51 protein-coding genes and 1 riboswitch (1 of these 52 running past the window's edge) are annotated in these 57,536 nt (G+C 69.4%); of the genes, 31 read left to right on the plus strand and 20 right to left on the minus strand.

Translation table 11 applies throughout. The features are described 5' to 3' along the window. Positions 1-111: 111 nt before the first annotated feature. The 3 genes from PV419_RS36660 (at position 112) to PV419_RS36670 (ending at position 1,730) form a co-directional block, all read left to right on the plus strand. Complete coding sequence (locus PV419_RS36660) at positions 112-924, plus strand: hypothetical protein (RefSeq protein ID WP_319696396.1); 813 nt, start codon at positions 112-114, stop codon at positions 922-924. Between the two features lie 69 nt (positions 925-993). After that, positions 994-1,308 (plus strand): hypothetical protein, encoded by a 315-nt coding sequence (locus PV419_RS36665; RefSeq protein WP_319696398.1) that lies wholly within the window; start codon positions 994-996, stop codon positions 1,306-1,308. Continuing rightward, positions 1,305-1,730, plus strand: coding sequence for a PIN domain-containing protein (locus PV419_RS36670; RefSeq protein WP_319696400.1), 426 nt, complete (start codon positions 1,305-1,307; stop codon positions 1,728-1,730). Before PV419_RS36665 ends, PV419_RS36670 begins: the two co-directional genes overlap by 4 nt. A 25-nt stretch (positions 1,731-1,755) precedes the next feature. Here the strand turns inward: PV419_RS36670 and mnmA are convergent, their stop codons facing one another. Both mnmA and PV419_RS36680 read right to left on the minus strand, forming a co-directional pair. Next, complete coding sequence (mnmA, locus tag PV419_RS36675; RefSeq protein WP_319696401.1) at positions 1,756-2,922, minus strand: tRNA 2-thiouridine(34) synthase MnmA; 1,167 nt, start codon at positions 2,920-2,922, stop codon at positions 1,756-1,758. 73 nt (positions 2,923-2,995) lie between these two features. Further along, positions 2,996-3,898 (minus strand): TIGR03619 family F420-dependent LLM class oxidoreductase, encoded by a 903-nt coding sequence (locus tag PV419_RS36680; protein ID WP_319696403.1) that lies wholly within the window; start codon positions 3,896-3,898, stop codon positions 2,996-2,998. Between the two features lie 145 nt (positions 3,899-4,043). Between PV419_RS36680 and PV419_RS36685 the strand changes: the two genes are divergently transcribed. After that, on the plus strand, positions 4,044-4,799 hold the full coding sequence (locus PV419_RS36685; protein ID WP_415925458.1) for an N-acetylmuramoyl-L-alanine amidase: 756 nt from the start codon (positions 4,044-4,046) through the stop codon (positions 4,797-4,799). 9 nt (positions 4,800-4,808) lie between these two features. On the opposite strand, the gene PV419_RS36690 is transcribed toward PV419_RS36685, so the two are convergent. Both PV419_RS36690 and PV419_RS36695 read right to left on the minus strand, forming a co-directional pair. Continuing rightward, positions 4,809-5,303: a hypothetical protein gene (locus PV419_RS36690; protein WP_319696405.1), complete on the minus strand. Its 495-nt coding sequence runs from the start codon at positions 5,301-5,303 to the stop codon at positions 4,809-4,811. A gap of 178 nt (positions 5,304-5,481) precedes the next feature. Further along, positions 5,482-6,651, minus strand: a complete 1,170-nt coding sequence (locus PV419_RS36695) for a cysteine desulfurase family protein (protein WP_319696406.1) — start codon at positions 6,649-6,651, stop codon at positions 5,482-5,484. 119 nt (positions 6,652-6,770) lie between these two features. On the opposite strand from PV419_RS36695, the gene PV419_RS36700 reads away from it, so the two are divergent. Both PV419_RS36700 and PV419_RS36705 read left to right on the plus strand, forming a co-directional pair. Next, positions 6,771-7,211 carry a carboxymuconolactone decarboxylase family protein gene (locus tag PV419_RS36700; protein WP_319696408.1) on the plus strand — a complete coding sequence of 147 codons (441 nt, stop codon included), beginning with the start codon at positions 6,771-6,773 and terminating at the stop codon, positions 7,209-7,211. 46 nt (positions 7,212-7,257) lie between these two features. Further along, positions 7,258-8,106, plus strand: coding sequence for an alpha/beta fold hydrolase (locus PV419_RS36705; protein WP_319696409.1), 849 nt, complete (start codon positions 7,258-7,260; stop codon positions 8,104-8,106). Between the two features lie 9 nt (positions 8,107-8,115). On the opposite strand, the gene PV419_RS36710 is transcribed toward PV419_RS36705, so the two are convergent. Beyond that, positions 8,116-9,015: an SRPBCC family protein gene (locus PV419_RS36710; RefSeq protein ID WP_319696410.1), complete on the minus strand. Its 900-nt coding sequence runs from the start codon at positions 9,013-9,015 to the stop codon at positions 8,116-8,118. Between the two features lie 157 nt (positions 9,016-9,172). Between PV419_RS36710 and PV419_RS36715 the strand changes: the two genes are divergently transcribed. Further along, a complete protein-coding gene (locus PV419_RS36715; protein ID WP_319696411.1) occupies positions 9,173-9,598 on the plus strand; it encodes an ester cyclase in 426 nt (141 codons plus the stop codon). A 13-nt stretch (positions 9,599-9,611) separates the two neighbouring features. On the opposite strand, the gene PV419_RS36720 is transcribed toward PV419_RS36715, so the two are convergent. The 8 genes from PV419_RS36720 to PV419_RS36755 all read right to left on the minus strand — a co-directional run bounded on the left by PV419_RS36720 (position 9,612) and on the right by PV419_RS36755 (position 18,716). Further along, positions 9,612-10,271: a trimeric intracellular cation channel family protein gene (locus PV419_RS36720; protein ID WP_319696413.1), complete on the minus strand. Its 660-nt coding sequence runs from the start codon at positions 10,269-10,271 to the stop codon at positions 9,612-9,614. Positions 10,272-10,337: 66 nt separating this feature from the next. Continuing rightward, positions 10,338-11,420 carry a dipeptide ABC transporter ATP-binding protein gene (locus PV419_RS36725; RefSeq protein WP_319696414.1) on the minus strand — a complete coding sequence of 361 codons (1,083 nt, stop codon included), beginning with the start codon at positions 11,418-11,420 and terminating at the stop codon, positions 10,338-10,340. 20 nt (positions 11,421-11,440) lie between these two features. Next, positions 11,441-12,574, minus strand: coding sequence for an ABC transporter ATP-binding protein (locus PV419_RS36730; RefSeq protein WP_319696416.1), 1,134 nt, complete (start codon positions 12,572-12,574; stop codon positions 11,441-11,443). Further along, entirely contained in the window at positions 12,571-13,545 is a 975-nt protein-coding gene (locus tag PV419_RS36735) for an ABC transporter permease (RefSeq protein WP_319696418.1), read from the minus strand. Before PV419_RS36735 ends, PV419_RS36730 begins: the two co-directional genes overlap by 4 nt. A 153-nt stretch (positions 13,546-13,698) precedes the next feature. Further along, the gene (locus PV419_RS36740; RefSeq protein ID WP_319696420.1) at positions 13,699-15,495 is read right to left on the minus strand and encodes an ABC transporter substrate-binding protein; all 1,797 of its coding nucleotides are present in this window, start codon (positions 15,493-15,495) and stop codon (positions 13,699-13,701) included. Positions 15,496-15,626: 131 nt separating this feature from the next. Continuing rightward, positions 15,627-16,631 (minus strand): ABC transporter permease, encoded by a 1,005-nt coding sequence (locus tag PV419_RS36745; RefSeq protein ID WP_319696422.1) that lies wholly within the window; start codon positions 16,629-16,631, stop codon positions 15,627-15,629. Positions 16,632-16,994: 363 nt separating this feature from the next. Next, on the minus strand, positions 16,995-17,759 hold the full coding sequence (locus PV419_RS36750; RefSeq protein WP_319696566.1) for an enhanced serine sensitivity protein SseB C-terminal domain-containing protein: 765 nt from the start codon (positions 17,757-17,759) through the stop codon (positions 16,995-16,997). 144 nt (positions 17,760-17,903) lie between these two features. Beyond that, on the minus strand, positions 17,904-18,716 hold the full coding sequence (locus PV419_RS36755) for an enhanced serine sensitivity protein SseB (protein ID WP_319696424.1): 813 nt from the start codon (positions 18,714-18,716) through the stop codon (positions 17,904-17,906). 245 nt (positions 18,717-18,961) lie between these two features. Between PV419_RS36755 and PV419_RS36760 the strand changes: the two genes are divergently transcribed. Then, positions 18,962-20,284 (plus strand): hypothetical protein, encoded by a 1,323-nt coding sequence (locus tag PV419_RS36760; protein WP_319696425.1) that lies wholly within the window; start codon positions 18,962-18,964, stop codon positions 20,282-20,284. A gap of 28 nt (positions 20,285-20,312) precedes the next feature. Here PV419_RS36760 and PV419_RS36765 read toward each other — a convergent pair whose 3' ends face one another. Continuing rightward, a complete protein-coding gene (locus PV419_RS36765; RefSeq protein ID WP_415925460.1) occupies positions 20,313-21,077 on the minus strand; it encodes an AAA family ATPase in 765 nt (254 codons plus the stop codon). A gap of 214 nt (positions 21,078-21,291) precedes the next feature. Beyond that, a riboswitch (glycine riboswitch) is annotated at positions 21,292-21,402 on the plus strand. A gap of 185 nt (positions 21,403-21,587) precedes the next feature. On the opposite strand from PV419_RS36765, the gene gcvT reads away from it, so the two are divergent. The 8 genes from gcvT (at position 21,588) to PV419_RS36805 (ending at position 31,454) form a co-directional block, all read left to right on the plus strand. Next, positions 21,588-22,742, plus strand: coding sequence for a glycine cleavage system aminomethyltransferase GcvT (gcvT, locus tag PV419_RS36770; RefSeq protein WP_319696428.1), 1,155 nt, complete (start codon positions 21,588-21,590; stop codon positions 22,740-22,742). Between the two features lie 121 nt (positions 22,743-22,863). After that, entirely contained in the window at positions 22,864-23,244 is a 381-nt protein-coding gene (gene gcvH / locus PV419_RS36775) for a glycine cleavage system protein GcvH (protein ID WP_319696430.1), read from the plus strand. Between the two features lie 24 nt (positions 23,245-23,268). Further along, positions 23,269-24,534, plus strand: a complete 1,266-nt coding sequence (glyA, locus tag PV419_RS36780) for a serine hydroxymethyltransferase (protein ID WP_319696431.1) — start codon at positions 23,269-23,271, stop codon at positions 24,532-24,534. 94 nt (positions 24,535-24,628) lie between these two features. Then, positions 24,629-26,011, plus strand: coding sequence for an L-serine ammonia-lyase (locus tag PV419_RS36785; protein ID WP_319696433.1), 1,383 nt, complete (start codon positions 24,629-24,631; stop codon positions 26,009-26,011). A gap of 387 nt (positions 26,012-26,398) precedes the next feature. Then, positions 26,399-26,854, plus strand: a complete 456-nt coding sequence (locus PV419_RS36790) for a hypothetical protein (protein ID WP_319696434.1) — start codon at positions 26,399-26,401, stop codon at positions 26,852-26,854. A 176-nt stretch (positions 26,855-27,030) separates the two neighbouring features. Then, positions 27,031-28,224 (plus strand): helix-turn-helix domain-containing protein, encoded by a 1,194-nt coding sequence (locus PV419_RS36795; protein ID WP_319696436.1) that lies wholly within the window; start codon positions 27,031-27,033, stop codon positions 28,222-28,224. Between the two features lie 409 nt (positions 28,225-28,633). Further along, the gene (locus PV419_RS36800) at positions 28,634-30,967 is read left to right on the plus strand and encodes a molybdopterin cofactor-binding domain-containing protein (protein ID WP_319696438.1); all 2,334 of its coding nucleotides are present in this window, start codon (positions 28,634-28,636) and stop codon (positions 30,965-30,967) included. A 10-nt stretch (positions 30,968-30,977) separates the two neighbouring features. Further along, positions 30,978-31,454 carry a (2Fe-2S)-binding protein gene (locus PV419_RS36805; RefSeq protein WP_319696439.1) on the plus strand — a complete coding sequence of 159 codons (477 nt, stop codon included), beginning with the start codon at positions 30,978-30,980 and terminating at the stop codon, positions 31,452-31,454. A 394-nt stretch (positions 31,455-31,848) separates the two neighbouring features. Here PV419_RS36805 and PV419_RS36810 read toward each other — a convergent pair whose 3' ends face one another. Beyond that, complete coding sequence (locus PV419_RS36810; RefSeq protein WP_319696568.1) at positions 31,849-33,087, minus strand: ROK family transcriptional regulator; 1,239 nt, start codon at positions 33,085-33,087, stop codon at positions 31,849-31,851. Positions 33,088-33,393: 306 nt separating this feature from the next. On the opposite strand from PV419_RS36810, the gene PV419_RS36815 reads away from it, so the two are divergent. From PV419_RS36815 to PV419_RS36840, 6 genes are all read left to right on the plus strand, one after another. Beyond that, positions 33,394-34,770, plus strand: coding sequence for an extracellular solute-binding protein (locus PV419_RS36815; protein WP_319696441.1), 1,377 nt, complete (start codon positions 33,394-33,396; stop codon positions 34,768-34,770). A 5-nt stretch (positions 34,771-34,775) separates the two neighbouring features. Then, positions 34,776-35,693 (plus strand): sugar ABC transporter permease, encoded by a 918-nt coding sequence (locus tag PV419_RS36820; protein WP_319696570.1) that lies wholly within the window; start codon positions 34,776-34,778, stop codon positions 35,691-35,693. Next, positions 35,693-36,589: a carbohydrate ABC transporter permease gene (locus tag PV419_RS36825; RefSeq protein WP_319696442.1), complete on the plus strand. Its 897-nt coding sequence runs from the start codon at positions 35,693-35,695 to the stop codon at positions 36,587-36,589. Before PV419_RS36820 ends, PV419_RS36825 begins: the two co-directional genes overlap by 1 nt. A gap of 53 nt (positions 36,590-36,642) precedes the next feature. Next, positions 36,643-39,723: an alpha-mannosidase gene (locus PV419_RS36830; RefSeq protein ID WP_319696444.1), complete on the plus strand. Its 3,081-nt coding sequence runs from the start codon at positions 36,643-36,645 to the stop codon at positions 39,721-39,723. 348 nt (positions 39,724-40,071) lie between these two features. Further along, a complete protein-coding gene (locus tag PV419_RS36835; protein ID WP_319696445.1) occupies positions 40,072-40,758 on the plus strand; it encodes a hypothetical protein in 687 nt (228 codons plus the stop codon). A gap of 1 nt (position 40,759) precedes the next feature. Continuing rightward, complete coding sequence (locus tag PV419_RS36840; RefSeq protein ID WP_319696446.1) at positions 40,760-41,380, plus strand: hypothetical protein; 621 nt, start codon at positions 40,760-40,762, stop codon at positions 41,378-41,380. A gap of 39 nt (positions 41,381-41,419) precedes the next feature. Here the strand turns inward: PV419_RS36840 and PV419_RS36845 are convergent, their stop codons facing one another. Further along, positions 41,420-42,013 carry a hypothetical protein gene (locus PV419_RS36845; protein WP_319696447.1) on the minus strand — a complete coding sequence of 198 codons (594 nt, stop codon included), beginning with the start codon at positions 42,011-42,013 and terminating at the stop codon, positions 41,420-41,422. A gap of 3 nt (positions 42,014-42,016) precedes the next feature. Continuing rightward, on the minus strand, positions 42,017-44,080 hold the full coding sequence (locus PV419_RS36850) for a PrsW family glutamic-type intramembrane protease (protein ID WP_319696448.1): 2,064 nt from the start codon (positions 44,078-44,080) through the stop codon (positions 42,017-42,019). 154 nt (positions 44,081-44,234) lie between these two features. Between PV419_RS36850 and PV419_RS36855 the strand changes: the two genes are divergently transcribed. The 4 genes from PV419_RS36855 (at position 44,235) to PV419_RS36870 (ending at position 50,254) form a co-directional block, all read left to right on the plus strand. After that, a complete protein-coding gene (locus PV419_RS36855) occupies positions 44,235-45,497 on the plus strand; it encodes an AAA family ATPase (RefSeq protein ID WP_319696449.1) in 1,263 nt (420 codons plus the stop codon). Continuing rightward, positions 45,497-46,246, plus strand: coding sequence for an RloB family protein (locus tag PV419_RS36860; RefSeq protein WP_319696450.1), 750 nt, complete (start codon positions 45,497-45,499; stop codon positions 46,244-46,246). The genes PV419_RS36855 and PV419_RS36860 overlap by 1 nt, the downstream gene beginning before the upstream one ends. Before the next feature lie 101 nt (positions 46,247-46,347). Beyond that, complete coding sequence (locus PV419_RS36865; RefSeq protein ID WP_319696452.1) at positions 46,348-49,068, plus strand: class I SAM-dependent DNA methyltransferase; 2,721 nt, start codon at positions 46,348-46,350, stop codon at positions 49,066-49,068. After that, complete coding sequence (locus tag PV419_RS36870) at positions 49,058-50,254, plus strand: restriction endonuclease subunit S (RefSeq protein ID WP_319696454.1); 1,197 nt, start codon at positions 49,058-49,060, stop codon at positions 50,252-50,254. The genes PV419_RS36865 and PV419_RS36870 overlap by 11 nt, the downstream gene beginning before the upstream one ends. Before the next feature lie 67 nt (positions 50,255-50,321). Here the strand turns inward: PV419_RS36870 and PV419_RS36875 are convergent, their stop codons facing one another. Together PV419_RS36875 and PV419_RS36880 are read right to left on the minus strand one after the other, a co-directional pair. After that, a complete protein-coding gene (locus PV419_RS36875; RefSeq protein ID WP_319696455.1) occupies positions 50,322-50,546 on the minus strand; it encodes a DUF397 domain-containing protein in 225 nt (74 codons plus the stop codon). Next, positions 50,543-51,367: a helix-turn-helix transcriptional regulator gene (locus PV419_RS36880; RefSeq protein WP_319696456.1), complete on the minus strand. Its 825-nt coding sequence runs from the start codon at positions 51,365-51,367 to the stop codon at positions 50,543-50,545. The genes PV419_RS36875 and PV419_RS36880 overlap by 4 nt, the downstream gene beginning before the upstream one ends. A 399-nt stretch (positions 51,368-51,766) precedes the next feature. Between PV419_RS36880 and PV419_RS36885 the strand changes: the two genes are divergently transcribed. The 5 genes from PV419_RS36885 to PV419_RS36905 all read left to right on the plus strand — a co-directional run bounded on the left by PV419_RS36885 (position 51,767) and on the right by PV419_RS36905 (position 57,040). Beyond that, positions 51,767-51,976, plus strand: a complete 210-nt coding sequence (locus tag PV419_RS36885; protein WP_319696458.1) for a hypothetical protein — start codon at positions 51,767-51,769, stop codon at positions 51,974-51,976. After that, positions 51,973-52,137 (plus strand): hypothetical protein, encoded by a 165-nt coding sequence (locus PV419_RS36890; protein WP_319696460.1) that lies wholly within the window; start codon positions 51,973-51,975, stop codon positions 52,135-52,137. Before PV419_RS36885 ends, PV419_RS36890 begins: the two co-directional genes overlap by 4 nt. After that, positions 52,134-52,379 (plus strand): hypothetical protein, encoded by a 246-nt coding sequence (locus PV419_RS36895; RefSeq protein ID WP_319696461.1) that lies wholly within the window; start codon positions 52,134-52,136, stop codon positions 52,377-52,379. Before PV419_RS36890 ends, PV419_RS36895 begins: the two co-directional genes overlap by 4 nt. A gap of 206 nt (positions 52,380-52,585) precedes the next feature. Further along, positions 52,586-56,254 (plus strand): type I restriction endonuclease subunit R, encoded by a 3,669-nt coding sequence (locus PV419_RS36900; RefSeq protein WP_319696464.1) that lies wholly within the window; start codon positions 52,586-52,588, stop codon positions 56,252-56,254. A gap of 6 nt (positions 56,255-56,260) precedes the next feature. After that, positions 56,261-57,040 carry a SprT family zinc-dependent metalloprotease gene (locus tag PV419_RS36905; protein WP_319696466.1) on the plus strand — a complete coding sequence of 260 codons (780 nt, stop codon included), beginning with the start codon at positions 56,261-56,263 and terminating at the stop codon, positions 57,038-57,040. Between the two features lie 29 nt (positions 57,041-57,069). Here the strand turns inward: PV419_RS36905 and PV419_RS36910 are convergent, their stop codons facing one another. Then, positions 57,070-57,536 carry the 3' portion of a YesL family protein gene (locus PV419_RS36910; RefSeq protein ID WP_319696468.1) on the minus strand. The gene runs 277 nt beyond the window's last position, so 467 of the gene's 744 nt are visible here — the last part of the coding sequence; its start codon lies off the right edge, out of view; its stop codon occupies positions 57,070-57,072.

The raw sequence follows: 57,536 nt of genomic DNA on the forward strand, positions 1-57,536 counted from the left end.
TCGGTGGAGATGTCGCAATCCACACCGAAGCCGGAAGGCCCTCACCCGTTCAAGAGCACCAAGCCGTGCCGTCCGTCACCAACCTCCGTGGACAGAACATCTAGTGCGCCCGTGCGCGCTTCCGTCGGTGCTCCGGCATCCGGCGTCATCCACATCCGCACCCGCCACACCGGCAACTTCACCGTGCTTTCCAACCGGCTCGCCCAGCGCGCGGGCAGCGCGGTGACCGTCGGCGTCGCGGCGTACATCCTGTCCCTCCCCGACGGCGCGTCCATCCGCATCGACGCACTGTGCGCGCACTTCAAGGAAGGCCGGGGCCGCATCTCCGCCGCCCTCAACGAGTTGGAGGCGGAGGGCTGGCTCGAGCGCCGTGTCGAGCGCGGACCGGGCGGGCGGATCGTCACGCGGACGTTCGTGTACGACGCGCCGGGGCGTACGACGGGGAGCCGCGAGGTCCCGCTGCCGCCCGGACCGGCGCGGCCAACGCCCGGCGAGGGCCCCACAGCCGCCGAGCCGCACGCCGAGCGCCCAGACGGCCGACCGGCCCCGGCCGCCGACCCCCGCGCCACCGCCGTCCTCGCGTCCCTGCGCCATCGCGACGCACGCCTGGTCCTGTCCGAGCGGGAGACCGCCGCGCTCGCCCCCGCCATCGCGGAGTGGCTTGACCGCGAGGTCGGCCCGTACGAGATCGCCGAGACGCTCACGGCCGGGCTCCCCGCCCGCATCACCCGCCGCCCGGCCCGGCTGCTCGCCCACCGCCTGGCCACGCTGCGGCCACCGGCCCGGACCCCCGAGGCTGCGCCCCCGCCGGTCGTCCCACTGCAGAACTGCGACGGCTGCGACCGCGCCTTCCGCGCACCCCGGCCCGGCCGCTGCCGGGACTGCCGAGCATCGGCGGTGGTCTCCGGGCCACTCGCCGCTTGACCTTCGTCTGAACGGCGATCCTCGAGCCCCTCCGCACGGAGGTCTCTAACCTGAAAGGAAAGGGTAGGTATGCAGACCGCACAGTTAGCAGCAGAGGAGATGATCATGGGACCTGCACCCGGCGACGCCCGGCACTCGACTGCTGCAGATCAGAGCGAGCATCCGCTGCGCACGATTCGCGACATCCGCGATTCACTCCCCGACCACCAACAGCGTCTCTTCGATGCCGAACTGGCGGACACCGAGTTCGATGCACTGCCCGCGATGCTCAATCGATGGATCACCCTGGGCACCGATGGGTTTGAAGAGTTCCTCCTGTCCGCTCCATTCGAGGGCCTGGAATTCGGCGCCCGCTCGTACGACGTCGAGGCGGAGTCCGAGTGAACTACCTGCTTGACACCAATGTGCTCGCCGAGCTCACGAAAGCGAAGCCGGACGAGCGAGTCGTGGAGTGGTTGCACTCAACACCGCGCCCGAGTCGCTACGTAAGCGTGATCACCATCGCCGAGGTCGAAGCAGGTGTCGCGGCTGCGCCTGACCCCACCCGTCAAGCCCGCTATGCCCACGCTCTTGCCCGGCTACGACTGGAGTACCGAGACCGGGTCGCCGTCATCGGGGAGCGCGAAGCCACGGCGTACCTCACGCTGCACAAGTCGCTGAAAGCAGCCGGGACCTGCATCGACCCGCCGGATGCCCTCATCGCCGCCACTGCCCTGGCCAATGGCTGGACGGTGGCGAGCCGCAATACCAAGCACTTGCTGCGCACCGGTGCTCTGATGATCAACCCGTGGGAGGAGCCCGCCTGAGCGACAGCCGCGGGCGGCGTTGGCCTCAGCTCGCCGAGGCCGCCGCCCGGGCAGCCGCCCGCTCCGTCGTCGCGATGGTCGCCGAGCCCACGACCCGCGTCGCGTCGTACAGCACGATCGCCTGGCCGGGCGCCACGCCTCGGACCGGCTCGGCGAAAGTCACGCGCAGCTCGCCGGCGCCATCGACGGGTGTGGCCGTCACCTCGGTCTCGCCGCCGTGCGCGCGCAGTTGGGCGGTGTAGGTGGCGGGGCCGGTGGGCGGGGTGCCGCACCAGCGGGGGGTGATGGCGGTGAGGGCCGTGACGTCGAGGGCCTCGGCGGGGCCGACGGTGACGGTGTTGTTCACCGGGGAGATGTCCAGGACGTAGCGCGGCTTGCCGTCGGGGGCGGGGTGGCCGATGCGCAGGCCCTTGCGCTGGCCGATGGTGAAGCCGTAGGCGCCCTCGTGGGTGCCGAGCTTGCGGCCGTCCTCGTCGACGATGTCGCCCTCGGCGGTGCCGAGGTGCCCCGCCAGAAAGCCCTGGGTGTCGCCGTCGGCGATGAAGCAGATGTCGTGGCTGTCGGGCTTCTTGGCGACGGCCAGGCCGCGCCGCTCGGCCTCGGCGCGGATCTCGTCCTTGGTGGTGAGGGTGTCGCCGAGCGGGAACATGGCGTGGGCCAGCTGGCGCTCGTCGAGGACGCCGAGGACGTACGACTGGTCCTTGGCCATGTCACTGGCCCGGTGCAGCTCGCGGGTGCCGTCCTCGCGGTGGACGACCGTGGCGTAGTGACCGGTGCAGACGGCGTCGAAGCCGAGGGCCAGCGCCTTGTCGAGGAGCGCCGCGAACTTGATCTTCTCGTTGCAGCGCAGGCAGGGGTTGGGGGTGCGCCCGGCCTCGTACTCGGAGATGAAGTTGTCCACCACGTCCTCGCGGAAGCGCTCGGCGAGGTCCCATACATAGAACGGGATGCCGATGACATCCGCGGCCCGGCGGGCGTCGCGCGAGTCCTCGATGGTGCAGCAGCCCCGGGCACCGGTGCGGAAGGACTGCGGGTTGGCGGAGAGGGCGAGGTGGACGCCGGTCACGTCGTGGCCCGCCTCGGCCGCGCGCGCGGCCGCGACCGCGGAGTCGACGCCGCCGGACATGGCGGCGAGTACGCGCAGGCGACGGCCGTCGCGGGGACCTGTGGGCGCACCGGGGAAGTCATTCATAGCCCCTCCAGGGTAGGCCCTGGGAGTGGGCGGTCGTCGCCCCGGCAATCCGTTACGGAGCGTAGCGGAACAGTCAGGAGGCGCCGGCGCGGTCCAGGATGCGCTGAGCCAGGTCCAGGGCCTGGTCCACGTCCTTGGCCAGATAGATCAGGTCCACGAAGGCGTGGCCCACGCCCGCCTCCTCCTCGGCCCGGGCCAGCACCGTCGCGATGTCCTCGACCGTGGCCGTGGAGGTGGGGTTGACCCGCAGGATCGCGTCGAGCGCGGCGGGGTCGCGGCCCTCGCGCTCGGCCGCCTCCCGGATGGAGGCCATCGGGCGGACGACGGCGGCCTGCGGGTCGAACGGGCCGGGCGGGACGGCGATGGGGAGCCAGCCGTCGGCGCGGCGGGCCACCCGGCGGAAGGCGGTGGGGACGAAGCCCCCCAGGTAGACGGGCGGATGGGGGCGGGCGGCCGGCTTGAGATCGATGTACGAGGCGGGCACGGTCCAGTGCTCGCCGTGGTGTTCGACGGGGTTGGCGGTCCACCAGGCGGTCAGGACGTCGAGGGTTTCGTCGAGGCGGCGGCCGCGCTCGGTCATCGGGACGTTCACGGCCTCGTACTCCTCCGGGGACCAGCCGGTGCCGAGCCCGACCAGCAGGCGTCCCGCGCTCATCGCGTCGATGGTGGTGAGGGAGCGGGCCAGCACGGCCGGCGGGTACCAGGGGGCGTTGATGACGTTGCTGCCCAGCTGGACCCGCTCGGTGACGGCGGCGGCGGTGGCGAGGGTGGCGAAGGGGTCCAGGGCGGTGCGGAATTCCGGCGGGATCGTGTCGGCGCCCGCGTATCCGACCGTCGGATCGACCGGGTCGAGCAGCCGGTCGCCGACCCACAGGCTCGCCGCGCCGAGTTCCTCGGCTTGCCGCGCGAACCGGGCCACCTCCTCCGGGTGGTGCGCCAGAGCGCCGAACTGGGGCAGTGCGAACCCGATGCGCATGCTGTTCACTCCTCGTCGAATCGTAGATGGTCCAACTTTCATCTACCCAGGGGTGGAGTGGTCGGTCCGTCGAACGTGGGTTTTGCGCCATGATCCGACAGCGCCCTGTGGAACCGGACGCGCCTCGCCGCCCGTTGAGAGTCCTGTGAACGAGACCACGGGCCCCGCCGCCCCGGACCGCGCGGACTCCGGCAAGGACGGCGGCGAGGGGCAGGACAGCGAGTCGCCCAGCGACGGCGTGCCGGGCGGCGGCGTGCCGGGCGGCCGGCGGCGCCTCGGGAGGCGGGCGCTGCTGATCGGCGGGGTCGCCGCCGGGCTGGCCGGGGTCGGCTATGCGGCGCGGGACGAGCTGGAGCGGCTGTGGTGGCGGCTGCCCGGCGTGGACCAGCCGCGTGAGGCGGGCGCGGTCGACTACCCGGGGGCGGAGTGGGTCGCGGCCTCGCCGGAGAACTGGCGGCGCGCGGACCGGCCGTACGACTACACCGTCGACCGGGTGGTGATCCATGTCGTCCAGGGAAGCTTCTACGACGCGCTGGAGGCCTTCCGGGACCCGGGCCACGGCGCCGCGGCGCACTACGTGGTGCGCCGCGACGGGCGTATCGCGCAGACGGTCCGCGAGTTGGACGTCGCCTTCCACGCGGGAAACCGCCCCTACAACGAGCGCAGCGTCGGCATCGAGCACGAGGGGTTCGTGGACCGGGCCAGCTCCTTCACGGAGCCGATGTACCGGGCCTCGGCGCGGCTGACGGCCAGGATCTGCGAGCGGTACGGATTTCCGGCGGACCGCGAGCACATCGTCAACCACTCCGAGGTGCCGGGCACCGACCACACCGACCCCGGGCCGCACTGGGACTGGGACCGCTATCTGCGGCTGGTGCGTGCGGCCCTGGCGGACCGGTGAGCTCTGGTTTTACGGGGATGACGGGAGCCAGACGTGCCCGTTGTGCATGAAGTCGAGCTCCCGCGGCGCCGTCACCGGCCAGCCGTTCGCGTCCTTCATCCCGGGAGCGAAGTAGGAGCCATACGCGTGATAAACACCGGAAGCCCGGTTCCAGGGGCTGCGCACTTCATGCCATACGGAGTCCTTGGAGACGTCCACGGTCGCCGCCGTGGCGTTTTGGTCCTCGCCACCGGTGACGAAGGTCGTGATGTTCACCGGGGCCGGAGTTCCCTCTTCCCGGCGTATCCGGATAACCGAGGCGGCCTTGTACCCCTGGTCGTCCTTCTGGATGTCGTAGCAGGCCGCGACCTCGACCTCGCCGCCCTGGACGCCGAACCAGGTGTGCCCGCCCACCCAGCAGTTCTGAATGCCGGTTACGGGCTCGTATTCCGAATTGGCCGGTGTGGCCTGCGCCGTCGCAGTCGTTCCCACGACAGCCATCGCGGAAATTGCGGCGGCGGCCATGCTCCGTCTCACCGAAAATCTCATCATTGAGCCTCCTCGGAAGGGATTGCATTCCGGGGAGAGACTAGCCGCCGAGGGGATTTTCAGGCCGGTCGGAAAGATGTCCCGACCCGCCTTGGGGGTGTTTTTCGCCACGGCGAATTTCGCCATTGGTCGAGCCTTCGGCCGGGCCTTCGGTCTAGCTCAGCCCCGCGCCGCGCGCCCGCTCCACCACCGGGCCGATCGCGTCCGCCACCGCCTCCACATCCGCCTTGGTGGACGTATGGCCGAGCGAGAAGCGCAGCGTGCCGCGCGCCAGGTCGGGGTCCGTGCCGGTGGCGAGGACGACATGGCTGGGCTGGGCGACGCCCGCGGTGCAGGCCGAGCCGGTCGAGCACTCGATACCCCGCGCGTCCAGCAGCAGGAGCAGCGAGTCGCCCTCGCAGCCGGGGAAGGAGAAGTGCGCGTTGGCGGCGAGGCGGCCGGCCGGGTCCGGGTCGCCGCCCAGGATCGCGTCGGGGACGGCGGCCTGGACTGCGCTGATCAGCGCGTCGCGCAGGGCGCCGATCTCGCGCGCGAACTCCTCGCGGTGCGCGGCGGCGTGGGCGGCCGCGACCGCGAAGGCCGCGACGGCCGGGGTGTCGAGCGTGCCGGAGCGCACCTGACGCTCCTGGCCGCCGCCGTGCAACAGCGGCGTCGGGGTCCACTCGCGGCCGAGGAGCAGCGCGCCGATGCCGTACGGTCCGCCTATTTTGTGGCCGCTGACCGTCATCGCGGCCAGGCCCGAGGCGGCGAAGTCGAGGTCGAGCTGGCCGAAGGCCTGGACCGCGTCGGCATGCAGCGGAATATCGAACTCCGCCGCCACGGCGACCAGTTCGGGCACCGGCATGATGGTGCCGATCTCGTTGTTGGCCCACATCACGGTCGCAAGGGCGACATCGGAGGGGTCGCGGGCGATCGCCTCGCGCAGCGCGTCGGGGTGCACCCGCCCGTACGCGTCGACGGGCAGCCACTCGACCCGCGCGGCCTCGTGCTCGGCGAGCCAGTCGACGGCGTCGAGGACGGCGTGGTGCTCGACGGGGCTGGCGAGCACGCGGGTGCGGGCGGGGTCCGCGTCCCTGCGGGACCAGTAGAGCCCCTTGACCGCGAGGTTGTCGGCCTCGGTCCCGCCCGAGGTCAGGACGACTTCGCTCGGGCGCGCGCCCAGCGAGGCCGCGAGCGATTCGCGCGACTCCTCGACGGTACGGCGCGCCCGGCGGCCGGCGGCGTGCAGCGAGGAGGCGTTGCCGGTGACGGCGAACTGGGCGGTCATCGCCTGCACCGCCTCCGGAAGCATCGGGGTGGTGGCGGCGTGGTCGAGGTAAACCATGGTGGGCTCGATTCTACGAGCCGGGGCGGGGGCGCGTGCCGGGCGCACAGAGGGAGCCCGTACGCGCTCCCTGCCCGGGCCTTGCCTTCGAGTGTGCTCCAACTCCTACTGTCCAGGGCATGAGCAACGCGAACGACAAGATCAAGCAGGAGCGGTTCGAGTACGGCATGGAGGTGCTCAGCCGGATCGACGGCGAGGTCGGGGAGCGCGTGGTCGACTCGCTGGCCGACATCTCCCCCGAGCTCGGCCACCAGGTCGCCGCCTGGGCCTTCGGTGACATGTACGCACGCCCCGAGCTGGCCCCCCGGGACCGGCAGCTGGTCACCCTCGGCATACTCACCGGCCTCGGCGGCTGCGAACCGCAGCTCGAGGTGCACATCAACGCCGCGCTGAACGTGGGGCTCACCCCCACCGAGATCTCGGAGGCACTGCTGCACGCGGCGGTCTACTGCGGCATTCCCAAGGCGCTCAACGCCACCTTCGTCGCCAAGAAGGTCTTCGGAGAGCGCGGGCTGCTGCCCGTCCCCGCCGCCGAAGCCGCCGCCCATCAGAACGGCTGAGGAAACAGCCTCGACAGGACTGCCATGAGCAACTAGCGTTTTACTCATGACAGCCGACGACAACTGGGCACTGGACCGCACTCACCGCAGCTCCTCCGGAGAGGTCCGCTGGGCCGCGCTCGGCGACCCGGACAGCCCGCCGGTCGTCCTCCTCCACGGCACGCCCTTCTCCTCCTACGTCTGGCGGTCCGTCGCCCGCGCGCTCGCCGACCGCCACCGGGTCCACGTCTGGGACATGCCCGGCTACGGCACCTCGGAGAAGCGCGCGGACCAGGACGTCTCCCTGGCCGCCCAGGCACGGGTCTTCGCCGAGCTGCTCGACCACTGGGGGCTGGCCGGAGATGAGCGGGCGCCGTCCGTCGTCGCCCACGACTTCGGCGGCTGCGTCGCCCTGCGCGCCCATCTGCTGCACGGCGCGCGCTACCGCCGGCTGGCCCTGGTCGACCCGGTGGCCCTGGCCCCCTGGGGCTCGCCCACCTACCGGCTGCTCGGCGAACACGCCGAGGTCTTCGAGCGGCTGCCGCCCGACCTGCACCGGGCTCTGGTGCGCGAGTACGTCGCCTCGGCGAGCGGCCCAGGACTGCACCCGGCGGTCCTGGACCGGCTCGCCGAACCGTGGTGCGACGAGCAGGGGCAGGCCGCGCTGTACCGGCAGATGGCGCAGAACGACCAGCGCTTCACCGATGAGATCCAGGGCCGCTACGGCGAGCTCGACCTGCCCGTCCTGGTCTGCTGGGGCGCTGCGGACGCCTGGATTCCGCCGGAGCGGGGGCGGGAGCTGGCGGCCCTGATCCCCGGCGCGCGGCTGCGTCTGTTCGAGGGCGCGGGCCATCTCGTCCAGGAGGACGCCCCGGCCGGGCTCACGGCCGCGCTGCTGGGCTTTCTCGGTGCGTAGACGCGCGCCTCAGCCCCGCATGTGCAGCAGCTTCGTGGCCAGCAGCACGATGTGCTTGCGCCACTCGGCCAGCGCCGCGTCCCGCTCCTCGCCGGCCTCGGCCGGGCCGGTCTGGGTGAGAATCAGGCGGGCGCCGTGGCCGGTGCCGTCGGTCAGCCGCCATCGGACCCGGCCGACCGGGCGGCCGCCGAGGAGCCAGTCGTAGGCGAGCTCGCGGGGCGCGGTCACGTCCGCGACCGGGCCGGGTGGGACCGCGTCCGTCCGGAACCCGATCGGCACCGCGCCGCCCACCACGGGCTCCTCGGCGCCGGCCGGTCCGGTCAGCGCCTGCCACACCGTCTCGGCCGGACGCACCAGCTGCCGCTCGAACCGCAGCCGCCAGCCGTCCTCGGTGGCCTCGACGACCCCCTCGGCCAGTCCGAACGCCTCGACATAGCGCTCGTGCAGCTCGGCCGCGTCCGTCGCGATCCCGGCCTCCTCACCGGCCTCCCCACCCATCTTCTCGCCGTTCAGCACAGTGGCCAGCGCCACAACGCAGGTGTGCCACCCGGAGGCGAAGCTGGCCGCGCCGAAGCGGTCGCGGAAGGTGTGGGTGAGGGTCAGCGCGCAGCCGTCGGCCTCGGGGCGCAGCTCCCAGCGGAGCTGGTCGTCGCCCCAGGTGAAGGCGAAGACGCGCGGCGGGTCGAGCTCCGTGACGGCCCCGTGGGTGTCCGGTACATCGTGCCCGGGGAAGACGAAGTCGATCCGCCCGCCGACCCGCGCCTCCAGCCGGACCTCGGCGGGGAACCAGTGGGCCATCAGGGCGGGCTCGGTCAGGGCCCGCCAGACCTCCTCCGGCGGGTGGGCGATCCACCGCTCCAGCCGCAGGGCGGAGCGGCCGCCCTCGGTCGAGCTCAGAGTGTCCTTCACGGCGCCTCTCCCATCCACAGTGCGCTTCTCCACGGTGCGCTGCTCCACCGTGCGCCTCCCCCGCCGGACCGCCCCCTCGCCATACAACCACGGTGAACGCTCCCCCGGCTGACCGCGCCCTGAGCCGGCGCTGAGGGGGCCCTGGGAGGCTGCGCCGGTGAGCAATCTCGAGACGCACAAGAAGCTGACCCAGGCGTTCCGGGCCCGTGACTGGGCGGCCGCCGCCCTCCCCTTCAGCCCGGATGTGACCTTCGTCGACCACCCCAGGGGCGAGGTCCTCAAGGGGGTGGAGGGGGTGGTGGAGCACTCCAGGCGGGCGGCGGTGGCCTTCTCCGACGTCCATGTCGAAGAGGAGCGCTTCTACGACGCCGGGGACCACACCATCGCGGTCTTCGAGGGCTGCGGCGTCAACGACGGCGAGCTGATCCCGGGCGTGCCGCCCACCCACAAGCCGATGCGGATGACGATCTGCGAGATCCTGCACTACGACGCGGAGGGGCGGGTGGTGGGCGGCGAGTACTTCTACGACGCGCTGTCCCAACTCGCCCAGCTCGGGCTGATCGAGCCGCCTGCCGCACCCTGACCGGCCCGCTCGGTCAGACCTCCTCGGCCGCCGTGCTGCGCCGGTTCCACGCGCGCGGCGCGCGCCACCCGAACCGCATCGCCATCAGCCGGACCAGGAACGCCACGGCGGCCGCGAGGGCGCTGGTGGCCCCGGTCAGGGCGCCGTAGTGGATAAGGAACGCCGCGATCGTCGCGCCCACCATGGCCGGGACCGCGTACAGGTCGCGGTCCCAGCGCAGCAGCGAGGGCACCTCGTGGGCGAGGAGGTCGCGCAGCACCCCGCCGCCGATCGCCGTGGTCATGCCGAGGACGGCACAGAAGGTGAGGCCGAGCCCATGGTCGTACGCCTTCACGGTGCCGGTGACGCAGAACAGCCCGAGCCCGGCCGCGTCGAAGACGCCCACCGCCGCGGTGATCCGCTCCACCTCGGGGTGCAGGAAGAAGACGATGGCGGTGGCGACGAGCGGGGCGATGAAGTACCCGAGGTCGGTGAAGGCGGCCGGCGGCACGGCGCCGATGACCAGGTCACGGAACACCCCGCCGCCCAGCGCGGTGACCTCGGCGAGCACCGCCATGCCGAAGACGTCGAAGTTCTTGCGCACGCCGAGCAGCGCGCCGGATATCGCGAAGACGAAGATCCCGACGAGCTCGAGCGAGTGCTGGACGGACGGGCTGAACAGATCGATGAACACCCGATATCTTTACTCATCGGGTGTTCTCGGTCCCGGGCCGCTCCCCCAGGCCGCCCCCTTCCCGGGCTACTCCGCCTTCTCGATCTTCTTCTCCACCTTCGCCGCCGCCTCGGATCCGGCCTTCTCCCCCGGCACCTGGTCAGATGCGTTCTCCGGGTGGTGGCAGGCCACCTGGTGCCCGGTCGCCAGCGCGATCAGCGGCGGCTCCTGCTGCTTGCACACCTCGGTCGCCTTCCAGCACCGGGTGTGGAAGCGGCAGCCGGACGGCGGCGAGATCGGGGAGGGCACATCGCCCTTGAGCAGGATCCGCTCCCGCTTGGCGCGCCGCCTGGGGTCCGGCACCGGCACCGCCGAGAGCAGCGCCTTGGTGTAGGGGTGCATGGGGCGCTCATACAGGTCCTTGCGGTCCGCCAGCTCGACGATCTTGCCGAGGTACATCACCGCGATGCGGTCCGAGACATGGCGGATGACCGACAGGTCGTGCGCGATGATCACATAGGTGAGGCCCAGCTCGTCCTGGAGGTCGTCCAGCAGGTTGACCACCTGCGCCTGGATCGAGACGTCCAGCGCCGAGACCGGCTCGTCCGCGACGACCAGCTTGGGATTGAGCGCGAGCGCCCGGGCGATGCCGATGCGCTGGCGCTGGCCGCCGGAGAACTCGTGCGGATAGCGGTTGTAGTGCTCGGGGTTGAGGCCGACCAGCGCCAGCAGCCGCTGCACCTCGGCCTTGATGCCGCCCTCCGGCTTGACTCCCTGGAGCCGGAAGGGCGCACTGACGATGGTGCCGATCGTGTGCCGGGGGTTCAGCGAGGAGTACGGGTCCTGGAAGATCATCTGCACATCGCGGCGCATCGGCCGCATCCCGGCGGTGCCGAGGTGGGTGATGTCCTTGCCCTCGAACTCGATCTTCCCACGGGTGGGTTCGAGCAGCCGGGTGATCAGCCGCCCCATGGTGGACTTGCCGCAGCCCGACTCGCCCACCACGCCCAGGGTCTCCCCGGGCCGTACCTCGAAGTCCAGGCCGTCCACCGCCTGCACCGCGCCGGCCTGCCGCTGCAGCAGCCCCTTCTTGAGGGGGAAGTGCTTGACCAGGCCGGACACCTTGAGCAGGGGTTCGGGGGTGGTGGTCGCCTGCTCCGGGACCGTCATCTTCGGATCCTTCGTGTCCGTCACAGCTTCGGCGCAATCTCTTCGGTCCAGATCCGCGTGCGCTCCTCCTGCGTCATGTGACACGCGGAGAAGTGGTCGGCGCTCCCGGCCAGACGCAGCTCCGGCCGCTCGGTGCGCGTGATGTTGTCCTTGGGCACATCGGCGTACGGGCAGCGCGGGTGGAAGGCGCAGCCGGAGGGCACGTTGATCAGGCTGGGCGGGGAGCCCTTGACCGGGATGAGGCGGTCGGTCTGGTCGCGGTCGATGCGCGGCATCGAGCCGAGCAGGCCCCAGGTGTACGGGTGCTGGGGCTCGTAGAAGACCTTCTCGGCCGGGCCGCGCTCGACGCAGCGGCCGCCGTACATCACCAGGAGGTCATCGGCGAGCTCGGCGACGACGCCCAGGTCGTGGGTGATGATGATGACCGCGGAGCCGAACTCCTTCTGGAGATCCCGGATGAGGTCGAGGATCTGCGCCTGCACGGTGACGTCCAGGGCGGTGGTCGGCTCGTCGGCGATCAGCAGCTCGGGGTTGTTCACCAGCGCCATCGCGATCATCGCGCGCTGTCGCATGCCGCCGGAGAACTCGTGCGGATAGCTGTCCACCCGCTTGTCCGGCTGCGGGATGCCGACGCGGTCCAGCATCTCTACGGCTCGCTTGCGGGCCACGTCCTTGGTGACGTCGTGGTGGACCCGGTACGCCTCGGAGATCTGGCGGCCGATGGTGTAGTAGGGGTGCAGCGCGGACAGCGGATCCTGGAAGATCATCGCGATCTCGCGGCCCCGGAGCTTGCGCACCTCGTCCGGGTCGGCGCCCAGCAGCTCCTGCCCGTTGAGCCAGATCTCGCCGGAGATCCGCGCCTTGCGCCGGCCGTACTGCCCGGCGGTGTGCAGGCCCATGATGCCCAGCGAGGTGACGGACTTGCCGGAGCCTGACTCGCCGACGATGCCGAGCGTCTTGCCCTTCTCCAGCCGGAAGCTGAGCCCGTCCACCGACTTGACCAGGCCGTCGTCCGTCGGGAAATGGACCTGGAGATCACGGACCTCGAGGAAGGCGGTGGGGGCGGCGGAGCCGGCCGCGGCCACCTCCCCGAGCGCGGTACCGGTGGCCGGCAGCTCGCCACCGGTCTTCTCGGGCTTGCTGAGATCGGTCATCCGAGCCTCACTCGCGGGTCGACGACGGCGTACAGGAGGTCCACGATGAGGTTGGCCACCACGATGAACAGGGCCGCCATCAGGGTGACGCCGAGGATGACCGGCAGATCCTTGTTGCTGATCGCGGTCACCGCGAGCCGGCCGAGGCCCGGCAGGTTGTAGGTGGTCTCGGTCAGCACCGCGCCGCCCAGCAGGGCGCCGAGGTCCAGGCCGAGCAGGGTGAGGATGGGGGTCCAGGTGGAGCGCATGGCGTGCCGTCCGATGACGACCCGCTCCCGCAGGCCCTTGGCGCGGGCCGTGCGGATGTAGTCCTCACCCATGATCTCCAGCATGGTGGCGCGGGTGAGCCGGGCGTAGGTCGCGGCGTAGAGGAACGCGAGGGTGATCCAGGGGAGCACCAGGCTCTGGAACCACACCGCCGGATTCTCGCCGAGCCCCTGGTAGTCCACGTCGACCCAGTTCAACTGGTAGCTGAAGACGGCCAGGGAGAGCAGACCGGTGAAGTAGATGGGCAGCGAGACACCGGCGAGGGCGATGCTCATCGCCGCGCGGTCCCACAGGCTGCCCCGGCGCAGCGCGGAGACGACGCCGGTGAGGACGCCGCCGGTCAGCCACAGCACACAGGCGCCCGCGGCGAGCGAGAGGGTGACCGGCATGGCGTCGGTCAGCTGCGGCCACACCGCCTGCTCGGTGCGGAAGGAGTAGCCGAAGCAGGGCGCGGGGCAGTGGGTGACATCGTTGCCGTTGGCATAGTCACGGCCGACGAACAGACCCTCGACGAAGTGCCAGAACTGCACCAGCAGCGGATCGTCGAGGCTCAGTTTCTGTCTGATGCCCTCGATGGCCTCCGGGTCGGACTGTTTGCCGACGAAGAGGAGCGCGGGATCGGAACCGGCCCACTTCGGGATCATGAAGAAGATGGCGAAGGTCGTGAGCGTGACGACCAACAGCATCATGATGACGGCGAACAAGCGCCGGATGACATATGCAAGCACTGTGCGCGGCCCGGCGGCGGCCCGGGGCCCCGATCAGGGGGCTCCCGGACCACCGCCCGCGGCCATCACCTGCCCTTCGGGCCTATACGGTTCGGCGATGGTGGGGTGTGACGGTCGCTTGGCGAACCATCACTTGACGACGCCGAGCTGGGAGTAGTCGTAACGGCCGTTGTAGGCCGCCGAAGAGAAGGCGTTGGTCAGCCGGGAGCTGCGCCAGGTGATGTTCTTCTCGTAGAGGAAGGGCATCTGCACGGCCTGGTCGGCGATGGCGTGGTTGATCTTCTTGTAGATCTCGCCCGCCGCGGCCGGGTCGGTCTCCTTGAGCGCGTCGTCGAAGTATCCGTTGATCTTCGGGTCGTTGGTCTCGGAGACGTTGTAGTTACCGGTCTGCTGGATGAAGCGGCCGTCGATCAGCGGCTGCTCGAAGCCCTGGCCGGTCGGGAAGTCGGGGCCCCAGCCGGTCATGGACAGACCGTAGCCGCGCTTCTTCATCACCGCGGGGGAACCGGTGATGCTCGACGAGGAGGCGCCGTCGATGTTGTTGACCTCGATGTCGATGCCGACCTTGGCCAGCGACTCCTGGAGCGTCTCGGCGGCCTCGACCTCGTTCGGCTGGTCGTTACGGGCGACGATGTTGGCCTTGAAGCCGCCCGGCTTGCCGCACTGCTTCAGCTCGTCCTTGGCCTTGGCCCGGGCCTCGCCCATGGCCGCGTCGTACTCCTTGCCCGTCTTGCTGGTGCGCTCGAGGACGCCGTACGGGTCGTACTCGTCCGAGCCCGCGATGCTCTTCGGGAGCATGTTGGGAGCGATGTCACCGCCGGCCTGCGGGCCGCCGCGGGTGGTCTGCAGCGCCCTGTAGTCGGTGGCGTAGAAGACCGCCTTGCGGCAGTGGACGTTGTCGAACGGCTTGACCTTGGTGACGAAGTCGACGTAGCGGACGAAGCTCGTCTCCATGTTGTCGACGTTGCCCTTGTGCTGCTTGAGCGCGTCGTTGCGGCCGGCCTGGCTCATGCCGGTGGCGCTGAGGAAGACGTCGTAGTCGCCCTTGATCAGCCGCTGGTCGATGGCGTCCAGGTTGGAGTTGAGGTCCACCGTGATCTTGTCCGGCAGGGCCGGGCGGATCGGGTCGGACGCCTTCTGCCACTTGGTGTTGCGGACCAGCACCGCGCCCTTGCCCGGCTTGTACGACTGAACCTTGTACGGGCCGGAGGAGAAGGGCTGGTTGGTGTACCTGGCGCCGGTGTCCTTGGACGCCTTCACGGGCGAGCCGGTGGGCATGGCCAGCATCTGCTCGAAGTCACCGTTGGGCTTGGGCAGGTGGAAGCGAATGGTCTTCGCGTCCGGCGTCTCGATCGCCTGCAGGCCCAGCTTGTCCTTGGTCTTGTCCTTGTACGGGCCCTTGTACTTGCCGTCGGGGTCGAGGACCTGGCGCAGATAGGCCGGGCCGCCGGAGACGACGTCCTTGGCCCAGATGCGCTCGATGCCGTACTTGATGTCCTGCGAGGTGATCGGCGAGCCGTCCTCCCAGGTGATCCCGTCGCGCAGGGTGTAGGTGTAGGTCTTGCCGCCGTCGGTGATCTTGGCGTTGGAGGTGGCCAGGTCGGGGACCAGGGTGTTGCTCGCCTTGCCCGGCTTGGGGGCGTAGGTGATCAGTTGGCGCGCGTAGAACCGCGAGAAGTCCCAGGCGAAGCCGTAGTACTGGCGCTGCGGGTCGAGCGAGTCGAAGTCCTGCTTGTTGACGAACTTGAGCGTGCCGCCCGTCTTGGTCGACTTGCTGGCGATGCCCTTCGCCCCGGCGTTGAACCCGGCGCCCTCGCCCTTGTCGTCTTTGGAGCCGCCGCCACACGCCGCGGTGGCCAACAGGGCACCGACGACGACCGCCGCACTGGCGATCCGCCTACTTCTCGACGAACGTAGGGGTTTCATTGTTTCCTGCAACCTCCGGGATATCGGTTCTTGGCATGGCGCCGGGGAACCATCGGGTGACCGCCGCCTGACGGGTGCGGCAGGGGCAGATTCGTCTGAATGCGGCTGGGCCGCGGCCGCGCGGGGCGCCGTCAACGCGTTCCCTTCGGGTCGAGGGCGTCGCGGACGCCGTCACCGAAGAGGTTGAACGCCAGCACGGTGATGAAGATCGCCAGACCCGGGATGATCATGAACATGGGGTCGTCCTGATAGGTGCCGACGGCCTTGGAGAGCATCTGCCCCCAGGAGGCGGTGGGCGGCCTCACGCCCGCGCCCAGGAAGCTGAGTGCCGCCTCGGTGAGGATGTTGGTGGGGATCATCAGCGTGGCGTAGACGGTGATGGGCGCGACCAGGTTGGGCAGCAGCTCCCGGAAGAGGATGTAGCGCCGGCCCGCGCCCAGGCTGCGCGCCGCCTCGACGTACTCCTTCTCGCGCAGCGACAGCGTCTGGCCGCGCACGATGCGGCCGACATACGGCCAGCCGAAGAAGCCGATCACCGAGACCAGGATGGCGATGCGCACCCCGCTGCCGCTCAGCCCCAGCAGGTCGTTCGGGAGCACGGAGACCAGGGAGATGATGAACAGCAGCTGCGGGAAGGCCAGCAGCATGTCCATCACGCGGCTGATAACGGTGTCAATCCAGCCGCCGAAATACCCGGCGATGATGCCGAAGACAGTCCCCAGCACCACGGCGACGAGCGCGGCGAGGAAGGCCACCAGCAGCGAGATCCGCGCCCCGTAGACGATCCGGCTGAACACGTCACGGCCGTTCTGCGGTTCGACGCCGAACAGGAAGTCGGAGCTGATGCCGCCCATCGACCCCTTCGGGGTGCCGAACAGCGGGTCGATCTCCTCCTGGTGGAACTCGTTGGGCGGGTGCCCCAGCAGGCTCACGATCAGCGGCGCGAAGATGGCCACCAGCACCAGGAAGACGACCACGGCACCGCCGGCCAGCGCCAGCTTGTCCCGCTTCAGTCGCATCCAGGCGATCTGACGCAGCGACCGCCCTTCGACCGATGCCTTGACTACATCCGCCGCGACATCGACGGACGCGACCGGTTCCGCGTCCTTGGTCGTGCCGTGCAATGGTGCCGTCATCGTGGTGGGGACCCCTCTCGGCCGGTGGTGACCGGCCCACGACCTGCCGCTGTAGCGGCGTGGTTCACAAACGCAAGTGAATGCCGTGCTCGTGGTGCGGAAGTTTCGTGAAGGGGAAGCGCACACTACCCGCAGGTACGGACACCTCCCGTTGCGGGAGTCTTCATCGCGTTCCTGATCACCCGCCAGCCCATCCGGGCAATGGATGCCTAACCGTGATGTGGTGAGGAGTGTTCCGTTATCCGGACCGCGACTCCGCTCAGCGGTGCGACATGTCCGGTCAGCAGGACCGTGAGCGGGGGCGACGGCAGGGGTGTCGACTGAGGTTGTCAGAAGGGGTATCGGCGTGGGTTATCAGCGCTGCTACCAGGTGGTCGGCGCGGGTCCCGACTGCCGGCCGCCGTGCGGCGGGTAGCCGTACGAAGGGGCCTGCTGGGCCGCCCCGTAGGCGTCGCGGTCGAAGAACGGCCGGGCGTAAGCCCGCATCCACATCGCCACCGGGTCGTACTCGTCGGACATCGCGACCGTGGAGACCGGCAGCCCGTCGGGCACCGCGCCGATCGACTGGCGCATCATCACCTGCGCGGCCTCCACACCGGCGGGGCCGGCGTCGTACAGGTCGAGCCCGATCGCCAGATACGGCGCGCCGAGCGCGGGCTGCACCCAGGCGCGGCGCAACGACCGCACCACGGGCGTGCGGTGCGCGTTCTGCCCCAACAGGGCGTAGAACTGGGGGATTTCGATGGCGGGCTCGCTGAGCCGCAGCGGCCCGGCGGGCAGCCGGTCCAGGCCGCAGGCGATTCTGCGCAGATCGAGCCAGGGGATGCCGACGCCGCCGCCGGGGGCGTGCGGGTTGAGCCACAGGCCGTAGCGGTCGGGGAAGAGAGAGGACGCGATCTGGCGCCCGCTCACCACCTCATGGGCGCGGTCCCAGCCGCTGGCGGCGAGCTCCTGGGCGGAGGTCACGCATGGGGCGTAGCCGAGCCCGGCCACGTCCATGTTTCCGTACTGCGCGTCGGGCGAGCCGGGGGTGCCGTGCCACAGCAGCATCCAGACCTGACTGTCGGCGAGCGCGTACAGCAGTGACTCGTAGGCGTCGTACCGGCCGGGAGCGACCTGCTGCAGCATCCGCTCGACGTGGTCGCCTCCCGCGCTCACCTGGGTCCGCCCCTCTCTCGGCCTGTCCACACACGTAGCCAGGGGCGCGCGACCGCGCCCCGCCACCGGTCATCCAACCAGCTTACGGGCCTTTACAGTGGTCTCCTGGGCGACTCAGCGGTCACGGTCGTAGAACGGTCGTACCCGCTCCCGCATCCAGTCCGCCACCGGGTCCTGCGCGATGTCCAGCAGAACGAGCTGAACCGTCCACGGCAACGGTACGGCGCCGAGCGCGCGGCCGAGCGCCTCCACCGCGGTGGCCTGGCTCTCCGGGCCCGGAAAGTCCAGTTCGACGCCGACGAACAGCGCGGGCGGCTCCCCCTCGACGCTCGCCAGGGCGCGCCGGGCGGTCCGCACCCCGGCCACCTTGCCGAACTCGAGCCCGGCGGCGGCCAGGAAGTCGACCGGCTCCTCCTGCCAGTCCGGCTCGAGGAGGCGCACCCGGCCGCCGGTGACCGGACCGTCCAGCTCGCTGCGCCCGGCCCGGCACAGCTCGGCCACGGCCTGCGGCGGGAGCGGGACGCCGACCGCGCCGCCGGGGTTCACCGCGATGCCGAGCTGAGGCGGCAGGCCGCGGGCGAATTCGACGGCCGGGGCGACGGTGAACGCCATCTGGGCGCCGACGACCTGCAGGAACTGCTGTTCGGAGCTGAACACCGGCACATATACGGCGCCTTCGATCTCCATGGTGGGCAGGTCCAGGCCGTTGCTGTCAGGACCGCCCCCCTTGGGCAGCGGCACCCAGATCTGACTGCGGGCCAGGGTCTCGACGATGCGAGCGCCGGCGCCGGGGACGTCGACCGAGGCGGCGAGCACCTCTTCGAGCTCATTGCCCGGAAACGCCGGAAACGCCGGAACCTCAGGAAACACACCGTCAGGAAACCCGCCCTGAGCCGGTCCTGGACCGTACTGCCCCGGGATGCTCATTCTGCTCAACCGCCATCTCGTCGGACCTGCACAGGCACCCTAACGGCTGCATGCCCGGGAGGCATCGGGGGCCGCCGATCTCCACAGCAAATCCCCAGGTCGAGGGCGAGACGACGACCGAACTTGGACGACTCATGACCGCTTCAGGCCACTTCTGGCCGTAATCGTCAAGTTGCGCACGGTTTGTGCTCTTCGCACCGTGGTGCCGAGTACGCCCGTACGTCACCACAGCGAAAGAAGGTCTCATGATCCGCGCGTCCCGCAAGGCCGAAGTCCTTGTCACCTCCGTCATGGCCGGCTCTCTTCTGTTCGGCACCGCCGGCCTGGCCGCAGCCACGGCCGGTGGTGCGGGGGGCACGGCCGGCGCCAAGGCCCCGGCCCCGACTCCAGCGGCGCTCGCCGACACACGGATGAGTCCGGCCCAGACTCAGGCCATGCGGGATCTGCGGGTCCTCCTCGAGCGGGTGGTGGACCTGGCCAAGGCGGTGGAGGAGGCCCCCAACGGGATGGTCTCCGAAGCCGAGCTGGTCAAGCACGCGGCGGCGATCGACAGCGCGGTGAAGGCTGCTCGCAAGTCCGCCGACGCGGCCCGTACCCCGCGTGCCACTGCGCACGCCCAGGAGAAGGCCCAGGGCAAGGCCCAGGGCAAGGCCCAGGGCAAGGGTCGGAAGGACGGCCGGGACTCGATGCCCTCGGACGACCCCGAAATGGGCCAGGGCCAGAACCAGAGCGAAGGCCAGAACCAGGGCCAGGAGCAGGGCCAGATCACCGTGCCGCCGCAGGCCGCCGAGCAGGGGCAGGCCACCGGGCAGGCGCAGGCCACCGGGCAGGCGCAGGCCGGGATGCCGCCGTACGCCGCCCAGGTCGAGCCCACGGACATCTCGACGGACCCGCTGGACGCGCTGCAGCGGGCGATCGACGACCTGCTGGACGCCCTCGCCATCGGCGACGAAGCCGCGGCCACCGGGACGTTCCCCCGCATCGCCGACGCCGTCATGGGGCTGATCAGCGCCATCATGGGCCCGCTCCCGGGGATGGACCAGCCGATGATGCCCCCGATGCTGCCGCTCCCGGACGAGGCGTCGACCCTCGCCGACGAGGCGTCCGCGCTCGCCGCCCGGAAGCCCACCACGATGGCGGTCGCCCCGGAGCACACCACCCCCGAGCCCGGCACGAAGCCCGGCGCCGCCGAGCACGAAAAGAACGACCACGCCAAGAAGCAGGACACCAAGAAGCAGGAAGCGAAGAAGCCGGAGGCCAAGAAGCAGGACGCGAAGAAGCACGACACCAAGCCCGGCGCCATGACGCCGAGCACGAAGCCCGACGCCCCCGCGGGACCCGGCACCGACATGCCCGGCGCCACCAAGCCCGAGGCCCCTGTCTCCGGCCCCTACAAGCCCGGCGTGAGACCGGACGTGAAGAAGCCCGGAACGCAGAGGCCCACCACGACGGCCGCCACCCCCCTGTCCGCCGTCGGGTCCGCCGCGTCCAAGGTGGCCGAGGAGGACGCCGTGGCCCCCATGCCGCTGCCGCACCCGGTGGAGGCGGCCGCCGACGTAGCTCCGTAACGGCTGCGCTCCACCGTCCCGCCCCGCGTCACTCGAAGGCGATGCGGCGCAGCGCGCTCGCGGCCGTCCGATCCAGCAGCGCCACCGAGGCGCAGCCTTCGGGCGGCCGCCCGCCCTCCGCGGCGGCGACCAGCCGCCCCACCGCGCGGCGGTGCCGCCCGAAGGCGTAGCGGGAGACCTCCCGGCCGCGCACGGCCTGCCCCTCCAGGGCCACCGCGGCGTCCACGTCCAGCAGCACCATGTGCAGCCGGCGGCCGGTGCGCCGGGCGTCGCGGGCCAGCCAGCGGCGGACCCAGGAGAGCGTGCCGCAGTCGTGCACCACGACGCTCGCGCCCGAGCGCAGCGCCCGGCGCAGCCCGGCGTAGTGGGCGCACCGCACCAGCGGGCGGTAGAGGGCGTACGGCAGCCAGCGGGGCAGCCGCCGCTCCCAGCGCTCGCGGGTGTCCTGCGAGTCCACCCGCACCACCGCGCCGCCGCCCTGGTCGAGGCCGGGCACGGCCCGGCCGATCATGGTGCTCTTGCCGCTGCCGGGCAGCCCGGAGGCGACCACCACGTCCCCCGCGCGGTAGCGCAGCTCGCGCGCGCCGGTCCCGGGCCCGGGCTTGGGCTCAGGCCCGGGCCCGGCTCCGGGCGGCGCGGACCCGGGCTCAGCCGCGCCGCCACCGCCGCGCAGGTCGTGCACGGGCGCCCGGCGCCCCGGCCTGAGCGCCCCTCCGGTTGGCGCCGCGCCCTGCGTCACCGGCAGGGGCCCACATGTCGTCGTCGCGTACGTACCCTGCCCGTGCACCGTGATCGTCCTCCTAGGTCGGTCACTGCGGCTCGTTCCCGAAGAGTGTCAAGAAAAGGTAATGTCCAGCAAGGTGGTATCCCTGTGGGCTGGGCATTCATGCCCTGTGAGTCGGGCCCTGTGAGTCGGGGGACCGGGAGGACAGCGGTGCCACCCGTTCGGTTCTTCCCTTCCCGGGCGTACGTGCGATGATGTTGCGCGCAACTCCATACCGGCCGTTTGAATCCGCGCGGGAGAGTCCTCGGCCACCGGCAGCAGTGCCGGCCGTCCGGGGCGCCGAAGGAGCAAGTCCTCCCTTGAATCTCTCAGGCCCCGATACCGCGCGGGCGAGGCAGATCTGAAAAGCGAGCCGCTGGCGTGGCTCCACCCACGGTGCAAGCCGGACCGCTCTCCGCGACGACGCCGCCGGCGTCGGCCGGGAGAAGGGGTCACGGCGAACCTCTCAGGTTCCGATGACAGATGGGGAGGACACGTCCTCGTCGTCCTCGTCGCCGTCCCGCCCTGGAGCCAGCACCCATGACCGATGCCGCCACCCCCGACACATCCGTGACCGACGCGCCGCCCGCCCCCCGCCGCACCGCCCTGGACGCGGTGCACCGCGCGCTCGGCGCCACCATGACCGACTTCGCCGGCTGGGAGATGCCGCTGCGCTACGGGAGCGAGCGCGACGAGCACACCGCGGTGCGCACCCGCGCCGGCCTCTTCGACCTCTCCCACATGGGCGAGATCACGCTGACCGGCCCGCAGGCCGGCGCCGCCCTGGACCGGGCGCTGGTGGGCCATCTGTCCGCGCTCGCCGTCGGCCGCGCCCGCTACACCATGGTCTGCGACGCCGAGGGCGGCATCCTGGACGACCTGATCGTCTACCGCCTCGGCGAGCAGGAGTTCCTGGTGGTCGCCAACGCCTCGAACGCCCAGGTGGTGCTGGACGCGCTCACCGAGCGCGCCGAGGGCCTGGACGCGGCCGTACGGGACGACCGGGACGCGTACGCGCTGATCGCCGTCCAGGGCCCGGCGTCCCCCGCGATCCTGGGGGGCCTGACCGACGCCGACCTGGACGGCCTCAAGTACTACGCGGGCCTGCCGGGCACGGTCGCGGGCGTCCCGGCGCTGATCGCCCGTACCGGCTACACGGGCGAGGACGGCTTCGAGCTGTTCGTCTCGCCGGACGACGCCGAGCGGCTGTGGCAGGCGCTGACCGAGGCAGGGGCGCCCGCCGGGCTGGTCCCGTGCGGGCTGTCCTGCCGGGACACGCTGCGCCTGGAGGCCGGGATGCCGCTGTACGGACATGAGCTGACCCGCCGGACCACGCCCTTCGACGCGGGGCTCGGCCGGGTGGTGAAGTTCGACAAGCCCGGCGACTTCGTCGGACGCGCGGCCCTGGAGGCGGCGGCGCGGCGGGCCGAGACCGATCCGCCGCGGGTGCTGGTCGGCCTGGTCGCGGCGGGCCGCCGGGTCCCGCGCGCGGGGTACCCGGTCACAGCCGCGGACGGCGCGGTGATCGGCGAGGTCACCTCGGGCGCGCCCTCGCCCACCCTCGGCAAGCCGATCGCGATCGCGTATGTGGACGCCGCGCATGCCGCGCCGGGGACGGCGGGAGTGTCGGTGGACATCCGCGGTACCCGTGAGCCGTACGAGGTCGTGGCCCTCCCCTTCTACAAGCGGCGCTGAACTCGCCGCCCGCCCAGCCGGTCCACCGAGCTGCCGCTGGGCGGTCCCCCTCCCGTACCGCCTGTCCCACCAGGCAAGACCCGTTTCCCAAGCACTCCCCCGTATCCAGGAGAATCGGACCATGAGCAACCCCCAGCAGCTGCGTTACAGCAAGGAGCACGAGTGGCTGTCGGCCGCCGGCGAGGACGGTGTGTCGACGGTCGGCATCACCGAGTTCGCGGCCAACTCGCTCGGCGACGTCGTCTACGTCCAGCTCCCGGAGGTCGGCACGACGGTCACCGCGGGCGAGACCTGCGGCGAGCTGGAGTCCACGAAGTCCGTCAGCGATCTGTACGCGCCGGTCACCGGCGAGGTCACCGAGATCAACGAGGATGTGGTGAACGACCCGGCGCTGGTGAATTCCGCCCCCTTCGAGGGCGGCTGGCTGTTCAAGGTGAGGGTGACGGACGAGCCGGACGAGCTCCTCTCCGCCGACCAGTACGCCGCCTTCGCCGAAAACTGAACCCCTCCTTCGATCGGGACCCTGATGTCGCTTCTCAACAGCTCCCTGCACGAGCTCGACCCGGACGTAGCCGCCGCGGTCGACGCCGAACTCCACCGCCAGCAGTCCACCCTGGAGATGATCGCCTCGGAGAACTTCGCTCCGGTCGCGGTCATGGAGGCCCAGGGCTCGGTCCTGACCAACAAGTACGCCGAGGGCTACCCGGGCCGCCGCTACTACGGCGGCTGTGAGCACGTCGACGTGGTCGAGCAGATCGCCATCGACCGCGTCAAGGCGCTCTTCGGCGCCGAGGCCGCCAACGTCCAGCCGCACTCCGGCGCCCAGGCGAACGCGGCCGCGATGTTCGCCCTGCTCTCCCCCGGCGACACCATCCTGGGCCTGAACCTGGCGCACGGCGGTCACCTCACCCACGGGATGAAGATCAACTTCTCCGGCAAGCTCTACAACGTGGTGCCCTACCACGTGGACGCCGAGACCGGCCTGGTCGACATGGAGGAGGTCGAGCGGCTGGCCAAGGAGCACCGCCCCAAGCTGGTGATCGCGGGCTGGTCCGCGTACCCGCGCCAGCTGGACTTCCCGGCCTTCCGCCGGATCGCGGACGAGGTCGGCGCGTACCTCATGGTGGACATGGCCCACTTCGCCGGCCTGGTCGCGGCCGGGCTGCACCCCTCCCCGGTGCCGCACGCCCATGTGGTGACCACCACCACCCACAAGACCCTCGGCGGCCCGCGGGGCGGCGTGATCCTCTCCACGGCCGAGCTGGCCAAGAAGATCAACTCCGCGGTCTTCCCCGGTCAGCAGGGCGGCCCGCTGGAGCACGTGGTCGCGGCGAAGGCCGTGGCCTTCAAGATCGCGGCGGGCGAGGACTTCAAGGAGCGCCAGCAGCGCACGCTCGAAGGCGCCAAGCTGCTGGCCGAGCGGCTCACCCAGCCCGACGTGGCCAAGGCCGGGGTCTCCGTGCTGTCCGGCGGCACCGACGTCCACCTCGTCCTGGTCGACCTGCGCGACTCGGAGCTGGACGGCCGGCAGGCCGAGGACCGTCTCCACGAGATCGGCATCACGGTCAACCGCAACGCCATCCCGAACGACCCGCGCCCCCCGATGGTCACCTCCGGCCTGCGCATCGGCACCCCGGCGCTGGCCACCCGCGGCTTCACCGCCGACGACTTCCGCGAGGTCGCCGACGTGATCGCCGAGGCGCTCAAGCCGGCCCACGACGTGGAGGCGCTCAAGGCGCGCGTCACCGCGCTCGCCGACAAGCACCCGCTGTACCCGGACCTCAAGAAGTAACGGGCTCGAAAGGTGGGTGGGGGCGCACACCCCAGGGCCCCCACTCACCCCGCACCACGCACGCACCCACCGTGCAGACGCAAGGAGTTCACCGGTGGCCATCTCCGTCTTCGATCTCTTCTCGATCGGCATCGGACCGTCCAGTTCCCATACGGTCGGCCCCATGCGGGCCGCGAGGATGTTCGTCCGCCGGCTGAAGAACGACGGCCTGCTCGTCCACACCGCCGCCGTACGCGCCGAGCTCTTCGGCTCCCTCGGCGCCACCGGCCACGGCCACGGCACCCCCAAGGCCGTCCTCCTCGGCCTCGAAGGCCACTCCCCGCGCACCGTGGACGTCGAGACCGCCGACGACGAGGTGGCCCGCATCCGCACCACCAAGCGGCTGCGGCTGCTCGGCGCGGAGATCGGCGCCGAGCACGAGATCGACTTCGACGAGTCCGCCGAGCTGGTCCTGCACCGCCGCCGCTCACTGCCGTACCACGCCAACGGCATGACCCTGTTCGCGTACGACGCCGACGGCCTCCCCCTCCTGGAGAAGACGTACTACTCCGTCGGCGGCGGCTTCGTCGTGGACGAGGACGCGGTCGGCGCGGACCGCATCAAGCTCGACGACACCGTCCTGAAGTACCCCTTCCGCACCGGCGACGAGCTGCTGCGCCTGTCCCACGAGACCGGCCTGTCCATCTCGGCCCTGATGCTGGAGAACGAGAAGGCCTGGCGCACCGAGGCGGAGATCCGCGCGGGCCTGCTGGAGATCTGGAACGTCATGCGCGGCTGCGTCGAACGCGGCCTGTCCCGCGAGGGCATCCTCCCCGGCGGCCTCAAGGTCCGCCGCCGCGCCGCCACCGCCGCCCGCGCCCTGCGCGCCGAGGGCGACCCGGCCACCCGCGCGATGGAGTGGATCACCCTCTACGCCATGGCCGTCAACGAGGAGAACGCCGCGGGCGGCCGCGTGGTGACCGCCCCCACCAACGGCGCGGCCGGCATCATCCCCGCCGTCCTCCACTACTACACGCACTTCGTTCCCGGCGCCGACGATGACGGCGTGATCCGCTTCCTCCTCGCCGCGGGCGCGATCGGCATGCTCTTCAAGGAGAACGCCTCCATCTCCGGCGCCGAGGTCGGCTGCCAGGGCGAGGTCGGCTCCGCCTGCTCCATGGCCGCCGGCGGCCTCGCCGAGGTCCTGGGCGGCTCGCCCGAACAGGTGGAGAACGCCGCCGAGATCGGCATGGAACACAACCTCGGCCTCACCTGCGACCCGGTCGGCGGCCTCGTCCAGATCCCCTGCATCGAGCGCAACGGCATGGCCTCGGTGAAGGCCGTCACGGCGGCCCGCATGGCGCTGCGCGGGGACGGACGGCACCACGTCTCCCTCGACAAGGTCATCAAGACCATGAAGGAGACGGGCGCCGATATGAAGGTCAAGTACAAGGAGACGGCGCGGGGCGGGCTCGCGGTCAACGTCATCGAGTGCTAGGGAAATAGGTCCTGACCAGCGCATTCGTAACTTTCAGCGCTGTCAGGGCTTCCCTGCTTACGCGGCGGAAAGTCCCCGGAACCTCCCTGGGACAGGCATGAAAGTCCCTGAAAAGTCCCTGGGGAAAGCTCCTCGAGACGGCGTCTGACCTGGAGGTTGGTCGTACTCACACGGGCAGCGCGCCGAGATCAGCCAGCGGGCGAGGCCGAGGTGACCCTCCCCGAAGGCCACTGAAATGCGTCGGCAGGGAGAAAAAGCAGATGAGAAGTTGTCTTGATGATGGACAAGGCCGGTGGGGTTCAAGGTCAGTCGGTTCTCCCGGGAAAATACGCATGCGTCGAGCGGGAGCGGCGGTTCCTCCTGGCTGAACCGCCGACACCGTCAGCGGTGACGGCCACCCGGATGATCACCGACCGGTATCTGGTGGGAACGCGCCTGCGTCTGCGACGCGCCGAGTGGCCGGACGGCAGCTGCGAGCTCAAGCTCACCCAGAAGGTGCCGGTCGCTCGGCCGGGCGCGGTTCAGGGACTGATCACGAACACGTACTTGTCGCCGGCCGAGTACGACCTGCTCGCCTCACTACCGGCCGCTGTGCTGTCCAAGACACGTTTCAGTGTGCCTCCCTTGGGCGTTGACGTCTTCGACGGCCCTCTGCAGGGCTTGGTCCTGGCAGAGGGCGAGTTCACCACCGACGAGGAGGCCCAGTCCTTCGTGCCCCCTCCAGAGTGCGTGGCAGAGGTGACCGATGACGCCCGCTTCACCGGAGGCCGCCTTGTCGAGACCTCTCGCCAAGATCTGCTCCAGTGGCTGGCCGAGTACGGGCTCCATCCAGCGACTCCCTAGCAGACGAAGCCTCTGGGGCCCGGGCATTCAGACAGTTCCCACCTTGCCGGCACATCGCCGGCCTTCACCCGCACCGCGTGACTCACCCGGGACGGTGGGGCGACTGGTCGGGCGGTAGCCGAGCATGATGCCGCCCGTTTTGTGCCCGCACAATCGCGGACGTCTATCATCCGCGCATGACCATGCCGCTGGACGCTGACGCGTGCATGACTGATCTACTCGACCGGCTCTTGGTCTCGGTGGACTCACTGACCGACGAACTGACCGCCGAGATCCTCAACGGCGAGCGCTCGTACGCCGAGGGCATGCTGCTGAGCCACGAGCAGTTGCGCGCCTCCGTGCACGACAACCTGCGCACGCTGCTGACAGCCTTGAGAAACGGGGGTGTGCCCACCAACATGGACGCCCCGCGTGCGGCGGGCCGGCTCAAGGCCGAACAAGGCATCCCGCTGGCCGCTCTCCTGCATGCCTTCCGCCTCGGCGGGCGGTTCATCTGGGACCGGCTGCTGGCGATGGCCCTCGCCATGGACAGCGCCGCCTGGCTGCTGCACAGGGCCTCGGACATCTGGGTGGTCATCGACGAGTGCTCCAGCGCCGCTGCCGAGGCCTACCGCGCCGCGGTGGAGGAACAGGCATGCCGCGATGCCGCCGCACGGAGCGTCATGCTCACCACGCTGCTCGACGGCACCGCGGGGAACAGCTCCAGGGCCTGGGAGGCCGTGCGGGTCCTGGGGCTGGACCGCAAAGGACCGTTCCTGGTGGTGTGCGCCGCGAACAACGACGGCGTCGGCCCACTGCCGGCGGTCGAGATACAGCTGCGGGCGGTCGACATCGACGGCGAGTGGATCCACCGGGCAGGCAGCCTGCTCGGTCTCCTCGCTCTGCCGAACGAGCATCTGGTCGTCGCGGTGGAGAAGCATCTCGGCAGCATCGCGCTCTCCCCCGTGGGCATCAGTCGGCCCTTCGCCTCGCCCATGGACGCGCCGAACGCTCGGCGGGAGGCCCAACTGGCGGCCCAGTGTCTGCCGCCCGGGACCTCCGGCACGCACGTCTACGGGAGCTCGCCGATAGCCCTGCTTGCGGCGGCCTCACCCGACGCCGCTTCCGAGGTGGCCCGTATCGTCTTCGGGCCGCTGTTCACCCTGCCGGCGGCGGAACGAGCCGTCCTGCTCGACACCTTGGGAGTCTGGTTCGCCACCGGCGGCTCGACCACACGGGCCGCCGAGCACCTGCACTGCCACCGCAACACCGTCCTGTACCGGCTGGGCAGGATCACCGAACTGACCGGCCGGCGAACCAGCGACGCGGACTCCTGCGCGGAGCTCTACGTTGCCCTGCAGGCCGTGCGACTGGGCACCATCCCGGAATGAGGCCTCGGCCGCGCCTGGACACCGGTACGCGCGGACGCGCCCCGGCGATCACGCCGAAGGCCGGCGCGGCGCGTCGTCCGGTGGTCGGGGAACTGGCGGCCTGAGGTTCCCCCGGCGCCGGCAGGCGTCTGGCTGTCTCCTTTCACTGTCTCCTTTCACTGTCTCCTCGTTTCACTCTCTCCTCGCGCGAATACTGGCTTTCCGTTGTGCTCACGCACAATCTGCTGCCCCACATCGCTGGTGCTCGGCCCAAAGACCAGGACTTTTTGCGGTTCTAGGCTCTGGTCCGCTCGCCGATGACGCGCCGACAACTGGTTGTGCCCACGGCTCCCTGCCGCGCTGGTCCCGGGAACGCACCTGTCTGCCGATCTCGGAGAGCGGCCGACTGGGAACAAGAAAGGAATGGCCGATGACCGACGTCCCTGCCAGGAGTGGCCGCACCACCGGACGTGGTGAGCACGCGCGGGTCGGCCGCCGCGCGTTCATTGGCTATGTGCTGGGTGGAGCCACACTTGCCGTGGCCGCCGACCTCGGGCTGGGCGCACCTGCCTACGCCGCGGTGCCCTCAGCACCCCAGATCCCGGAGCTGTACGACCTTGAGGATCTGCAGACCGACGCCGCGCGCCCCACGTCCGCGCTGATCAAGATCGTGATCAACGAGGACGGCACCGCGTCGTTCGAGCTTCCGCGGATGGAGGTCGGCCAGGGAATCACCACCTCGACGGCGATGATCATCGCCGAGGAGCTCGACCTGCCGGTCGACAAGGTGCACGTGGCCTTGGCGCCGGCCCGCCCTGAGTTGATGCTCAACCAGCTCACCGGCGGATCGAACACCACGGTCTCGACCTTCACACCTGTCCGAGTCGCCGCGGCGATCGCCAGGAAGGCGCTGCTGGAAGCCGCGGCGATCGAGCTCGGCTCGGCAGTGGCGCTGCTGAAGTCCAAGGAAGGGGTGATCTTCACGCCTGACGGGTCATCAATGACCTATGGCTCTCTGGCCACCAAGGCAGCCAGCCGCACCGTCAAGGCGGTGGAGGTCGAACTCAAGGCCACTTCGAGCTTCTCGGTGATCGGCAAGCCCTACCGGAGGGAGGACGCCCGACGTGCGGTCACCGGGCGGAAGAAGTTCACGCTGGACCTTCACGTGCCGGGAGCGCTGCCGACCATGGTCTGCCGCCCGCCCACTCTGAACGGCTCGCCGAAGTCGGTACGCAATCAAGCCACGGTGCTTGCCATGCCGGGCGTAACGGATGTGGCGTCTGTCGACACGGGAGTCGCTGTTCGCGCGGAGACATTCGGGCAGTGCATCGACGCGGTGCGCGCCCTCGACGTGGAGTGGAACCCGGGCCCGGTCGCGGGCGAGTCCGACGAGACGATCCTGGCCCGGCTGAGAAAGGCCGAGCTGCCGCTGGCGATCCCGAAGGTCCCTCTGCTGGCGGGCACGGTGGAGGCGGACTTCACCTTCATGTTCCGCAGCAGCGCGGCGCTCGAGCCGAACTGTGCGATCGCCGACGTCCGGTCGGACCGCGCGACCGTGTGGGCGGGACTGAAGGTGCCGATCGTGGCGCAGGGTGACATCGCCAAGGCCGTCGGCTTGCCGCAGAACGCGGTCACCGTCAACGTCGTCACCGGCGGAGGGTCGTTCGGACACAAGCTCTTCGCTGACCCCGCCATTGAGGCCGCCAAGATCTCCAAGGCGATGGGCAAGCCGGTCAAGCTGATGTGGCATCGCGCCGACGAGCCTCGACAAGGGCGGGTGCACCCCATGGCTACCTCGCGGATCCGGGCCACGTACCTGGCCGGACAAGTGCTGACCTTCGAACAGCGGCATACCAGTGTGGTCACCGACTTCAGCCACGGACTCGGCGAGATGCTCACGGCGACGGCCGACAGGCTGCCCACCGGGCTCGGTGCGCTGGGGTTCTCCGAGACCATCTTCATGCTGACTCAGGAACTCCCCTACAACTTCGGCGTCGTCACCCAGCTGCTCAACGAGACCGACGCGCGCTTCAACACCGGGAGCATGCGCAACATCTACTCGCCCGATGTGGCGTGTGCCAATGAACTGGTGGTCGATCAGCTGGCCCGGAAGATGGGCAGGGATCCGCTGGCATTCCGGCTTGCGTTCCTCAAGAACGACCGGGTCAAGGCGGTGCTCCAGAAGGTCGCCGATGTGGGCAAGTGGGGCAGGTCGATGCCCGCCGGGATGGCGCAGGGCATCGCGATCCACAGCGAGTACAAGGGCGCGACCGCGGTGCTCGTCGAGATTGACTGTCGGCCCGAGACGGTGAACCGCAAGATCTACAACGCGGTCACCGGGCCCCGGGTGACCAAGGCCGTGATCGCCGTGGACGCCGGACTGGTGATCAACCCCAAGGGCCTGGAGGCCCAGATGCTGGGTGGTGTCTCGGACGGGATCGCGCTCGCCCTCACCAGCAGCCTGCACCTGCGCGACGGGCACTTCCTCGAAGCCAGCTGGGACAACTACTTCTATACCCGGCAGTGGAACGTCCCCTTCGACTTCGAGTGCATCGTGATGCCCTCCGCCTCCGAGCAACCCGGTGGTGCCGGCGAAGCCGGAGTGGCCGCATCGGTCGCCGCGGTCGCGGGCGCCTACGCCCGTGCGACCGGCAGGGTGCCCACTCGGTTCCCGATCAACCATGGCACGGTGTCCTTCGAGGTCAAGCCCTTCATCCCGCCTGTTCCCGAGTCGCCGTCCGACGGCCTGAGCCACACCTACTGAGGAGCGCACCATGAGCACGCACACCTTCATCCTCAACGGCAAGCGCGTCACCGTCGACGTCGATGACAACCTTCGACTGCTGTGGGTCCTGCGTGACGTACTGGACGTCACCGGGCCGAAGTACGGCTGTGGCATCAATGTCTGCAAGGCCTGCACGTCCCACTTCAACGGCAAGGCCTTCAACCCCTGCGCGGTGAAGGTCAAGGACGTGGGGCCGGAGGACGAGATCACCACGATCGAAGGCCTGCCCGACACGGTCGGCAAGGACCTGCACCCGATGCAGGAGGCCTGGCTGGAGTACGACGTGGCGCAGTGCGGCTACTGCCAGCCCGGGCAGATCATGGCGGCGGTGGCCAAGGTGAGGCAGGCACAGGCTGCCGGTCATGAGATCAGCGACTCCGACCTCGACGAGATCCGCAACATCTGCCGCTGCGGTACCTACAACCGCATTCGGGAAGCGATCAAGGCGGGCGCTGCGCACATGTGACCCACTCCGCCCGAACGCGCGCCGCACAGGGCATGGCGCGGCACCTGCGTCAGCTCTCGCAGGCGGGCCTGCACATGGTGACCACCATCAAGGGCCTCCTCGCACGGCCGGCAAGGCGCCCTGGGCCACGCCGAGGTCCCAGGCAACCGGGCGCGGCTCTGGCCGTCGACGTCGACGGCGCCGTTTCGGGAGCGTGTCAGGAGGATGCGTGGAGGCGGCCGTGTATACGACCTCTGCCGTGAAGCACTGGCGTAAGCGTCCGCAAGAAGTCCCCGAAGAGTCCCCGGTGCCACGCGAGCCGTGTTTGCCGCGCCAAAACACCAGGAGACGGCCCGGGGCGGGCTCGCCGTCAACGTCATCGAGTGCTGACGCCAACCGCCCCATGGCCGACGGGTCAGCCGGTGGCGTCCGTGAGCATGCGCCAGCCGGGCGCGTAGTTGCCGTGCAGGACGAGTGACGCGGCGCCCACGGCGCCGACGGTGTCGCCGATGACACTCTGCTCGATCGCTATCGGTCGGGTGCCGCGGGCCACGGACGTGGCGTTGACGGCCTTGTCGATCTCCTCCCGCATGAGGGGCTCCACACCGCGCACCGCCTCGCCGCCGAGGACGACCCGGCCGACGTCGAGCAGGCTGACGGCTCCCCGGGCGGCCTGGCCGATGCGGCGGGCGGCGCGGCGTACGACATCGAGGGCGCCCGGGTCGCCGGTACGGGCGGCCCGGCGCAGGGTCTTCCAGTCGCTGTGCAGGGAGTCCGGGGTGCAGGCCAGGCCGATCCGGTCGGCGGCGGCCTGCCCGTGGCGGCGCAGCAGGTCGTCGATGATCGCGGACGGGCTGCAGTAGGGGCCCAGACAACCCGTGCCGCCGCAGTGGCAGACGCGGTCGCCGGGTTCGACGGCCATGTGGCCGAACTCGCCGGCGTTTCCCGAATCCCCGTGCAGGACGGTGTTGTTGAGCACGATGCCGGCGCCGATACCGGTGCCCAGGTAGACGAACAGGAAACTGCCCGCCCTGGCCTTGCCACCGATCCAGCGCTCCCCGATGGCGGCGGCGGTCGCGTCGTTGTCCAGCGCGACGGGCATGCCGGTGGCCGCGGCGAACATCTCCACCAGCGGCACGTGGCCCCAGCCGGGCAGGTTCGGCGGGGAGACGACGGCGCCCGCGGACCCGTCGATCGGTCCGGGCGCGGCGATGCCCAGGCCGAGCAGCCGGGAGGCGTCCACCTCCGACCGGGCGACCAGCCGCAGCGCCGCGCGGGCGACACGGTCCACGATGTCGGCGGGGTCGCTGGGGGCGGTGAGACGCAGTCGGCGGCTGTTGATCACCTCTCCGGCCAGGTTGACCAGGACGATGACGGCCGCGTCGGGGTCGAGATGGACACCGAGCGCGTACGCGCCGTCGGGGCGGGGGGACAGCAGGGTGCGACGCTTGCCGCCGTTGGACGGGGCATGGCCGGACTCCGCGACAAGGCCGATGTCGAGCAGCCTGCGGACGACGTTCGAGACGGTCTGGTTGGTCAGGCCGGTGAGGTCGGCCAACTCGACCCGGCTCACCGGGCCGCCGGTCCGGATGGCGTCCAGCACGACGGCCTGGTTGTACCCGCCGACCCGCGGCAGGTTCGTCCCACCGTGCATCGTCACCTGTCGGTCACCTGCCACACCTCATGTTCTACCCTGCCTTGTTTTGTCCGTATTGTCGCCGAAGTTGGCCACCCCATCGGCGTACGGCGACAGGGTATGCGCCGTGCGCCGTTCATACCGGAACTTTACATACCGGAAGCATTGACTTCATCCATCAATTGGATTTAGCTGTCGCCACCAAGCAGGCCAGAGAAGGCCAGGTCGTGAGGGCGCGTCGAGCGAAGTAGTTCCGCACGACGTGCTTGCAGCCCGCACACCATCGCGGCTTTCCCTCAGGTTTCGCGTTCCGGAGGAACCACTGTGCGTTCGAAACTCATCGCCGTCGCGGCGCTCACCGCCGCCACCGCCCTGGTCGCCACAGGCTGTAGTTCGGGCTCTTCCGGGAGCTCCGCCAAGTCGATCAAGGTCGTCTACTGGCAGAACCTGGACAGCACGAACAAGCTCCAGGCGAACTTCCTCGCCTCGATGGTGAAGCAGTTCACCAAGGCCCACCCGGGCACCACGGTGAAGCTCGTCCCGGTCACCGCCTCCGAGAACGATTACTACACCAAGATCCAGCTCATGATGCGGTCCCCCTCGACCGCCCCCGACCTGGTCTACGAGGACACCGCCCTCATCAACTCCGACATCGCGGGCGGCTACCTCAAGCCCCTGGACGCCTACACCGCGAAGTGGGCCGACTGGTCGAAGTACGCCGACGCGGCCAAGGGCGCGGTGACCGGCGCCTCCGACAGCAAGGTCTACGGTGTTCCGGACAACACCGACACCCGCGGGATCTGGTACAACAAGCAGCTCTTCAAGAAGGCCGGGATCGCCGTCCCGTGGCAGCCGAAGACCTGGGCCGACGTGCTGAGCGCGGCCCGGAAGATCAAGGCGAAGCTGCCCGGCGTCACTCCGATGAACCTCTACACCGGCACGGCCGGCGGCGAGGCGTCCTCCATGCAGGGCCTCGAGATGCTGCTGTACGGCACCCCGGCCGGCGACAAGTCCCTCTATGACGCCGCCAAGAAGAAGTGGGTCGTGGGCAGCAAGGGCTTCAAGGACGCGCTGAACTTCGTCCACACCGTCTACGGCGAGGGGCTCGGCCCCGCCAAGGACCAGGCCCTCGGCGCCAACTTCGGCACCACCGTCGGCACCGAGCTGATACCCCAGGGCAAGCTCGCGATGGACATCGACGGCTCCTGGATGCCCAACAACTGGGGCTCCTCCAGCAGCAAGCCGTGGAAGGAGTGGCAGTCGGTCATGGGCACCGCGGCCATGCCCACCCAGAACGGTCAGGCCCCTGGCAAGACATCGATGTCAGGCGGCTGGGCCTGGTCCATCCCGGCCAAGGCCGGCAACCCCGACCTGGCGTGGAAGTTCCTGACGTCCATCCAGACGAAGACCAACTCCGCGAAGTGGAACGCGCTCAACGCCACCATCGCCACGCGCACGGACGTCGCCACGGACCCGACGTACCTGAACGCGGTCCCGACCAACAAGTTCTTCACCGAGCTCGTGGCCTCGACCCACTACCGGCCCGGCCTGCCCGCCTACAACCAGGTGTCCACCGCCATCCAGAAGGCCATGGAATCGGTGACCACCGGTCAGGCGTCGGTCGGCAAGGCGGCCGCCACCTTCGACAGCGACGTGGCCGCCGCCGTGGGCGGCGACAAGACCGTCAAGGGCGCCTCGTGACCACGATGGCCACCGCCCCCCGGAAGGCCGGCGACCACCGCCGGCCCTCCGGGGTGCCCGGCCCCGTACGCTCCCTGCTGCGCGGCCTGCCCACACTCCCGGCGGTGGTCCTGCTGGCCGTCTTCCTGGCCGGCCCGATCGCCTACTGCGTGTACTACGCGTTCACCGACATGCAGCTGACGGGCGCGTCCGGCACGCACTTCGTGGGCCTGGACAACTTCACCCGGGCTTATCGCGACACCGACTTCCTGAACGCGGTCTGGCTGACCCTGGTGTTCGTGATCGGCTCCGCCGTGATCGGCCAGAACACCCTGGGGCTGGCCCTGGCCGTGCTGATGGAGAAGGCCACCAAGCCGGTCCGGGCGATCGTCAACGGAGTCGTCATCGCCGCCTGGGTGCTGCCCGAGGTGGTCGCCGGCTACCTGATGTACGCCTTCTTCTACAACCAGGGCTCACTCAACTCGATCCTCGACGCCCTGCATCTGCCGCAGCAGAACTGGCTCTACACGATGCCGATTCTGGCGGTCTGCCTGGCCAACGTCTGGCGGGGCACCGCCTTCTCCATGATGGTCTTCTCCGCCGCCCTCAACGACGTACCGCGGGAGCTCCTGGAGGCGGCCGAGATGGACGGCGCGGGCCCCTGGCAGCGGCTGTGGCGGGTCGTCCTGCCCGTCATCAGGCGGTCGATCATGACCAACCTGATGCTGATCACGCTGCAGACCCTCTCCGTCTTCGGGCTGATCTACACCATGACCCGCGGCGGTCCCGGCAACAAGAGCGAGACCCTGCCCATCTTCATGTACCAGCAGGCATTCCAGAACAGCCTCATCGGTTACGGCACCGCCATCGCCCTGGTGCTGCTGGTGGTCGGTGCCCTGTTCTCCGCCGTGTACGTCGCGCTGCTCAAACTGGAGGACGACTGATGGCCGTCGCCTCGACCCCACGCGTCACACCCGCCCTGCCCCGCACGGCCGCCACCCCGCACTCGTCCCGCAGGCGCCGCACCCGGCTCGGCCGCGTCGCCGTCAACGCCGTCCTGCTGGCGGTGTCGGTGACATACGTCCTGCCACTGCTGTGGATGCTTTTCGCCTCGGTCAGCGACACCAACAGCTTCCGGCTGACGCTGCCGTCGTCGCTCACGCTCGACAACTTCGACGCGATCCTCAACGTCGACACCACCTACCGGCCGATGCTCAACAGCCTGCTGCTGTGCGGCTTCGCGACCGCCGTGACCGTGGTGGTGTCGATCCTGTGCGCCTACCCGCTGTCGCGCTACCGCTCCCGGCTGCGTCGGCCCTTCCTGTACACGATCCTGTTCTCCACGGGCCTGCCCATCACCGCCGTGATGATCCCCGTCTACAGCATGTTCGTGCAGGTCAACCTCATCGACTCGATGCCCGGCACGACGCTCTTCCTGGCCGCGTCCGCGCTGCCGTTCGGGATCTGGCTGATGAAGAGCTTCATGGACGGCGTACCCATCGTGCTGGAGGAGGCCGCCCGGATCGACGGCGCGAGCACCCTGCAGGTGCTGTGGCGGGTCGTCCTGCCGCTGATGAAGCCCGGTGTCGTCGTGGTCACCATCTTCACCTTCATCGGCATGTGGGGGAACTTTTTCGTCCCCTTCATCCTGCTGCTGTCGCCGGAGAAACTCCCCGCGTCCGTCAGCGTGTTCACCTTCCTCAGCGCCCACGACCAGACTCAGTACGGGCAGTTGTCCGCGTTCTCGATCATCTACTCCCTCCCCGTCGTGATGCTCTACCTGTTGCTGTCCCGCAAGCTGGGCGGCGGCTTCGCGCTCGGCGGCGCCCTCAAGGGCTGACGACCTGCCCCAGGCCGTATCCCCCACCCCCAGGCCACCACGGAGAGACACCCATGCACAACGACCGCGAAGTCACCGAGCAGCGACTGGACCGGGTGCTGAACGAACGCATACGGCCGGCCGTCCACGCCCGGGCGGTTCCCCTCCGGGTCGAGATCTGGGACGTGCCCGGCGAACCCGTGCCGATCCGCGAGGGCCTCACCGCCCCCTACCGCCCCGCCCGGGTCGGCGACCACTGGGGCCCGGCCTGGTCGACCAGCTGGTTCAGGATCAGCGGCACCGTCCCGGCCGAGTGGGCCGGGCTGCCCGTGGAGGCCGTACTGGACCTGGGCTTCTCCACCCATTCCGCCGGGTTCTCCGCGGAAGGCCTGGTCTACCGCGCCGACGGAACCGCGGTGAAGGCGCTCAACCCGCGCAACATCTGGCTCCCGGTGACCGGATCGGCCACCGGCGGCGAGGAATTCGTGGCGTTCATCGAGGCCGCGGCCAACCCGGTCGTCATGCACACCGGCCCCGACTCCCTCTCCTTCGGCCCCACCTCGGTCGGCGGACGCGCGCCCTGGCTGGGTGACCCGGCCGCCGACCCGGGCGCACCCCTGTACCGGCTGCGCCGCCTCGACCTCGCCGTCTTCGACCGTGAGGTCCACGAGCTCGTCCAGGACCTGGAGGTACTCGGACAGCTCATGCACGAGCTGTCCCCCGACTCCCCGCGCCGCTGGCAGATCCTGCGGGCGGTCGAGCGCGCCCTGGACGCGGTCGACCTGCAGGACGTCGGCGGCAGCGCCGCCGCGGCCCGCGCGGCCCTCGCCCCGGCCCTCGCGGCGCCCGCGAGCGCCAGCGCGCACCGCGTCTCCGCGGTCGGGCACGCGCACATCGACACGGCCTGGCTGTGGCCGCTGCGCGAGACCGTGCGCAAGGTCGCCCGCACCGTCTCCAACGTCACCCAGCTCATGGACGACCACCCCGAGTTCAGGTTCGTGATGTCCCAGGCACAGCAGCTCGCCTGGCTCAAGGAACACCGGCCCGAGGTGTACGCCCGCGCCCAGGAGAAGGCGAAGACCGGCCAGTTCCTGCCCACCGGCAGCCTCTGGGTGGAGCCCGACACGAACATCACCGGCGGCGAGGCGCTGGCCCGCCAGTTCGTCCACGGCAAGCGCTTCTACCTCGAGGAGTTCGGTGTCGAGACCGAGGAGATGTGGCTGCCGGACACCTTCGGCTACAACGCCGCCCTGCCGCAGCTGATGAAGCTGGCCGGCGTCCGCTGGTTCCTGACGCAGAAGATCTCCTGGAACACCACCAACAAGTTCCCCCACCACACCTTCTGGTGGGAGGGCATCGACGGCACCCGGATCTTCAGCCACTTCCCGCCCGTCGACAGCTACAACGGCGAACTGTCCGGCGCCGAGATCGCGCACACCGTACGGAACTTCCAGGACAAGGCCGCCGCCAACAGCTCCCTGACCCCCTTCGGCTACGGCGACGGCGGCGGCGGCCCCACCCGCGAGATGCTGGCCCGCGCCGCACGGCTGAAGGACCTGGAGGGCTCGGCCCGGATCGCCATCGAGAAGCCGGCCGACTTCTTCACCCGCGCGCACGCCGAGTTCGAGGAGAACGGCGGCGCCCCCGTGTGGTCGGGCGAGCTGTACCTGGAGTTCCACCGCGGTACCCTGACCAGCCAGCTCGCCACCAAGCAGGGCAACCGACGCAGTGAACACCTGCTGCGTGAGGCCGAGTTGTGGGCGGCCACCGCCGCCGTGCGCCACGGGCATCCCTACCCGTACGAGGCGCTGGACCGGCTGTGGAAGACGGTGCTGCTGCACCAGTTCCACGACATCCTGCCGGGCACGTCGATCGCCTGGGTGCACCGGGAGGCCGAGGAGACCTACGCGGCCGTCGCCGACGAACTGGGCCGGCTGACCGAGGACGCGCAGCGCGTGCTGGCCGGACCCGGCGAGGGCACCGTCGTCTTCAACGCCGCGCCCCATGCCCGGGGCGGCGTCCCGGCGCTCGGCGCCGCACCGCGCACCGCCGCCGACACCCCCGTCGCGCCGGTCGTGGACGGCGACGGCTTCGTCCTGGACAACGGCCTGGTCCGAGTGGCCGTCGACGCGCAGGGCCTGATCACCTCCGCGTACGACCTGACCGCCGACCGCGAGGCGCTGCCCCCCGGCGCGCGGGCCAACCTGCTCCAGCTGCACCAGGACTTCCCCAACCAGTGGGACGCCTGGGACATCGACGTCTTCTACCGCAACACCGTCCGCGACCTCACCGAAGCCGAGTCGGTCACCGCGACCGACAGCTGCGTGCGCGTGGTCCGCGTCTTCGGCGCCTCACGGATCGAGCAGACCCTGACCCTGCCCGCCGGCTCCCGGCGGCTCGTGATCGACACCGTCGTCGACTGGCACGAGAAGGAGAAGCTCCTCAAGGCGGCCTTCCCCCTCGACGTACGCGCGGCGCACTCCACCGCCGAGATCCCCTTCGGACACGTCGAGCGTCCCACCCACACCAACACGAGCTGGGACGCGGCGAAGTTCGAGATCTGCGCCCACCGCTTCCTGCACGTCGGCGAACGCGACTGGGGCGCCGCCCTGGTCAACGACTCCACCTACGGCCACGACGTCACCCGCGACGTCCGCCCCGACGGCGGCACCACCACCACGGTCCGCCTCTCCCTGCTGCGTGCCTCCCGCTTCCCCGACCCGGACGCCGACCAGGGCACCCACCGGCTGCGCTACGCCCTGGTGACCGGCGCGGACGTCCCCGACGCCGTACGCGAGGGCTACCGCCTCAACCTGCCCGAACGCGTCCTGCCCGGGAGCACGCCCGTGGCGCCCCTGGTCTCGGTCGACCACGAGGGGGTGGTAGTGGAGGCCGTCAAGCTCGCCGACGACCGCGGCGGCGACGTCGTCGTCCGCCTCTACGAGGCCCACGGCGTCCGAGCCCGCGCCACCCTCACCCCGGGGTTCCCGCTCGCGTCCGCCCTCGTCACCGACCTTTTGGAACGCCCCCTCGACGACCCGGCGAGCCACCAGGTCACCGACGGCAGTGTCCGGCTGACGCTGCGCCCCTTCCAGATCCTCACCCTCCGCCTCCGCCCGGCGGCGGCCCACGGCGACGAGGCGGGTGACGCCTGACGCTGATGGCCTCGGTGTTCTCGCGGATGCGCGAGAACACCGAGGCCATCTGGGGATGCGGGACAGGCTCGCGGCGAACGTCATCAAGTGCCGTCCCGCCCGGACTCTTTCGTCACTACGCGCCGCTGCGCACAACTTCGCGTAGGTACCTACGCGACAAGCGCCCTTACTTTCTGATAGCTTTTCATTAGTCAGAAGACGGCGGCTAATTATTCGGCTGGAAGCCAAAAGCGACTGCCTGACGGCAGAGCTATGCCCCGGGGCGCTTGCTATGCCTAGGCGCACACCGGGGCTTACACGCCGACCATACCTGGCGTCAACAACGGAATCAATCCCGTGGGGGGTGCGGTGCGTACTCAGGAGTTAAGCCTCGGCGCGGTGGCCAGGGCGGTGCGGGCGGAGGTGTTCTCCCCGCCCGGCAGCCTCTGCTCTCCTGAGTGCGACGGCGTCATGCGCTGGTATGCCTGGGAAGCCGAGATCGCCTCGGCCTTCACACCCCTCCTCCGCCACTTGGAGCGAACGCTCCGGCATGCCATGGCAGAGCAGCTCACGGCGCGGTTCGGCCGGGTTGACTGGTGGGATCACCCCAAGATCGACCTCCACCATGTCTCCCGGGGCAAGATCATAGCCATCCAGAAGAAGCTCGTCCGCAACCGCCGACGGGTCACGGCCGACGCCGTGCAGCGTGACCTCACGCTGGGCTTCTGGGTTGCCCTCCTCGGCCCCGGCAAGGACTACGAGACCCGGCTTTGGCGGCCCACCCTGCGCCATGCCTTCCCCTCCTATCGCGGCCCCCGCAAGCCCCTCTACAAGGAGCTGGACGAGCTGCGGGAACTGCGGAACCACGTGGCCCACCACGAGCCGATCGGTTCCCGGACCCTCGCCGCCGACCGGGAAAGCGCGTATCGCGTCCTCGGGTACCTTTCGACGGATGTGCACGACTGGGCGGCCGCGGAGGACCGGATTCCCCAGCTGCTCGCCGAGCGTCCGACTGCCTGCACTCCGGCGCTCCCGGGCCCCCGGAAGGAATTCTGAGATGCCGCCCACGTACGAACGGCTTCACCTCGGCGAGCTCTGCGAGATCGTGCCCGGTCCTTCCGGCGGTCTCCTGGACGAACTGTCGGCCGGCATCGACGGTGTCCCCGTCATCTCACCTCCCGATCTCACCGACCGCCAGGCCGTGGACACCAGCCGCATCCGGCGGGTGAGCGAGGAGACCGCGAACGGCCTGGCGGAACGATTCCGGCTCTGTGAGGGCGATGTGGTCCTCGTTCGCCAGTCGACGACGGGCCTTGGGCGACGAGCTCTGATCGCCGAAGAGCAGGAGGGATGGCTGTTCGCCACCTCTTGCTTTCGGGTCGTGGTGACGAGTGACCGGCTCCTCCCGTCCTATCTGCTGCACTATCTGGGCCATCCGCCGGTGCACCGCTGGATCGGCAACCGGGCCAACAAAGGGCAGGCCGTGGAAACCCTGACCTCCAAAAACTTGTCAGAGCTGCCGGTGTTGTTGCCCGACCTGGAGAGTCAGCGGGCGCTGGCGGGCGCGCTCGACGAGATCAACACGCAGCTGCGCATGCATGACGAACTGAGCAGGCGGCTGCCGCTTCTGGGACGGGCCATGCTCGCCGCGAAACTCGGGGACGCACGGCTGGAGTGACCCGGGTGCCGCAGTCAGCCGCCAAAAGAAGGGAACATCTCACGATTCCCCGAATCGTTGACCGAAGACGACCAGAGGAGGCTCGACGCGACCTTCAGCCTGCCCCAACTGTACATGCGCCGCGGCGATTTCCGGCCGCACCCCCAGGGCGTCGGGCCAGCTATGCTGGAGCGATGCCCCCCTCAGGACGATCGAGTCCCAGTCGGCCTCTTCCGTGACACCTCGCCGGTCCACGACGAACCCGACACAACGGTCGCGTTCTCCGCACAGCGCCCTCATCACCGCACGGATCACACGCTCCTGCTCGGGTGCCGTGAGTCCGTCAAGGCCGAACTCCAGGGCAGCCCCGCCCTCCAAAGCGCGAATTCGTGTGAAGACATCGCTTTCCCCGTCCAGCCACAGCTGAAAGTTCACCTCTCCCGCAGCCAGGAGAGCTGAGGACTCGATGAGCATGTCCCGCGTGGTGGGCACCTGCTCACCCCAGGAATCCGGGCCGCTCGTGACAAAGGTGATCATCCCGGTGGACGGGTTGCCAAGCTGAAGCCCGCTGGCCTCGAGCGCGCCAATGATCTTCCTGGCATCAGCGGCGCCGCCCCACCCCTGTCGGTACCAGTAGAAAAATCCGTCGCTCATTTCCTACCTAACGAAGACATGAACGTTCTCGTTTCCGAGAATCTTCCTGGCGAGGTTCAAAGCACTCTCCGGGGTGCCCTGCTCAAGGTAGACCTGAGCCCGCACCCCATTCTGTTCGGCCGCGTACTTCAGGATGTGGCACTTCTCGCCGAACTTGGCAAGGTTCCTGGCCTTGGCCGGTCCCCCCACAGCGATGTATGAGCCGTCCCCGCCGATGACGTCGACATCGGTCGTCCCCGCTCCGGGTTTGGTCACCTTCAACCCGGGCTTGCCCGGCGCGCCCGAAGGCACGGTGCCGTCGGTCAACTTGGCGACCTTTTGCTCCCGGGCGGCCCCCACCGCGTCCGATTTTGCCGGATCGGTTGAGCCCCGAGGGTTGTCCGCTGCCGTATCTCCCCCGCTGCCGTCAGCCGCCGCAGCCATCAGGACGACGCCCAGGGTACCGAGCGCGGCGGCGTGGACGGCCGCCTCGGTGGTGATGACACCGGCCGTCACTCCCGTGGTCGCGAGGGCGAGCCCGCCGCCGGGCGGGAAGAGGGCGAGGAGGGCCAGCAGCATGAGGGCGAAGCCGAGGTACGCCAGGAAGTTGTTCAGCGCGTCGAGGAGATGGAGATTGCGGATCACCGGGCCATCCGGCGCCACGCCGTCCCCCAGCCTCAGCACCAGCAGGGCCGCTGTGACACAGCCGCCGAGCGCCGCCCAGATCCGGAGGCGGATGATCGCGAGCACCTCGCCATGCGGGAACCCGAGGGTCGCCCGCCAGGCGACCAGCAGCCGCATGAGCTGCCAGCCGGTCAGCAGCAGACCGGCGATCCCGAAGCCGACCAGGATGTACGGCCCGTTGCCCGAGCCGAAATACCGCTGCACCTCAGCCGTAGCGGGAAAGGAGCCGACCAGCAGAAGGGCCAGGGCCGGGATCATCAGCCCGAAGGAGATGAGCACGACCCACTTGCGGCGCCGATCCCGCATCCCACGCCCCGCCCTGACAACGGCCCGTAAGTCGACAGCCCGCCAGGCGTGTTCACGGTCAGAGGCATCGATCTGGGCGGCAGTCCACGCGACCGAGCGGTGCAGGGCCTCGGCACCGGCATACGGTGCTCCGCCCGCCACCCCGTAAAGCAGCGACCGCCGCAGCCGGGCGAAACGTAAGGCGATCAGCGTGGACCAGGGCACACACCAGGCCGCGTACCCCGCGAGTGCGCCCAGCCCGGACCGTCCGGCGCGCTCCGCGTGCAGCAGGACGCCCGGTACGACCGGCTTCGCGCGCCACACCTGCCGCAGATCGGCAGCCATGGCCACGGCCAGGCACACCAGCGGCACCGCCCACAGCATCCCCTCGAAGGTGTCGACCCGTGACGCGGCATCCCGGTCGGTCGGATGCGCGGCTGCGTAGTTGGTCAGCATGTGCAGAGCGGACGTGGCGACCAGGGGCAGGATGCCGAGAGCGCGCATCCAGCCCCTCACGCGCAGCAGGACCCCGACGCCGAGCGCCGCCAGAGCCGTGTAGACCAGATGGGGGCTGGTTCCCGCGGCCGGGGAGAGGTCGCCCAGTTCGAGAGTTCCCTGCGGAGCTGGGAACCAGGCGGAGAAGACCTGCTCGGGCCCGGGGATATAGGGCGCCCGAAGGCTGTCGGGAACGAGCCAGCCACCAGCCGGATGGCTGATCGCCCGCCCCGCGTCCAGCCCGTACCGCGTCACCGCCTCCAGCAACCCGAACCCGGCCCCCAGCCCCGCGCCCAGCACGACGTAATCGGTGAGCCCCCACTGGCGCCTAATCCTGACGTTCCACGCAATCAGCAGCAGCGGCGCGAGCTTCACCAGCTCTTCGATGACCGGGTCGACCGTGTAGCTCGCGCTCTCCACGACCTTGGTCAGCGGCTCCCCTGTCGCCTCCGCGACGCTCCGGGTGTACGCCAGCTCCAGCAGCGCCGCCGCAACCCCGCACCCGTAGACACCCACCGCGATGGCCAGCAGCGCCGTGGAAACACGCACCGACCGCGCCGGCGAGGACAGCACGAGCAGCTGCGCCACGCCGTACACCGTCGCGGCCACCATAAGTAACGCCACACCCGCCCCCACGGCCGTTCGACTGGGGTGGCGAGGCTATGGCTTGATCATGGTCGCGACAAGATGATTTTCTTGCCGTCGTCCTGCCCGGAGTACAAGACGATCACTCCAAGCCGCCGCATCACCGTTACGCTGTGTCGATGAGGAGGGTGGCATGCTGCTGAGATTCCGCGTGGCGAACGCGTTGTCCCTACGCGACGAGCAGGAGCTGTCCTTCGTCGTCCCGCAGGGCGAGGACGCGCCGACGGCCCGCGCCCTGAAGCTGTCCGACGGCAAAACGCTCGACGTCTACCCTCTCCTGAGCATCTTCGGGGCGAACGCCTCCGGTAAGTCGAACGTCCTCAGTTCGCTCAAGAAGATGCGAGAGGCCGTCCTGAAGTCCTACACGGGCTGGGGATCCCACGAGCCCGTCCCCCGCGAGCGATTCGCCCTCGATCCGCACTCGGCCGACGAGAACACCTTCTACGAAGCGGACTTCGTCCTGGAGGACGGCGTCCGCTGGACCTACGGCTTCGAGCTGAGCGACGTCCGGGTCGAAGCCGAATGGCTGCACGCCTATCCCAAAGGGCGCCGACAGGAATGGCTCGACCGGGACGCCTCGCGGGACAGGGAATTCCACTTCCCCGGAGAGCGGATCCAGGACCGTGCGCTCCTCGCCCGCACCACCCGGCCCAACACGCTGCTGCTCTCCCGGGCCGCCGCCGACAACCACCCCCAGCTCAGCCGGATCCACCGCTGGTTCTTCGACAATCTCTGGGACATCGACCCGGAGGCGGAACGGCCCCAACGCGAGGCGTTCACCACGCAAAGGCTCCAGGATCCCAAGGCCCGGTCCCGCATCGAGGAACTGCTGCGCGTCGCCGACCTCGGGATCACAGGCACCCGCGTCGACCAGCCGCCCGGCACCGACCGTCCTGTCGTCCGCCTGATCCACGCCGACGGCGACGGCGAGGGCGAGGGAGTGGCCATCGACTGGAAGCGGGAGTCCTTCGGCACCCGCTCCTGGTACGCCCTCCTGGGGCCGCTGCTGCTCGCCCTGGACGAGGGGGCGGTGCTGCTGATCGACGAACTGGACTCCAGCCTGCATCCACGCTTCGCCGCCGAGGTCGTCCGGCTCTTCCACGACCCGCTCGTCAATCCCAAGGGTGCGCAGTTGGTCTTCACCTCGCATGATCCCTCGCTGCTGTCCACCCCGAGCGGCGGCAGGCTGCTGGACCCCGGCCAGATCTGGCTCACCGAGAAGGACAGCCGTGGCGCCACGGAGCTGTACCCGCTGACAGCGGCGGAACCGGGCGAAGACGAGGACCTGACCCGTTCCTATCTGGAAGGCGCGTTCGGAGGCATCCCCACGCTCACCGCGGGACAGATCGGGCGCAGACTGCTGATGGCACGAGCGACGGAGGTGGAGCGGACCTGATGGCTCCGAAGAGGGGGAAGGACTCGGCACAGCGCTCTACCCGGCCGTCGGTTCGCCGACGGATGGTCTACGTGTTCACGGAGGGCACTCTCACCGAGCCCTCGTACATTGACGCGCTGATCGGTTTCAAGCAGCAGGCGCGTGACAAGGGAGCGCTCAGGGCGGACGGCGTCGAGTCCACCATCGAGATCAAGTGGGACGAGCGCACCCACGGCGGGACGCGCGGCCCGAAGCGCGCCACTTATGAGCGCAAGCCGCTGGTGCTCGTCGAAGCCGCCATCGCGCACAAGAAGAAGGTGACGCGGGAGGCACGGCACCTGGGGAAGCAGTACCAGCCCTCCGTGTGGTGCCTCTTCGACCGGGACGACCATCAGGGCGTACAACGGGCGGCCGGCATGGCGCAGAAAGCAGGCGTCGAGGTCGCGTACTCCCACCCCTGTTTCGAGCTATGGCGACTGCTGCACTATCAGAACTACACGACCCCCCTCGGCGGGGTATGCGGGGAGGCGTCAGCCCGCCTCCGGCGGAATCCGAAGTTCATCAAGACGTACGGCCGGCACCTGACGTCCGTCTCCGATGACCAGGCGAAGCTGGTGCTTCCGGATCAGGTGCGGGACGGCTACAAGCAGGCCAAGGGTTTCGCGAAGAAGATCAACGAGCAGCACACCTCCCCCGAGCGCGAGAAGTGGGACCCGTACACCGATGTGTGGCGCTTTGTCGAGGACGCCATCGGGCTGACCGACTACTGACCGTCGCTCCCGCCGAAGGCCGTAGGCTGCTCTCCGGCCCTCCGCGTCCCGCCGTGCGGGGCGGGGTGCCGGGCAGTACATCAGCAGAGGGAGTCTCGTACGTGGCAAAGCTCACGCTCGCCCAGTTGGAACGCCATCTGTTCGCGGCGGCGGACATCCTGCGGGGCACGATGGACGCGGCCGAGTACCGCGACTTCATCCTCGTCCTGCTCTTCCTCAAACGCGTCAACGACGAGTTCGACGCCGCCCGGGAAGCGGTCATCGCCGAGGAGCTGGCGAGAGGTGAGTCCCAGGAGTACGCCGAGGAAGTCGCCGACTCCTCCGAGAGCTACAACAGCACCCGCAAGGTGCTCTACGTACCGAAGGCGGCCCGCTGGAAGCGGCTGTCCGGAGCGGTGGACGACGTGGCCGGCCAGTATCTCCAGCCCGCCCTCCGCGAACTGGAGACGAACAACGGCCATCGGCTGCGCGGCCTTTTCGACCACATCAACTTCAACCGCATCGGCGGCGGCGCGGGCAGCAGCACATCGTCGGCGAAACTGGCCGACCAACGGCTCCGGGCGCTGATCGGCCACTTCGGCAGCCTGCGGCTGCGCGGCGAGGACTTCGAGTTCCCCGACATGATCGGCGCCGCGTACGAGTACCTGCTCAAGGACTTCGCCGACTCGGCGGGCAGCAAGGGCGGCGAGTTCTACACCCCCCGCGCGGTCGTGCGCATGATGGTGGAGCTGGCCCGCCCCACGGAGAAGCATCGGATCTACGACCCCTGCGTCGGCTCGGGCGGCATGCTGATCCACGCCAAGGAGTACGTCGACGAGCACGGCGAGGAATCCGACGGCATGCTGCTGGCCGGGCAGGACGCCAACAGCGGCTCCTGGGTCATGGCCACGATGAACATGCTCTTCCACGGCGCCAATCACTTCCGGCTGCGCACCGGCGACACCCTCACCGACCCGGCACACCTGGACACCGGATTCGACCTGGTGCTCAGCAACCCGCCGTTCTCCATGGACTACACGCTGGGGGAGGTCAAGCACTCGTCGGCACGCATGCCGTACGGGGTGACCTCGGAGCGCGGCAAGGCCGACCTGATGTTCCTCCAGCACATGCTGTACCAGGTGCGCGACCAGGGCGGCGCGGTCTTCAGCGTCATGCCGCACGGGGTTCTGTTCCGGGGCGGCGCGGAGCGCGCCATCCGTACCGAGCTGCTGAACGCGAACCTGATCGAGGCCGTCATCGGGCTCGCCCCGAACCTCTTCTACGGCACCGGCATCCCCGCCTGCGTCATCGTGCTGCGCGCCCCGGGCGCCAAGCTGCGCCACCAGGGGCGCGACGTGCTCTTCATCAACGCCGACCGCGAGTTCCACGCGGAGCGGGCTCAGAACGTGTTGCTGCCCGAGCACGTCGAGAAGATCGTCTCGACGTACCACCGCTTCCGTGACGACGAGAACTTCGCCGGGGCCGAGGGCTTCGCCCGCCGCGTCAGCCGTGACGAACTCGCGGACAACGACGACAACCTCAACATCCGCCGCTACGTGGACAACACCCCGCCGCCGGAGCCCCAGGACGTGCGGGCGCACTTGAAGGGCGGGGTGCCGCGCGCGGAGATCGAGGGGAAGAAGCGGCTGCTTGACGCGTACCAGATCGGTGTGACGGATCTGTTCGCGGAGCGCGCCGACGACCCGGGTTACGTGGACTTCCTGCCGGAGGGGCAGCGGCCGGACGCGGCCCGGTTGGCGGAGCTGGCGCGGACGCGTGAGGACGTGCTGCGCGGGGAGTTCGAGAAGTGGTGGGCCCGGGAGGCCGAGCAGATCGCGGCGCTGGCCCCGGTGGACGGCGACGACCGCACCGAGAGCGAGCGCCGCAGGCAGCTCGCCCGGCTGCGGGCCGACTTGATCGAGTCGTTCCGAGCGCAGCTGCTCCAGGTCGGGCTGCTGGACGAGTACGCGCTGGCCGGCGCGGTCGCCGGCTGGTGGCAGGACGCGCGCAACGAGCTCAAGGCCCTGTCAGTGGGCGGCTTCACGGGGGTGGTGGACGGCTGGGTCGAGAACGTCGAGACCATGCTCGCCCCGGAGCGCGACCCCAGGACGGGCGGGGCCCGGAATCGGTCTGGCGCGGAGCGGCGTCAGGCGTACGACCACAAGGTGGTCGCCGCGATTGCCTCTGATTTCCTGGAGGAACTGGCGTCGGCGGACCGGCACAAGGCGCAACTGGACGCGAAGCTCAAGGCCGCGCAGGAGGCGGAGACGGCGCTGGCGGAGGCGCGGGCGGAGGCCGAGGCGGGCGACGGCGAGGGCGACGGCGGTTCCGGGGCCATCGATCCGGCGCTTGCTGAGGCGGTGCTCAGCAAGGCGGAGATGGCCAAGCTGAAGAAGGACCGCACGGCGGCCGGTAACGAGGTCAAGCGGCTGGAAGCCGACTTCTGGCCGCTGGAGTCCTCCGGGCGGGGACGGCCGAAGGCGAAGAAGAAGGCGGTGGCCGCCGACGAGGACGCCGCCGTGCAGGGCATGCTGGACGTCCAGGCGGTTGTGCCTGCTGAGCCCGATGCCGACAAGTCGGCGGGGGAGCCTCGCCTCGCGCGCGCCCGCAGGGCGCTGGCGGAGGAGACGGATGGTGAGCGCCGGGTAGTGCTCGGCATTCTGCGCGACGATCTGGCCGGCAAGCTGGAGGGTCATGTGGTACGGCGCCGCCGGGAGTTGGTGGAGGCGTACCGGGTGTGGGAGGACAAGTACGCGGTGTCGATGCGGGAGATTGAGGCCCGGCGTGAGGAAGCCGCGAAGCGGCTGGAGGGGTTTCTGGAGGAGTTGGGTTATGCCGGTTGAATTGGCTCTGGATTGGCCCACCCGGAAATTTACGGAAATCGTCCGGCTGCCGGTCGGGCAAGTAGACCCCCGCAAACAACCGTACCGTGATCAGGTCCTTTTGGCTCCTGATCACGTGGAATCTGGTACGGGAAGGATCATCAAGCGAGAATCAGCTGAATCACAGGGTGCCTCGAGTGGCAAGTATGTGGTTCGGCCTGGAGACGTGGTCCTCAGCAAAATCAGGCCAGCGCTGAGAAAAGTCGTCTTGGCTGACTTTGCAGGGACCTGCTCGGCCGACATGTACCCTATGCAGCCGACAGAGGATGTCCTGGCCGAGTTTATCTGCACCATATTGCTCAGCGAGGAATTTTCCCAATACGCGGAAAACATGTCCGGAAGAACCGGAATCCCGAAGATCAACAGATCAGACTTGGCGGGCTTCTCCGTTCGCGTCCCTCCTCTTAACGAGCAGCGGCAGATTGCCGAGGTGTTGAACGCCTTTGCCGATTCAGAGCGACTTATCGAAGCATCGATCGCAAAGAGTCAAGTGATGCTGTCAGCATTCACTCAGAGCGCGTTTCCCAGCGGCGACACACTTCCGTACGTGCCGCTGGGCAGCGTGGCCAGCGTGTCTGGCGGAGTGACCTTGGGCCGCGACATCCCTGAAGGAACAAGTGTCGAACTTCCTTATCTTAGGGTAGCGAACGTTCAGGACGGGTACTTCGACTGCACCGAAATGAAGCACGTACGCATCCTACAAAGCGAGATTTACCGGTATTCCCTTGAAACGGGAGACCTGGTTCTTACAGAGGGTGGAGACTTCGACAAGCTTGGACGCGGAGCAGTCTGGGACGGGAGAATCTCTCCTTGCCTGCACCAGAACCATCTATTCCGCATCCGGTGCGAGCGGCAGATTAATCCTCATTATTTGGCTCTCTACACCTCATCCACGCAAGGCCGCGCTTACTTCCTCAGCGTCGCTAAGCAAACCACCAACCTCGCCACAATCAACAGTTCACAAGTAAAGTCCATGCCTGTGCCATGCCCAAGCTTGGAGGAACAGAACAAGATCGTCGCGACTGCACGGATCATCGAGGATCAGATCCACGCATCCCAGGCAGAGCAGGAAAAACTGCACACACTCAAACAAGGAATGGCGGACGCCCTTCTGACCGGGAAGGTACGCTTCCGCGACATCGCGTAAGGCTACAAAAGAGCGGCCCCGCCGTTCTCATGTATGCGAGAGCAACGGGGCCGCGCGGTACTGTCCATCAAAGGGTAGGGACTTCTCCGCCCCGCACGGCACGCACAAATGAGCCCCACGCGTCCACCGTAAAGACCAGGGCTGGGCCTGCCGGGTGCTTGCTATCCCGGACGGGGACGACACCGGCAGTGGCGGCTATGCCGGGCGCGAACTCAACGCACTGGCCTCCGTCGCCGCTGCTGTAACTGGACTTGACCCATTCAGCATGCGACAGGTCGAGAGTGGCGTTCATCGCGTGTAGTCCTCCATCATTCTGCGGATCATGACCAACGACTCATCCGGGTCCAGAGCAGAAGCCCGTAGGCGTTCGTACCTGGAAGTCGCGCGCTCCACCTCTGCCGGCGAATCGATCGTCTGGCCTGCCATCGCCGTATCTGCGTACACGATGTTCGGTCCTTCTCCGAACGTCAGCAGCGTAAAGCTTCCTGGCACCGGGGGTGCGCCCACGCCGAACGGTAGTACCTGAAGAGCGATGTGCGGAGACTCTGCCTGGGCAAGGAGGTGGGCAAGTTGCGCACGCATCACCTCTGCCCCGCCCACTGTGCGCCGCAGACAGGACTCGTCAAGGATGCACCACAGAAGCGGAGGTGCGTCCCGCTCCATCACCTCCCGCCTCCGCAGCCGCCCGTCCACCAACACATCGATCTGGTCTGCTGACTCCCGCGGATGCGCGGCACGGAACACAGCCTGCGCGTAGTCGACCGTCTGCAAAATGCCCATGATGAACGTCGCCGAGTAGTCCAGGATCCCCGTCGCCTGCTGCTCCAACTGCACGTACGGCACGAACCAGTCCGGATACCCGTGCTTGCTGGCCCGCTTGCGGAGCCGCGCAAACGTACCCGGCGTGCCGAAGACCCGGTCACACGCGTCGGCGAACTCAGCGCTCGCCAACCGCTCACCCGCCTCCACCTTGGCCACATACTGCTGCCCGTAGTTGGCCTTCAAGCCCAACTCCCGCTGACTCAGCCCAGCCTGTAGCCGCCAGATCCGAACCTCGGCTCCGAAAAACGCCGCCCCACTCGACGGCTCCTGTGCTTCTTTCGCCTCTTTCACCTGCGGTTCTCCCCTCACCCCAAGCCTCTTGGTGTGCTCAACCCCCTGTTGCTCACTGTCCCTCAGCGCAACGCTGGGAGTACACAGAGTGATTAAACCTCGCAAGAAGCATCCAGGTCAGAAAGATCCCCCCATGGTGTTTCCCCTCGAACACCCCATCGAATCCACGCACCCCACCGAATCAACCGCCACAACGCCCCACAACCTCCCTCGCCTCACGGACCAAGTGACACGTGAGATGCAGGCAGTGGCGCGCCGACGCGGCTGGGTTCCGACAGCCCAACCCCAGCCATCAACGGCGGACACTCCGCGCACCCTCTTCTGCGGAGCGCTTGCCGAAGACCTCGCACGGCGGCTCGTCACGGGAGATCAGCCACCAGAGCATGGAGCAGCCACCCCATGAGCGCCGACACGCCCGAGCAGGCGCCCACACCTCCCACCACCGCACCCGAGGAAACCCAGCCCTCCCCCAACACCGCCGCCCTCGAAGAGCTGTGGCGACTCGCCGACCAGCTGAGCGCGGCGATCCGTGCCCACCTCGACCCGCGCGAAGAGTCCGACCGCCAGGAACCCACGCCCCACCCCCACCCACCGAAGAGCCGCCCATGAGCGACAACACCTGCCCCACCTGCCGCCACTACGCGGCCCTGCGCGAACAGGCGAAACAAGCAGGTGACTACAGCAAGGCCACCGACTACGAGGTGCTGCGCCGCCGCCACCCCGCCCACACCGTCCGCATCCCCCGGCAGTCAAAAGGACGCGCCACATGAACAACCAGCTCCCTCACGCACACCTCGACCGTCAAGCGCCCGCCCCCGGCCAGGTGGCGTACGACCCGGCCAGCGGGCGTACCGATGTGCTGCAAGCGGTCTACAGCGCCGCCGAATTGTGCTTCGACCACCAAGTGACCGGCACCCGCGTCGCCTTCCTCCGGTCGGCGCGCGGCGGCGTCGAGTGGCTGGCCGACGCCGCCACCCTCCAAAGCCCCGCCGCCGAGAACCGAGCTACCTGACGCCCGTACCCACGCCCCTTCCCCCGATTTGTGGTGAGTATCGGACAACGACACGCCGTCACCTCGGCGTGTCGCTGTCTCATACTCACCGCAAACACAGGAACCCGAGCATCCGCGCCCCTCCGCTCCCCGCAGCCCAACGCCCCTGTCGCACAATGGAGTAGGGCACGGGGTACGAGCAGGCACGGGCGAAGGGGCGCGGGCGCATGGCTACGGCACGGAGAGAGGCCGAACGGGACGAGGTCGAGCGGCCGTTCATCGATCAGCTCGTCTCGATGGGATGGACCCACGTCCACGGCCCCGACCTCGCCTCCGAGAGCCGCTCATACGACGAGGTGTTCCTGACCCGGCGCATGGACGCCGCACTGCGCCGCATCAACCGCCTCGCCGACACCCGCGCCCCCTGGGTCAAGGACGCGCAGGCGGCCAGAGCCATCGATGACCTCCGCCGGGCAGCCAAAAACATCGCGGGACGTCCGCTGCTCACCGCCAACCGCGAGACGACCGACCTTCTCCTCCACGGCACCCTGGTGAAGGGCGATGAGGTCCACCACCGCGGCACCGATCAGAAGGTGCACTACATCGACTGGGACCTCGAAAGCCCGGACCTCCTGAAGCGCAACGAGTTCGTCGTCGTCGACCAGTTCCGGGTGCGGACGTCCGACGGCGAGGAGGAGGTACCCGACCTGGTGCTGTTCGTCAACGGCATCCCGGTCGCCGTCGTCGAGTGCAAGAGCCCTGACATCAAGGACCCCATCGGAAAGGCGATCGGCGATCTGCGCGCCTACTCCGGGAACCCACTGACCGACGACGGGCGGAAGGGCAAGGACAAACCGCGTGCCATCCCTGAGCTGTTCGCGCCCGCGCAACTGCTGATCGCCGCATGCGGCGAGACCGCCGTGCTCGGGACGATCTCTGGCGATGAGAGGCACTACGCACCGTGGCGCAGCGTCACCCCGCATTACCGGGACGATCGGGAACTGCGCCGCGAGTTGGAGGACAGGCGGACGGCGGACGGGCGGCGGCTGCTGGAGCCAGGGGCCGAGCTGACCGAGCAGCACAAGCTGATCGCTGTCGTCCTCAAGCCGGAGAACCTGCTCAACATCATCCGGCACTACGTCTTCGAGCTCCCGCTCAAGGTCAAAGAGGGCGAGCCCGCGAAGACGGTCAAGACGGTGTGCCGGCACCAGCAGTTCCGGGCCGTGGAGAAGATCGTCCACAACCTGCAAACACGCAGGACCCGGCTCGACGCGGGCGCGGAGGAGAAGGACGAGCGCGGGGGCGTCATCTGGCACACCCAGGGCTCCGGCAAGAGCCTGACGATGGCGTTCCTCGCACGACGCCTGCATATGAGTCCCGACCCGGGGCTGAACAGGTTCACCATCCTCGTCGTCACCGACCGGACCCAGCTTCAGGACCAGCTCTCGGCCGCCGTCCGGGTCAGCGACAGCGATATCGGGGTGGCGACCTCGCAGGCCGATCTGGAGGGGCGGCTGGAGCGTGCGGGGCGGGACGGCGGACGGTCCGTGATCTTCGCGATGATCCAGAAGTATCTCGGGAGCATTCCGGGGCTCGGCGACACCAAGGGCGACGACCGGGCGCTCACGGAGGACTTCGAGCGGGACCGGAAGCGTATCGCCGCCGGCGCGGACCCGGAAGAGGTGGCTGACCCGAAGCCGGACGAGGCGACGAAGAAGGCGGCTCGCCGCATATTTCGCGAATGCAGCGATTCCACTCAGGTGCTGGTGCTCGTCGACGAGGCGCACCGCTCGCACACTTCGGTGCTGCACGCGTGTCTGCGCGACGCGCTGCCCAACGCGGCCCGGATCGGCTTCACCGGTACGCCCATCATGAAGGGAAGCTTGAAGGACACCGGGCGGATCTTCGGGCTGGAGCCGGGTGGCGGTTTCCTCGATGAGTACCGGATGCGCGAGGCGGAACGGGACAAGGTGGTGGTCCCCATCCGGTACGAGGGCCGTACCGGACCCGCAGGCGTCCGGGACAAGGAGGAGCTGGACGAGAGGTTCGAGGACCTGATCGCCCCGCTCGACGATGACGCCAAACAGCGGGTACGGAACCGCTGGGCGCCGCCCACCGGCCGCGATGTCTCCGAGTCGACGCCCATGATCCGTGCCAAGGCCCGGGACATGTTCCACCACTACGTGCTGGGAGCCATGGGCGAAGGCTTCAAGGCCCAGGTAGCCGCGGTCAGCCGCCGGGCGGCGGTGCTGTACCGGGACGCGCTGCGTGACGTCCGCGCCGAACTGCTGGCCCGGGTGCGCAACGAGTTCGGCCCGGAGGTCCAGGAGGCTCTCAGGCAAAAGAAGTCCGAGGAGTACACCCGGGACGAACTGCTGTTGCTCCGGGCCTGGCACTACCAGGAGTTGCTGCGGCGCATCGACTTCGTGCCGGTGATCTCGGCGGGCGACGAGCTGAAGTCCGGAATGTGGCGGGAGTGGACGGACAAGAAGAAGCAGGAGGACCATGTGGAGCGGTTCCTGGAGCCGTTTCCCAACCTGCCACCTGACAACCCGTGGGAGGTCGTCCACGGCCCGGAGAAATATCCCGTGCCGGAGGAGGCCCCCGTACCGGCGGGCGGGCTCAACCCGTGGAGCGGTCAGACCCCGCCTGTCACCGTCCCCGCCGAGAAGCCTCCGATCGCGTTCCTGATCGTGAAGTCGATGCTGCTCACCGGCTTTGACGCGCCCATCGAGCAGGTGCTGTACGTGGACCGCCCCATCCAGGACGCGGAGCTCCTGCAGGCGGTGGCCCGGGTCAACCGCCCGGCCCCCGGCAAGGAGGAGGGGCTTGTCGTGGACTACTACGGGGTGCTGAACAATCTCGCGGTCACCCTCGCCGCGTACCAAGGTGCACCGCCCACGCTCGGCGCGACGCGGCTGTCCGACGGGCTGCCCGCGCTTGAGGAGGCGGCCTACCTCGTCGAGCTGTTCCTGGAGGGAGTGGGCGTCGGGGACCTGTCCAGCCGGGCGCGGGTGGCAGAGGCCATGCTGACGCTGAACACCAAGGAGCAACGGGCCGCTTTCGACCGCCTGCTGCGGAAGTTCATGGGCGCGCTGGACGGTGCCCTGCCGCACGAGGCCGCGCTGCGGCAGGTGCCGAACGCGCAGGCGTGGACACTTCTGCAAAAGCGGGTACGGCGGCACTACCGCGACGCTCCCGGCGGCGGCTTCTCCGTACGCGGCTACGGGCGCAAGGTGCGGGCCCTGATCGCCGACCATCTGGAGCTGCCCGAGATTGAACAGGCCATCGCGCCGGTGTCCATCCTCGCGACGGACTTCGACGAGATCGTGGACCGTATCCCCGACGTCCGCGAGTCCGCCGCCGAGCAGGTTCAGGCGCTGCGCTACCACCTTGAGGAGCGCGCACAGCGGGACGACCGGCCGGTGTACCGGAAGCTGTCGGAGGAGCTGGAGGAGGTGCTGCGCGAGTTCGACGGTCGGTGGGACAAGATCAAAGAGAAGGTCGGCCCGCTGATCGACCGGGCCCGCGAGGCGGAGCAGCCGGACTCGGAGGTGGCCGACCTCTCGCCGTTGGAGCAGCGGCTCTTCGCCAAGCTGGGCGATTGTCTCGCCGATCATCCCTCCTTCGCCGTCCCGGACACCGACTTCCTGCGCACGCTGACCCAGGAGGTGTACGCGGAGATCGTCGTCCTGGCGCGGCTCCCCCGGTACGCGGGAGGTGACAGCGATGCGAACGTTTCGGAATTGCAGTCGCATATCTGGCAGCGGCTGCGCCGTGCCGGTCTCAAACCCCAGGAAGGCGGGCTCACGGCACTGCGCGAGCTGTCGAACTCACTGGCGGGCTTCGCACAGGACCACCTGGAGATCTTCCGTGCTGAGGGTCGGGCAGAATAAGCGGCCGTGTCCGACGCAAGCCCGTCCTTCCCCGCCGACCCGGCCCTTCTCCTCGACAGGCAGCCGCTGTCAGTGGACGGCTTGACGCTGGAGGTACGCGTCAGCGCGCGCCGCTCCCGCCTCGGCCTGACCGTCGAGCGGGACGGCTCGCTGACCCTGCGTGTTCCGCAGGAGTGCGCGCCGGAGCGGGCCCGGGCATTCGTCCGCGGCAACCGGGGCTGGATCGACAGCAAGCTGCGCTTGCGCGAGGAACGGCAGCCGCTGCATCCCACCCGGCAGCTGGCCGACGGGGAGATTCACCGTTATCTCGGCCGGGAATACCGGCTGCTCGTCGTGGACGAGCCGGGAGCGCCCGTACGGCTCGTCTCCGGGCGGCTGCGCATCGACCGGTCCGACGCAGCCGACCCCCGGCGGGCTCGACGGGCCGTCGCCGACTGGTACACCCGGGCCGGTCTGCGCTGGGTGCAGGGACGGCTTCAGCCGTGGGCGGCCCGGATGGATGTACGCGAGCCCCGGGTCGAGGTGAGGGATGTGGGGCGCCGCTGGGGCACCTACCGATCCGGCCGTGGCACGGACAGCCGCGTGGCGCTTCACTGGGCCACTTTCCAGCTGCCCTACCACTTGGTCGACTACGTGATCGCCCATGAACTGGCGCACGCCCGTATCTCGGGGCACGGGACGGACTACTGGCGGCTGCTGCGCCGGGCGATGCCCGAGTGTGCCCGGTGGAAGGTGGAGCTGGACGAAATGGGCCGGAGGGTGTGGATGGGCGACCTGGCTGAGTGATGAACATACCGGCCAAGTCGCCACATGGATCAACCGCAGCGCCGTCCCGTGGCGTCGGGCGGGCGCGCGGTACCAACGCCCCCCACCGCCTCCAACATGGCGCCGCAGTCGCGCCACACGACGAACAGCGCGCAGCCGGGCACCACGGCAAGACCCATCAGCGGGGCCTGGTTGACGAGCGCCAGGGAGACGCCCAGCAGGCCGAGGTTCAGCAGGGCGAGCGGCCAGCGGCGCACCGACGCGTAGCAGGCCGTCAGCAGCGTGCGCCGGGAGAGCCGGGGGTCTTCGGCCAGGCCGGCCATCGCGACGACTCCGGAGCTCAGGGCCAGGAGCATCAGCACGATCAGCAGCGGCGCCAGCGCCGGCCCGAGTGCGGATCCCCACAGGGCCACCAGGTCGGTGGCCGCCACGGCGATCAGCAGGACGAAGGGGGTCCAGCCGAGGAGCGCCCGGGTGAACAGGCGCCGGTAGCCGCGGAACAGGGCGGCCACCGGCG

Origin of the sequence: Streptomyces sp. ME19-01-6, assembly GCF_033793745.1 — a bacterium.
Lineage (GTDB): Bacteria > Actinomycetota > Actinomycetes > Streptomycetales > Streptomycetaceae > Streptomyces.

What these genes read in the sequence shown, in the direction of transcription:
- gcvT (WP_319696428.1), top strand. Translation starts at nt 21,588, where the DNA reads ATGACCGATGCCGCCACCCCCGACACATCCGTGACCGACGCGCCGCCC.
- PV419_RS36760 (WP_319696425.1), top strand. Translation starts at nt 18,962, where the DNA reads ATGATCCGCGCGTCCCGCAAGGCCGAAGTCCTTGTCACCTCCGTCATG.
- PV419_RS36805 (WP_319696439.1), top strand. Translation starts at nt 30,978, where the DNA reads ATGAGCACGCACACCTTCATCCTCAACGGCAAGCGCGTCACCGTCGAC.
- PV419_RS36885 (WP_319696458.1), top strand. Translation starts at nt 51,767, where the DNA reads ATGAGCGCCGACACGCCCGAGCAGGCGCCCACACCTCCCACCACCGCA.
- glyA (WP_319696431.1), top strand. Translation starts at nt 23,269, where the DNA reads ATGTCGCTTCTCAACAGCTCCCTGCACGAGCTCGACCCGGACGTAGCC.
- PV419_RS36830 (WP_319696444.1), top strand. Translation starts at nt 36,643, where the DNA reads ATGCACAACGACCGCGAAGTCACCGAGCAGCGACTGGACCGGGTGCTG.
- gcvH (WP_319696430.1), top strand. Translation starts at nt 22,864, where the DNA reads ATGAGCAACCCCCAGCAGCTGCGTTACAGCAAGGAGCACGAGTGGCTG.
- PV419_RS36795 (WP_319696436.1), top strand. Translation starts at nt 27,031, where the DNA reads ATGACCATGCCGCTGGACGCTGACGCGTGCATGACTGATCTACTCGAC.
- PV419_RS36840 (WP_319696446.1), top strand. Translation starts at nt 40,760, where the DNA reads ATGCCGCCCACGTACGAACGGCTTCACCTCGGCGAGCTCTGCGAGATC.
- PV419_RS36890 (WP_319696460.1), top strand. Translation starts at nt 51,973, where the DNA reads ATGAGCGACAACACCTGCCCCACCTGCCGCCACTACGCGGCCCTGCGC.
- PV419_RS36680 (WP_319696403.1), bottom strand. Translation starts at nt 3,898, where the DNA reads ATGCGCATCGGGTTCGCACTGCCCCAGTTCGGCGCTCTGGCGCACCAC.
- PV419_RS36730 (WP_319696416.1), bottom strand. Translation starts at nt 12,574, where the DNA reads ATGACCGATCTCAGCAAGCCCGAGAAGACCGGTGGCGAGCTGCCGGCC.
- PV419_RS36750 (WP_319696566.1), bottom strand. Translation starts at nt 17,759, where the DNA reads ATGCTGCAGCAGGTCGCTCCCGGCCGGTACGACGCCTACGAGTCACTG.
- PV419_RS36900 (WP_319696464.1), top strand. Translation starts at nt 52,586, where the DNA reads ATGGCTACGGCACGGAGAGAGGCCGAACGGGACGAGGTCGAGCGGCCG.
- PV419_RS36875 (WP_319696455.1), bottom strand. Translation starts at nt 50,546, where the DNA reads ATGAACGCCACTCTCGACCTGTCGCATGCTGAATGGGTCAAGTCCAGT.
- PV419_RS36860 (WP_319696450.1), top strand. Translation starts at nt 45,497, where the DNA reads ATGGCTCCGAAGAGGGGGAAGGACTCGGCACAGCGCTCTACCCGGCCG.
- PV419_RS36870 (WP_319696454.1), top strand. Translation starts at nt 49,058, where the DNA reads ATGCCGGTTGAATTGGCTCTGGATTGGCCCACCCGGAAATTTACGGAA.
- PV419_RS36820 (WP_319696570.1), top strand. Translation starts at nt 34,776, where the DNA reads ATGGCCACCGCCCCCCGGAAGGCCGGCGACCACCGCCGGCCCTCCGGG.
- PV419_RS36700 (WP_319696408.1), top strand. Translation starts at nt 6,771, where the DNA reads ATGAGCAACGCGAACGACAAGATCAAGCAGGAGCGGTTCGAGTACGGC.
- PV419_RS36740 (WP_319696420.1), bottom strand. Translation starts at nt 15,495, where the DNA reads ATGAAACCCCTACGTTCGTCGAGAAGTAGGCGGATCGCCAGTGCGGCG.
- PV419_RS36895 (WP_319696461.1), top strand. Translation starts at nt 52,134, where the DNA reads ATGAACAACCAGCTCCCTCACGCACACCTCGACCGTCAAGCGCCCGCC.
- PV419_RS36695 (WP_319696406.1), bottom strand. Translation starts at nt 6,651, where the DNA reads ATGGTTTACCTCGACCACGCCGCCACCACCCCGATGCTTCCGGAGGCG.
- PV419_RS36825 (WP_319696442.1), top strand. Translation starts at nt 35,693, where the DNA reads ATGGCCGTCGCCTCGACCCCACGCGTCACACCCGCCCTGCCCCGCACG.
- PV419_RS36665 (WP_319696398.1), top strand. Translation starts at nt 994, where the DNA reads ATGCAGACCGCACAGTTAGCAGCAGAGGAGATGATCATGGGACCTGCA.
- PV419_RS36725 (WP_319696414.1), bottom strand. Translation starts at nt 11,420, where the DNA reads ATGACGGTCCCGGAGCAGGCGACCACCACCCCCGAACCCCTGCTCAAG.
- mnmA (WP_319696401.1), bottom strand. Translation starts at nt 2,922, where the DNA reads ATGAATGACTTCCCCGGTGCGCCCACAGGTCCCCGCGACGGCCGTCGC.
- PV419_RS36745 (WP_319696422.1), bottom strand. Translation starts at nt 16,631, where the DNA reads ATGACGGCACCATTGCACGGCACGACCAAGGACGCGGAACCGGTCGCG.
- PV419_RS36800 (WP_319696438.1), top strand. Translation starts at nt 28,634, where the DNA reads ATGACCGACGTCCCTGCCAGGAGTGGCCGCACCACCGGACGTGGTGAG.
- PV419_RS36855 (WP_319696449.1), top strand. Translation starts at nt 44,235, where the DNA reads ATGCTGCTGAGATTCCGCGTGGCGAACGCGTTGTCCCTACGCGACGAG.
- PV419_RS36845 (WP_319696447.1), bottom strand. Translation starts at nt 42,013, where the DNA reads ATGAGCGACGGATTTTTCTACTGGTACCGACAGGGGTGGGGCGGCGCC.
- PV419_RS36705 (WP_319696409.1), top strand. Translation starts at nt 7,258, where the DNA reads ATGACAGCCGACGACAACTGGGCACTGGACCGCACTCACCGCAGCTCC.
- PV419_RS36810 (WP_319696568.1), bottom strand. Translation starts at nt 33,087, where the DNA reads ATGCACGGTGGGACGAACCTGCCGCGGGTCGGCGGGTACAACCAGGCC.
- PV419_RS36755 (WP_319696424.1), bottom strand. Translation starts at nt 18,716, where the DNA reads ATGAGCATCCCGGGGCAGTACGGTCCAGGACCGGCTCAGGGCGGGTTT.
- PV419_RS36690 (WP_319696405.1), bottom strand. Translation starts at nt 5,303, where the DNA reads ATGGCCGCCGCCGCAATTTCCGCGATGGCTGTCGTGGGAACGACTGCG.